This is a genomic window from Stenotrophomonas sp. GbtcB23 (assembly GCF_019091045.1).
In the GTDB taxonomy this organism is placed as follows: domain Bacteria; phylum Pseudomonadota; class Gammaproteobacteria; order Xanthomonadales; family Xanthomonadaceae; genus Stenotrophomonas; species Stenotrophomonas rhizophila_A.
The window spans coordinates 57,672-105,957 of the sequence record NZ_JAGXKC010000010.1 but is presented as its reverse complement, the minus strand read 5'-3'; the positions used below and the strand labels follow the sequence as shown (position 1 = coordinate 105,957).

The 48,286-nt window shown below is 68.7% G+C and carries 45 protein-coding genes (1 of these 45 running past the window's edge); 9 read left to right on the top strand and 36 right to left on the bottom strand.

The annotated features are described in order from the left end of the window. Positions 1-484 (top strand): HipA domain-containing protein (locus tag KVS69_RS06405; protein WP_217537518.1); only part of this gene is annotated, 484 nt, incomplete at its 5' end. Between the two features lies 1 nt (position 485). On the opposite strand, the gene KVS69_RS06400 is transcribed toward KVS69_RS06405, so the two are convergent. The 3 genes from KVS69_RS06400 to mgtE all read right to left on the bottom strand — a co-directional run bounded on the left by KVS69_RS06400 (position 486) and on the right by mgtE (position 5,467). After that, on the bottom strand, positions 486-1,184 hold the full coding sequence (locus KVS69_RS06400) for an alpha/beta fold hydrolase (protein ID WP_217537517.1): 699 nt from the start codon (positions 1,182-1,184) through the stop codon (positions 486-488). A gap of 54 nt (positions 1,185-1,238) precedes the next feature. Next, positions 1,239-3,968, bottom strand: coding sequence for a bifunctional acetate--CoA ligase family protein/GNAT family N-acetyltransferase (locus KVS69_RS06395; protein ID WP_217537516.1), 2,730 nt, complete (start codon positions 3,966-3,968; stop codon positions 1,239-1,241). A gap of 128 nt (positions 3,969-4,096) precedes the next feature. After that, positions 4,097-5,467 carry a magnesium transporter gene (gene mgtE, locus KVS69_RS06390; protein WP_217537515.1) on the bottom strand — a complete coding sequence of 457 codons (1,371 nt, stop codon included), beginning with the start codon at positions 5,465-5,467 and terminating at the stop codon, positions 4,097-4,099. Between the two features lie 307 nt (positions 5,468-5,774). On the opposite strand from mgtE, the gene KVS69_RS06385 reads away from it, so the two are divergent. Further along, positions 5,775-7,577: a monovalent cation:proton antiporter-2 (CPA2) family protein gene (locus KVS69_RS06385; protein ID WP_217537514.1), complete on the top strand. Its 1,803-nt coding sequence runs from the start codon at positions 5,775-5,777 to the stop codon at positions 7,575-7,577. A 328-nt stretch (positions 7,578-7,905) separates the two neighbouring features. Here the strand turns inward: KVS69_RS06385 and KVS69_RS06380 are convergent, their stop codons facing one another. The 21 genes from KVS69_RS06380 to KVS69_RS06280 form a co-directional block, all read right to left on the bottom strand. Next, a complete protein-coding gene (locus tag KVS69_RS06380; RefSeq protein ID WP_217537513.1) occupies positions 7,906-11,247 on the bottom strand; it encodes an ankyrin repeat domain-containing protein in 3,342 nt (1,113 codons plus the stop codon). Beyond that, complete coding sequence (locus KVS69_RS06375; RefSeq protein WP_068854442.1) at positions 11,240-11,506, bottom strand: YcgL domain-containing protein; 267 nt, start codon at positions 11,504-11,506, stop codon at positions 11,240-11,242. The genes KVS69_RS06380 and KVS69_RS06375 overlap by 8 nt, the downstream gene beginning before the upstream one ends. A gap of 229 nt (positions 11,507-11,735) precedes the next feature. Next, positions 11,736-12,173 (bottom strand): excinuclease ATPase subunit, encoded by a 438-nt coding sequence (locus tag KVS69_RS06370; protein ID WP_217537512.1) that lies wholly within the window; start codon positions 12,171-12,173, stop codon positions 11,736-11,738. A gap of 46 nt (positions 12,174-12,219) precedes the next feature. Then, on the bottom strand, positions 12,220-13,461 hold the full coding sequence (locus KVS69_RS06365) for a beta-ketoacyl-ACP synthase (protein WP_068854444.1): 1,242 nt from the start codon (positions 13,459-13,461) through the stop codon (positions 12,220-12,222). Further along, positions 13,461-14,192, bottom strand: a complete 732-nt coding sequence (gene fabG, locus KVS69_RS06360; protein ID WP_217537511.1) for a 3-oxoacyl-ACP reductase FabG — start codon at positions 14,190-14,192, stop codon at positions 13,461-13,463. Before fabG ends, KVS69_RS06365 begins: the two co-directional genes overlap by 1 nt. Next, entirely contained in the window at positions 14,189-14,650 is a 462-nt protein-coding gene (locus KVS69_RS06355) for a hotdog family protein (RefSeq protein WP_254622056.1), read from the bottom strand. The genes fabG and KVS69_RS06355 overlap by 4 nt, the downstream gene beginning before the upstream one ends. Then, a complete protein-coding gene (locus KVS69_RS06350; protein ID WP_217537510.1) occupies positions 14,647-15,834 on the bottom strand; it encodes a beta-ketoacyl-[acyl-carrier-protein] synthase family protein in 1,188 nt (395 codons plus the stop codon). The genes KVS69_RS06355 and KVS69_RS06350 overlap by 4 nt, the downstream gene beginning before the upstream one ends. Continuing rightward, a complete protein-coding gene (locus KVS69_RS06345; protein ID WP_093532651.1) occupies positions 15,831-16,382 on the bottom strand; it encodes a DUF3261 domain-containing protein in 552 nt (183 codons plus the stop codon). Before KVS69_RS06345 ends, KVS69_RS06350 begins: the two co-directional genes overlap by 4 nt. Then, positions 16,370-17,611 carry an NAD(P)/FAD-dependent oxidoreductase gene (locus tag KVS69_RS06340; protein WP_095363319.1) on the bottom strand — a complete coding sequence of 414 codons (1,242 nt, stop codon included), beginning with the start codon at positions 17,609-17,611 and terminating at the stop codon, positions 16,370-16,372. The genes KVS69_RS06345 and KVS69_RS06340 overlap by 13 nt, the downstream gene beginning before the upstream one ends. A 46-nt stretch (positions 17,612-17,657) precedes the next feature. Then, complete coding sequence (locus KVS69_RS06335; protein WP_217537509.1) at positions 17,658-20,090, bottom strand: MMPL family transporter; 2,433 nt, start codon at positions 20,088-20,090, stop codon at positions 17,658-17,660. Beyond that, positions 20,011-20,637 (bottom strand): outer membrane lipoprotein carrier protein LolA, encoded by a 627-nt coding sequence (locus KVS69_RS06330; RefSeq protein ID WP_068854451.1) that lies wholly within the window; start codon positions 20,635-20,637, stop codon positions 20,011-20,013. The genes KVS69_RS06335 and KVS69_RS06330 overlap by 80 nt, the downstream gene beginning before the upstream one ends. Then, positions 20,634-21,056 carry a thioesterase family protein gene (locus KVS69_RS06325; RefSeq protein WP_068854452.1) on the bottom strand — a complete coding sequence of 141 codons (423 nt, stop codon included), beginning with the start codon at positions 21,054-21,056 and terminating at the stop codon, positions 20,634-20,636. The genes KVS69_RS06330 and KVS69_RS06325 overlap by 4 nt, the downstream gene beginning before the upstream one ends. Continuing rightward, complete coding sequence (locus KVS69_RS06320; RefSeq protein ID WP_217537508.1) at positions 21,043-22,605, bottom strand: aromatic amino acid ammonia-lyase; 1,563 nt, start codon at positions 22,603-22,605, stop codon at positions 21,043-21,045. Before KVS69_RS06320 ends, KVS69_RS06325 begins: the two co-directional genes overlap by 14 nt. Then, entirely contained in the window at positions 22,595-23,542 is a 948-nt protein-coding gene (locus KVS69_RS06315) for an acyltransferase (protein ID WP_217537507.1), read from the bottom strand. The genes KVS69_RS06320 and KVS69_RS06315 overlap by 11 nt, the downstream gene beginning before the upstream one ends. Beyond that, complete coding sequence (locus tag KVS69_RS06310) at positions 23,539-24,291, bottom strand: glycosyltransferase family 2 protein (protein WP_254622055.1); 753 nt, start codon at positions 24,289-24,291, stop codon at positions 23,539-23,541. Before KVS69_RS06310 ends, KVS69_RS06315 begins: the two co-directional genes overlap by 4 nt. Further along, entirely contained in the window at positions 24,284-25,972 is a 1,689-nt protein-coding gene (locus KVS69_RS06305) for an AMP-binding protein (protein ID WP_217537506.1), read from the bottom strand. The genes KVS69_RS06310 and KVS69_RS06305 overlap by 8 nt, the downstream gene beginning before the upstream one ends. Next, positions 25,965-26,516 carry a hypothetical protein gene (locus KVS69_RS06300; protein ID WP_210131347.1) on the bottom strand — a complete coding sequence of 184 codons (552 nt, stop codon included), beginning with the start codon at positions 26,514-26,516 and terminating at the stop codon, positions 25,965-25,967. Before KVS69_RS06300 ends, KVS69_RS06305 begins: the two co-directional genes overlap by 8 nt. A 22-nt stretch (positions 26,517-26,538) precedes the next feature. Further along, positions 26,539-26,796, bottom strand: coding sequence for an acyl carrier protein (locus KVS69_RS06295; protein ID WP_068854458.1), 258 nt, complete (start codon positions 26,794-26,796; stop codon positions 26,539-26,541). A gap of 19 nt (positions 26,797-26,815) precedes the next feature. After that, a complete protein-coding gene (locus KVS69_RS06290; protein ID WP_068854459.1) occupies positions 26,816-27,076 on the bottom strand; it encodes a phosphopantetheine-binding protein in 261 nt (86 codons plus the stop codon). Beyond that, complete coding sequence (locus tag KVS69_RS06285; protein ID WP_068854884.1) at positions 27,063-27,866, bottom strand: lysophospholipid acyltransferase family protein; 804 nt, start codon at positions 27,864-27,866, stop codon at positions 27,063-27,065. The genes KVS69_RS06290 and KVS69_RS06285 overlap by 14 nt, the downstream gene beginning before the upstream one ends. Further along, positions 27,859-28,593: a beta-ketoacyl synthase chain length factor gene (locus tag KVS69_RS06280; protein WP_217537505.1), complete on the bottom strand. Its 735-nt coding sequence runs from the start codon at positions 28,591-28,593 to the stop codon at positions 27,859-27,861. Before KVS69_RS06280 ends, KVS69_RS06285 begins: the two co-directional genes overlap by 8 nt. Positions 28,594-28,771: 178 nt before the next feature. On the opposite strand from KVS69_RS06280, the gene KVS69_RS06275 reads away from it, so the two are divergent. Further along, positions 28,772-29,794, top strand: a complete 1,023-nt coding sequence (locus KVS69_RS06275; protein ID WP_254622054.1) for a pteridine-dependent deoxygenase — start codon at positions 28,772-28,774, stop codon at positions 29,792-29,794. 33 nt (positions 29,795-29,827) lie between these two features. On the opposite strand, the gene cydB is transcribed toward KVS69_RS06275, so the two are convergent. Further along, the gene (gene cydB, locus KVS69_RS06270; RefSeq protein WP_068854461.1) at positions 29,828-30,841 is read right to left on the bottom strand and encodes a cytochrome d ubiquinol oxidase subunit II; all 1,014 of its coding nucleotides are present in this window, start codon (positions 30,839-30,841) and stop codon (positions 29,828-29,830) included. Position 30,842: 1 nt separating this feature from the next. Beyond that, entirely contained in the window at positions 30,843-32,240 is a 1,398-nt protein-coding gene (locus tag KVS69_RS06265; RefSeq protein WP_095363256.1) for a cytochrome ubiquinol oxidase subunit I, read from the bottom strand. A gap of 335 nt (positions 32,241-32,575) precedes the next feature. On the opposite strand from KVS69_RS06265, the gene KVS69_RS06260 reads away from it, so the two are divergent. The 4 genes from KVS69_RS06260 to hemF are packed head-to-tail and all read left to right on the top strand — an operon-like array spanning position 32,576 to position 36,936. Beyond that, positions 32,576-34,942, top strand: a complete 2,367-nt coding sequence (locus tag KVS69_RS06260) for a S9 family peptidase (RefSeq protein WP_217537504.1) — start codon at positions 32,576-32,578, stop codon at positions 34,940-34,942. Then, the gene (locus KVS69_RS06255) at positions 34,939-35,358 is read left to right on the top strand and encodes an NUDIX domain-containing protein (protein WP_093532641.1); all 420 of its coding nucleotides are present in this window, start codon (positions 34,939-34,941) and stop codon (positions 35,356-35,358) included. Before KVS69_RS06260 ends, KVS69_RS06255 begins: the two co-directional genes overlap by 4 nt. A 27-nt stretch (positions 35,359-35,385) precedes the next feature. Continuing rightward, positions 35,386-35,991 (top strand): tetraspanin family protein, encoded by a 606-nt coding sequence (locus tag KVS69_RS06250; RefSeq protein WP_068847817.1) that lies wholly within the window; start codon positions 35,386-35,388, stop codon positions 35,989-35,991. Positions 35,992-36,030: 39 nt separating this feature from the next. Then, on the top strand, positions 36,031-36,936 hold the full coding sequence (hemF, locus tag KVS69_RS06245; RefSeq protein WP_217537503.1) for an oxygen-dependent coproporphyrinogen oxidase: 906 nt from the start codon (positions 36,031-36,033) through the stop codon (positions 36,934-36,936). Between the two features lie 42 nt (positions 36,937-36,978). Here the strand turns inward: hemF and KVS69_RS06240 are convergent, their stop codons facing one another. The 3 genes from KVS69_RS06240 to polA all read right to left on the bottom strand — a co-directional run bounded on the left by KVS69_RS06240 (position 36,979) and on the right by polA (position 41,289). Beyond that, complete coding sequence (locus KVS69_RS06240) at positions 36,979-37,551, bottom strand: hypothetical protein (protein ID WP_217537502.1); 573 nt, start codon at positions 37,549-37,551, stop codon at positions 36,979-36,981. A gap of 155 nt (positions 37,552-37,706) precedes the next feature. Further along, on the bottom strand, positions 37,707-38,183 hold the full coding sequence (locus KVS69_RS06235; RefSeq protein ID WP_217537501.1) for a YetF domain-containing protein: 477 nt from the start codon (positions 38,181-38,183) through the stop codon (positions 37,707-37,709). Between the two features lie 334 nt (positions 38,184-38,517). Further along, entirely contained in the window at positions 38,518-41,289 is a 2,772-nt protein-coding gene (gene polA, locus KVS69_RS06230) for a DNA polymerase I (protein ID WP_217537500.1), read from the bottom strand. Positions 41,290-41,386: 97 nt separating this feature from the next. Here polA and KVS69_RS06225 point away from each other — a divergent pair, with 97 nt between their 5' ends. Next, positions 41,387-41,674 carry a DUF2782 domain-containing protein gene (locus tag KVS69_RS06225; RefSeq protein WP_068847828.1) on the top strand — a complete coding sequence of 96 codons (288 nt, stop codon included), beginning with the start codon at positions 41,387-41,389 and terminating at the stop codon, positions 41,672-41,674. A 19-nt stretch (positions 41,675-41,693) separates the two neighbouring features. Next, positions 41,694-41,933, top strand: coding sequence for a hypothetical protein (locus KVS69_RS06220; protein WP_068854463.1), 240 nt, complete (start codon positions 41,694-41,696; stop codon positions 41,931-41,933). Between the two features lies 1 nt (position 41,934). On the opposite strand, the gene KVS69_RS06215 is transcribed toward KVS69_RS06220, so the two are convergent. The 7 genes from KVS69_RS06215 to KVS69_RS06185 all read right to left on the bottom strand — a co-directional run. Next, complete coding sequence (locus KVS69_RS06215) at positions 41,935-42,381, bottom strand: universal stress protein (RefSeq protein WP_068847830.1); 447 nt, start codon at positions 42,379-42,381, stop codon at positions 41,935-41,937. Positions 42,382-42,452: 71 nt separating this feature from the next. Further along, the gene (locus KVS69_RS06210) at positions 42,453-43,814 is read right to left on the bottom strand and encodes a hypothetical protein (protein ID WP_217537499.1); all 1,362 of its coding nucleotides are present in this window, start codon (positions 43,812-43,814) and stop codon (positions 42,453-42,455) included. Positions 43,815-43,863: 49 nt separating this feature from the next. Beyond that, positions 43,864-44,145: a hypothetical protein gene (locus tag KVS69_RS06205; RefSeq protein WP_217537498.1), complete on the bottom strand. Its 282-nt coding sequence runs from the start codon at positions 44,143-44,145 to the stop codon at positions 43,864-43,866. A 217-nt stretch (positions 44,146-44,362) separates the two neighbouring features. Next, a complete protein-coding gene (locus tag KVS69_RS06200; protein ID WP_217537497.1) occupies positions 44,363-44,917 on the bottom strand; it encodes a hypothetical protein in 555 nt (184 codons plus the stop codon). A gap of 51 nt (positions 44,918-44,968) precedes the next feature. Further along, complete coding sequence (locus tag KVS69_RS06195; protein ID WP_095363267.1) at positions 44,969-45,292, bottom strand: low molecular weight protein tyrosine phosphatase family protein; 324 nt, start codon at positions 45,290-45,292, stop codon at positions 44,969-44,971. 15 nt (positions 45,293-45,307) lie between these two features. After that, positions 45,308-47,500 (bottom strand): DNA helicase II, encoded by a 2,193-nt coding sequence (gene uvrD / locus KVS69_RS06190; RefSeq protein WP_217537496.1) that lies wholly within the window; start codon positions 47,498-47,500, stop codon positions 45,308-45,310. Positions 47,501-47,562: 62 nt separating this feature from the next. Next, positions 47,563-48,286, bottom strand: the 3' portion of a protein-coding gene (locus KVS69_RS06185; protein ID WP_217537495.1) for an FAD/NAD(P)-binding protein. Its footprint extends 692 nt past the window's final position; the window shows 724 of its 1,416 coding nt (coding positions 693-1,416); its start codon lies off the right edge, out of view — the gene reads right to left on this strand; it ends in the stop codon at positions 47,563-47,565.

The following is a 48,286-nucleotide window of genomic DNA, read 5'->3' as shown; positions in this document are numbered from 1 at the left end:
GCCCTACCTGAGCCTGCATGCGCTGTTGTCTTCGGCCAGGATGGGGCCGACCGGCGTGCGGGCGCCGCTGGGCCGGGTCACCTACGGCAACCTGGCTGCATTGTGTCGGCAGATTGGCGTGCCCGATGCCGGCTCCATTCTTTACCGCCGCATGCTGCTGAATGTCCTGGTCGGCAAAAGCGACGGCCATCTGCGTAACCACGGACTGCTGTTCGCCGGTCGCTGGCGTCACGCGCCCAGTTTCGACATCGTGGCCATGGGCGGCGACCTGCAGGCAATCGGCGTTGGCACTGAAGGACGTGTGGCCACCCTGCGAAACGCCCGCAGTGATCTGGCGCGATTCGGCCTGGACGATCAGGACGGGGAACGGATTGAAACCGAGGTGCTGGAGGCACTGGGCCATGCACGCGCCGAACTGGAGGCAACAGGGTTGCGCGCCGCGGATGTGGGCCGGGCGTTGCAGCGCATGCGCTTGCCTGGCTAGATCAGCGCTGAAGCCATTCCCGCATGGCGGCGTTGACAGCGTCGGGCTGTTCCATCGGTGCCAGGTGGCCGCAGTCGGGGATCACCACCAGCGTTGAGCCCGGCACCAGCGCGTGCATCTCCTCACTGATCGGCAGCGGGGTGATGCGGTCGTTGGCACCGCAGATGATGAGAAGCGGGTCACGGTAGCCGGCCAGTACGTCGTGGCCGTCAACGCGATCGAGCGCGCTCTGGCGCAGGAACACTTCGGCACCCAGGCGTGCGGTCATGTCACGCACGCGCTGTACCAGCAGGTAGTCGTCCAGCCGCGAGGCATCGATGTAGCTGCGCATCAGCTTGTCGCCGAAGCCATGGAAGGTGCCGGGGAGGCGCACGCTGGAACGCTGCGACTGGCGCTGGGCGGCGCGCTCGGGCGAGTCGGCGTGGATGGAGGTGTCGATCAACGCCAGCCGCAGTACCCGCTCCGGGGCCACGCGCAGGATCTGCTGGGCGACGAAGCCACCGAGCGAGAAGCCGGCCAGGGCGAAGCGTTCCGGGGCCTGGGCCAGCACGTCGTTGACCACGGCCTGCATCGTCTCGCCGCGGGTCTGGTCGCCGACCGTGCAGTCGGCGATGTCGGAAAGGGCGGCCACCTGCGCGCGCCAGAGTTCGGCGTCGTTGAGCAGGCCGGGCAACAGCAGCAGTGGAATGCGATCGGTCATGACGTCATTGTCGGCGATCATGACGTCGAGGGGGCGTCGGTGCCGCCCGCGGGTTCAGTGCGTGACACCTTCCGGCGGCAGCGCGACCTGCGCTTCCTGCACCGGCAGGGTCACCACCATGACCGTGGAGTCGTCGGGATCGAGCTTCGTCTTGAAGCCCAGGCTCTGGCACATCGCCAGCATGGTGCTGTTCTCGCGCAGCACCTGGCCCTCAACGATGTTCAGGCCCAGCCACTGGGCGTACTCGATCATGATGGTCATCAGCCGCCAGCCGATGCCATGGCCCTTGAGGTCGGAGCGGATCAGGATGCCGTACTCGCCGCGATCGTAATCCGCATCCGCATGCAGGCGCACCGCGCCGAGCATGTCGCCACTGCGCGGGTCGATCGCCACCAGCGCGATGGAACGGGCGTAGTCGAGCTGGGTCAGGCGCGCGATGAATTCGTGGCTGAAATGCTTCACGGACTGGAAGAAGCGCAGGCGCAGGTCGTCGTCGGTGACGCGGGCGAAGAAGGCGCGGAACAGCGCGTCGTCTTCCGGGCGTACCGGGCGCACGAACGCGGGCGCGCCGTCGGACAAGGTGATGGTGCGCTCCCACTCCTTCGGGTACGGGAACACCGCGAACCGCGGATGGCCACGGCCCTTGTGCAGCTTGCGCGAGGGCGCGATGGCCACGCGCGCATCCAGTGCGATGACACCGTCGCGGTCGGCGAGCAGCGGGTTGATGTCCAGCGTGCGGACTTCGGGAATGTCGGCGGCCAGCTGGGCCAGCTTGACCAGGATCAACGCGACGGCGCGTTCGTCTGCCGCCGGGACATCGCGGTAGGCCTTGAGGATGCGCGACACGCGGGTGCGGCCGATCAGCTCATGGGCCAGGCGCAGGTCCAGCGGCGGCAGCGCCAGCGCCTTGTCGTCGATCACTTCCACGGCGGTGCCGCCACGGCCGAACACCACCACCGGGCCGAAGGTCGGGTCGTCGGCGATGCCGGCAATCAATTCGCGCGCCTTGGGCTGCACGATGGTGGGCTGCACCAGCACGCCGTCGATGCGCGCGTTGGGGCGCATCTCGTGGGCGCGGGCGAGGATGGAGCTGGCGGCGGCCTGCACGGACTGCAGGGTGCCGAGGTTGAGGCGCACGCCATCGACATCGGATTTGTGCGGGATGTCGGCCGAGAACACCTTCACCGCCACGGTGGCGCCCTGCTCCAGCAGCGGCTGGGCCAGGTCCATGGCTTCGTGCGGGTCGCGCGCCTGCATCACCGGCGCGGAGGGAATGCCGTAGGCCGAGAGCAGCTGGTGGGTGGCGATGGGGTCCAGCCACTGCTGGCCGGCGGCGAGCGCGGCGTCGACGATGGCGCGCGCGGCGGCGGTATCCACCACGAAATCCTGCGGCAGGCTGGGCGGGGTCTCCATCAGCGCCGCCTGCGCATCGCGGTAGCGCACCAGGTGCTGGAAGCCGCGCACGGCTTCGGCCTCGGTCGGGTAGGTCGGCACGCGGGCGGCGTTGAGGGTGGCGGTGGCACGGTCGTCGTTGCCCAGCCACACCGCGAACACCGGCTTGTCGCGATGGTGGCGCGGGCGCAGGCCGAGGGTGCGGGTAAGTGCCTGCGCGGCGTCTGCCGATGAGGTGAACGCGGTGGGCACGTTGACCACCAGCACGGCATCGTTGCCGCTGTCGGACATCAGCGCGTCGATGGCGGCGGCGTAGCGGTCGCCGTCTGCGTCGACCACGATGTCGACCGGATTGCTGCGCGACCAGCCTTCGGGCAACACGGCATCCAGCTCGGCGATGGTGCCGGGCGAGAGTTCGGCCAGGCTGCCGCGCAGGGCCAGCAGCTGGTCCACGGCCAGCCGCCCTACCCCGCCGCCGTTGCTGAGGATGGCCAGCCGGCGGCCCGGGAAGGTGCCGAGGCGGCCGAGCGTTTCGGCAGCGGTGAACAGCTCATCCAGCGCGCTCACCCGCAGCAGGCCGGCGCGGTTGAACGCGGCGCCATACACCGCGTCGGAGCTGGCCAGCGCCTGCACGTGGGTGTCGCCATCGGGATCGATGCGGATGTGGCGGCCGGACTTGACCACCACCACCGGCTTGGCACGCGCGGCGGCGCGCGCGGCGGACATGAACTTGCGCGCGTCGCGGATGTGTTCGACGTAGAGCAGGATGGCGCGGGTGCGGTAATCGGTGGCGAAATAGTCCAGCAGGTCGCCGAAGTCGACATCCAGCGCGTCGCCCAGCGAGACCACGGCGGAAAAGCCGACCGAGCGCGCCACGCCCCATTCGACCAGCGCTGCGGCAATGGCGCTGGATTCGGAGATCAGCGCAAGGTCGCCCGCCTGCGGGAAGTGCGCGGCGATGCTGGCGTTGAGCCGTGCATGCGGGGCGATCACGCCCAGGCAATGCGGGCCGAGGATGCGCAGGCCCTTGGGCCGTGCCGCCGCTTCAACCTGCTCGCTGAGCGAACCCGGGCCATGGCCGAGGTTGGCGGTGAGGATGATGGCCGCGGCCACGCCGCGTTCGGCGGCGGTGGCCACCACCTGCGGCACGATGCTGGCCGGGGCGGTGATGACGACGAGTTCGGGCACCCAGTCGAGGTCCTTCAGCCGCTTGACCGTGCTGATGCCGTCGATTTCGCCGTAGCGCGGATTGATCCAGGCGACCTTGCCGGGAAAGCCGGTGGCGCGCAGGTTGCGCATGACCGCGCGGCCGGCGGAACGCTCGCGCGGGCTGCCGCCGACGACGGCGACCGACTGCGGGCGGAATACGGATTGCAGGTGGTAGGTGCTCATGGGGTCGAACAGTCACCGGGACACGTGGTGACACGGTACACGGCTGGCGGTCGCGTTGGGATGATCTGGCGCAAGGATCGGCTGCCGCCGCATCGCCACGCCGCACGCGGCGTGGCGACATGGTGCGGTTACAGCAGCGTGCCGCGCAGGATCATCGCAGCGATGCTGAAGTAGATCACCAGGCCGGTGACGTCGACCAGGGTGGCCACGAACGGTGCCGAGGCGCTGGCCGGGTCGAAGCCCAGGCGCTTGAGGATGAAGGGCAGCATCGAACCGGACAGCGAACCGAACGTTACGATGCCGACCAGCGCCGCACCGATGGTGAGCGCCAGCAGCTGCCAGTGCTCGCCGTAGTCGTGCAGGCCGAGCAGCTGCCAGGACACGATGCGGATGATCGCCAGCACGCCGAGGATGGCACCCAGGGTGATGCCGGTAGGCACTTCGCGCAGCGCCACCTTCCACCAGTCGCGCAGGCGCAGTTCGCGCAGGGCGAGGCTGCGGATCAGCAGCGAGGTGGCCTGCGAACCGGAGTTGCCGCCGGAGCTCATGATCAGCGGAATGAACAGCGTGAGCACCACGGCGCGGGCCAGCTCGTCCTCGTAATGCTGCATGGCGCTGGCAGTGAGCATTTCGCCCAGGAACAGCACGCTGAGCCAGCCGGCGCGCTTGCGCAGCATCTCGAAGAAGCCGATCTGCATGTACGGCTTTTCCAGCGCTTCCATGCCGCCGAACTTGTGCGCGTCCTCGGTGGATTCTTCAATCAGTGCATCCAGGATGTCGTCCACGGTCACGATGCCCAGCACCTGCTGGCGCGCATCGACCACGGGAATGGCCAGCAGGTCGTGGCGGCGGATCAGCTGGGCCACTTCTTCCTGGTCGAGCATGGCATCGACGGTCACCGGCGGATTGACCTGGGCCACCTCCAGGATCGGCTCGTCCGGCAGGCCGGTGATCAGCCGGCGCATGGTGACCACCTGCTGCAGGGCCTGGGTGACCGGGTCCAGCACATAGATGGCGTACACGGTCTCGCGAGTGCGCTCGACTTCGCGGATGTGCTGCAGGGTGCGGTCCACGGTCCAGTCGGCGGGCACGCTGACGAATTCGGTGGTCATCAGCGCGCCGGCGGTGTGCGGCGGGTAGCTGAGCAGCTGCTGGATGGCCCGGCGCGAATCGGCGCTGAGCAATGGGATCAGGCGCGCGCGTTCGTCCTCGTCCAGCTCATGGACGATGTCGGTGGCACGGTCGTCGGCCATCAGGCCCAGCAGCGCGGCGGCCTTGGCCACCGGCAGCGCGGCCACGAGGTCACCGCTGCGGGTGAGCTCGGGCTGTTCGAGCATTTTCACCGCGCGCGGCAACGGCAACGCGGCCAGGGTGTCGGCGGCGCGCGACAGCGCCAGGGTGTTGAGGTATTCCACCGCGTCGGCGGTGTTGAAGTCCTGCAGGGGTGCACTCAGGGCGGCGGCATCCGCCACCGGGCGCAGAAGGTCTTTCTGGTTCATGGGGTTCGCCTTGTGGATCGCGATCGCGCGACGCCAACGCTGGCGAACCGTCCCGTGTCAGGCGGTGGCCATCGCTGGCGTCGAGCAAGGTCGACTTCTACTGTCGCTGGACATGGGTGTGGACTCCGGAAGGGTTTCGCTGGGCGCGCCGTGCTGGCGCGGTCAGCGGGCGGCAGTCTGGACCCGCACGCAGACCGGGTCAACCCCTTGCGGGCCCTCGTTCGGGCCCGGTTGAAGGTCATTGACGCGCGGGGCCGCATAATAGGCCGCCGGCGACAGGCCGATGATGCGATGCGCAGGTTTCCCCATGCATAGCGGTGCGCTGGTCCTGGCCCTGGTGCTGCTGCTGGCCGCGGTGATCGCGGTGCCGGTATTCAAGAAGCTCGGGCTGGGTGCCGTGCTGGGCTACCTGGCGGCGGGCGTGGTGCTCGGACCTGACGGGCTGGGCTTCGTGCAGGATGCCGACCGGATCCTCGGCGCGGCCGAGATCGGCGTGGTGATGCTGCTGTTCGTGATCGGGCTGGAGCTGTCGCCCACGCGGCTGAAGGTGATGCGGCGCTCGGTGTTCGGCGCCGGCACCGCGCAGGTGGCACTGAGCGCGGTGGTGCTGGGCAGCCTGCTGATGCTGGACCACTTCCACTGGAAGGGAGCGCTGATCGTGGGCATCGCGCTGGCGCTGTCGTCCACTGCCGTGGGCCTGCAGCTGCTATCCGAACACAAGGGGCTCAACACGGATTACGGCCGGCTGGGCTTTGCCATCCTGCTGTTCCAGGACCTGATCGCGATTCCGCTGCTGGCGGCGATTCCGCTGCTGGGCGGGGCACGCAATGAAACCCTGCAGTGGAACGACGTGGCGGTGGCGCTGGGCGCGCTGGCCGTGGTGATCCTGTGCGGGCGACCGGTGCTGCGCTGGCTGTTCAACACCGTGGCGCGTACGCGCAGCCCGGAGGTGTTCACCGCGATGGCGCTGCTGGTGGTGCTGGGCACGGCGTGGTTCATGCAGACGGTGGGCCTCAGCCCCAGCCTGGGCGCGTTCCTGGCCGGCGTGCTGCTCTCGGATTCGGAATTCCGGCATGAACTGGAATCGCAGATCGAGCCGTTCAAGGGATTGCTGCTGGGCCTGTTCTTCATCGCCGTGGGCATGGGCATCGACCTGGACCGGGTGGTGGCCGAGCCGTGGGCGATCGCGATCGGGGTGGCGGTGCTGCTGGTGGTGAAGTTCAGCCTGCTGTTCGGCATCGGCAAGCTGGCCAGGCTGAGCACGCGGCACGCGCTGCTGCTCGGCAGCGTGCTGTGGCTGGGCGGTGAATTCGCGTTCGTGGTGTTCAACGAAGCGCAGCGCGCGAACCTGCTGGGCAATGCCAACCACGACCGGCTGGTGGCGATCGTAGGTCTGTCGATGGCGCTCACGCCGCTGCTGTTGATCGCGTTGCTGCGCCTGCTGGGTCGCGAACACGAGGTGGCGCGCGACAGGCCCGCGGCCGACACCATTGACAACGGCGGCACCGAACCCAGCGTGATGATCGCTGGCATGGGCCGCTTCGGCCAGGTGGTGGCACGCCTGCTGACCGCACAGAAAATCCCGTTCGTGGCGCTGGAAGCGAACCCGGATACGGTGTCGGACCTGCGCCGCTTCGGCAACAAGCTGTACTACGGCGACCCGACCCGGCCGGAGATCCTGCGCGCGGCCGGCGGCGAGCATGTGCGGGTCTACGTGATCACGCTGGACGACCCGGAAGCGAACATGCGCGCCACGCGGCTGATCCGGCGCCTGTACCCGGACGCGGTGGTGCTGGCCCGCGCACGCAACCGCCAGCACGCATGGCGGCTGATGGACATGTCGGCCGAACCGTTCCGCGAGGTATTCGGCTCCAGCCTGGACATGAGCGAGCGGGTGCTGACCGCGTTGGGCCTTCCGACAGAAACGGCACGCGACCATGTGCAGCGTTTCCGCGAGCACGATGAAAAGCTGCTGCGCGACCAGTACCTGGTCTACGACGACGATGCCGCGGTCATGCAGACCTCACGCGATGCGAGAGCGGATTTGATGCGCCTGTTCGAAGCCGATGCGGAACGCGATGAAAAGCCAGACAACCAACGCGACAATTGAACGGAACCGATCGGACGTATCCAGCTCCCCCATCGTTCGCCAGCAATTCGTAGCGCCGACTGTCAGTCGGCGACCGCGCGCAGCGCGGCCCGAAGATCCGCAGACACGCACCTAACGGCTGCGGCGCACTGATCGCGGTTGATGACCGTCCGAAGCCGCGTGTCAGGGGTTCATGACGTCGGAATGGAGAGCAGCCGACTAACAGTCGGCTCTACCGGTCGGCTCTACCGGTCGGATATACGGGTTGGATATACCGGTCGGATACACGGGTCGGATGCACCGGTCGGATATACCGGCCCGATACACCGGTCGAGACAAGGCGCCGCCGTTACCCGTTATCGCGCAGGAATCTTGCCATCGACGAAACGCCCGGCACGCGCGGTTCGAACTCACCGGCCACGTCGATGAAACCGCGCATCACCGCGATCTCGCGCGGGCTGCGGTTCAACGCGTCGCGTACGTCCGGATCCGCGCCTGCGCGCAGCAGGCGCTGCACCAGCAGCGGCAGGCCGTGCAATGCCGCCAGGTGCAGCGGACCGAACCCACGCGGATCGCGCGCATCCAATGACACGTCTTCATCGAGCAGCCGCTCCACGGCGGCCAGCACGATCTGCTCATCGCACGCGGTACCTGGCTCGGCGCGCGCGCCCAGCAGCAACAGCAGCGGGGTCACCGAACCGGCTGCAGCCTGGTCCGGCTCGGCACCGGCCAGCAACAAGGTGTCCAGCAGCGCCAGCAGGCGCGAACGATCCCGCGCACCAAAGCCGTACAGGGCCGCGCAATGCAGCGGCCCCAGTTGCTGCGCATCGCCCGCATGCACGTTGGCACCGGCGGTCAGCAGGCGCGCGGCGATGTCCGGCAGGCCCAGCGCCGACGCCAGCATCAGCACGGTCACGCCACCGGGCAGCTTGTATTCCAGTTCCGCACCGGCATCCAGCAGCGCCGACACGATGTCGATCTGGCGCATGCTCACCGCCGCCGACAACGGCGTGGCACCACTGGCTGCAGCGTGCTGCGGGTTTGCGCCACGCGCCAGCAGCAGGTCGACCACGGCCAGGTGGCCGCCGCCGGCGGCACGCAGCAGCGCGGTGCAGCCCTGCGCATCCACCACGTCCACGGCGAAGCCCAGGTCGTTCAACCGGCGCACGGCGTCGGCATCGCCGGCCATCGCGGCGGCGGGTAGATCGGCGGCACGCAGCGCGCGGCGCGGCAGCTGCCACACGCGCCAATCCAGCCAATCGGCCAGGTCGCGGCGGCCGATCGACAGCGCCACGCCCAGCGGGGTCTGGCCATCGGCAGCGCGGGCTTCGGGCGAGGCGCCCTGCTGCACCAGCAGCTTCAACGAGCCTTCGCGGGCCAGCGCGGTGGCCAGGTGCAGCGCGGTCATGCCGTGGCTGTCGCGGGCTTCACGGTCCACGCCGAGGGTGAGCAGGGCCTGCTGCAGGCGCAGCCAGCCCAGGCGAACGGCGAGCGACAGCGGCGGATCGCCGGCCGGCGAGGCCGCAAACGGATCGGCGCCGCGTTCGAGCAGTTCCAATGCAAGCTGTTCCAGCCCGCGCGCGGCCTGGTCGTGCTGGGCGCAGGCGCTGAGCAGGCGCGCCAAACCACCGGCGCCGGTCGGCGATACGCCGCGGCGCAGCAGCACCTGCAGCGCGGGCACCGCATCGATGCCACGCGCCAGCAGCGCGAACATCGGGGTATCGCCGCAGGCATCCAGGACCTCCGGCGCGGCACCCTGCGCCAGCAGCCACTCCACCGCGTGCGGGTCCAGCGCCAGTTCGCCGTCGTGGAGCAGGCCGCCCAGTTCGTCCGGGCTGCACAGGCGGGCCAGCGAGGCCATGCCATCCACGTTGCCGAATCCCAGCGCTTCGCGCAGCAGGTCCAGCGGCGGGCGGTCCGGCAGTGCCGGGCTGCCCTGCCCGCTGTCATCCTCGCCCGCGCTGGCCAGGCCATCGCTCACTGCGGTGGGCAGCGGGTAGCTGCGGTCCAGCAGCGAGACGATCGCCCAGCGCCCGGCGGCGGCGGCGATATCCACCGCGCGGCGTCCCTGCGGATCGGAGACGTCGGCGGCAATGCCCAGGTCCAACAGGCGGCGGACCAGCAGCGGCGAGACGTTGTCGGCCATGCAGGCCAGCAGCACCGCGTTGCGGCCTTCCACGTCGACCGCATGCAGGTCGGGCTTGTGCGGCAGCAGGTGTTCGACCACGCCGGCCCGGCCACCGCGCGCGGCTTCCAGCCACGGCGTACGAGACAGCGCATCGCGCGATTCAAGGTTGGCGCCGGCCGCCAGCAGCACATCGATGATGTCCACGTGGCCGGCCAATGCCGCTTCATGCAGGGCGCTGCGGCGCTGGCGGTCGCGCGCGTCGGCGCGCGCCTTGTGCTTGAGCAGCAGCTGCACGCCGGCCGGATCGTCTTCTTCGGTGCCGGCCGCGGCCAGCAGCACGGGGGTGCCCTCGGCCGGTTCGGTGCGCGCACCGCGCTCCAGCAGGAACCGCGCCAGCCGCCAGTTGCCGACCTGGCAGGCCACTGCCAGTGGCGACCAGCCGTCATTGTTCAGTGCATCCACTTCGGCCGCGGCATCGCGCAGCAATGCCGCCACGCCGGGATCGGAACTGCGCGCGGCGTGGTGCAGCGGGGTGTTGCCGTCGCTGTCGACCGCGCGCGAATCGGCGCCGTTGGCCAGCAGGGTCATCACCGCTTCGGGGCGGCCGTGCCAGCTGTCGCGGGTGGCGGCCAGCAGCGGGGTCATGCCCTTGTGCGGGGTGTTGACGCCTACGCCACGGGCGATCAGCTCGCGCAGCAGGCGCAGGTCGGGCAGCACGGCGGCCAGCACCACCAGGCTGCGCTGGTCACGCCAGGTCGGGTCAGGCAGGCCCTGCGGGTCCGCCCCGGCGGCCAGCAGCTGCAGGGCGCGGTCGACCCGGCCGCTGCGCGCGGCTTCGTACAGCGCCGGCAAGCGTTCGTGCTGGGCCAGCGGCTCCAGCGGTTGGCCCGGGTCGTCGTGCTGGGCGGCGGCGGCGAACGGGTCGCTGCCCAGGTCGAGCACGCTGCGGCTGCCCAGCGGGTCGGCCGGCGCGACGCGCTGCAGGGCCAGGTGGGCCAGCGGCGAACCGATCAGCACCGCCAGCGCGAACGGCCAGCGCAGGCCATCGGGCACCAGCCCCGGCCACGCAGGAACCACCACCAGCGCGCAGATCGCCACCACCAGCGCGGCCACGACCAGCCCGCGCCAGGCGCTGAGATCGCGGCCGGCCAGGGTGCGCCAGTGGCGCGCCAGGCTGCCGTCACTGCGTTCGATTTCATTCCACAGCGGCCAGGTGCGCCAGACGCCGAGCAGCGCGGCACTGACCGCCACGCTCAGGCCGAGCACAGCGGCCAGGCTGCCGCTGTCGTGCAGCGCGGCCAGCGGCCAGGCCACCAGCAACGCCAGCAGGGCCGGGCCCACCGACCACAGCGCGAGCAGCGCCGGCAGGTCCTGGCGGCCCAGCTGGGGCAGCGCCGGCACGGCGCGGCTGCGCCGCCACCAGGACACGCCCAGCGCGAACGCCGGCTGCGCCAGTGCGGCACCCAGCGCAGCCGGCACCCCGCCCAGCACCGCGGCCAGCGACAGCAGGCCGCCCGCGGCGAAGGCAATGGCGGCAGCGCGGGTGCGCGGAATATCAGTCATCGCGGCGCGGCACCTTCACGGGCGCGACCGGCGGCGGTGGCATCTGCAGGTGGAAGCCGCGCGCCTGGAGATTGGCGCGCACTTGATCAGCGTCGGCCAGGGCGAGGCGACGGTCGGGGGTCAGGGCAACTTCCAGCACGAATGCGAACGGCGCCAGCGTGGCCTTCAGCGCATCGGGGATGGCATCGAAGGCGTCGCGGGCGGCGAGGTAGACGTAAGTGTCCTGCTTGCGTTGGCTTTTGTAGACGTAGGCTTGCATTGCCCGCGGGGCTTGGCCCTGGGAATAGATACGCCGATTGTGGAGTAAAGCAGGCAACTACGAAAGCCGGGCAGGCGCCAAGGTGTCGGTTTGCTGGCGCGCGGCAGATTCAGGTTCATCAATGTCGCGACGGTGTTCAGGTAGGGCGGCCACCGCCGTTCCGGGGGAACGGCGGTGGCGATGCCAGCCGACTAACAGTCGGCTGCTACCGGTGAAGTGCCGCGAAGCGTCACTTCACCTTTGCGTAGGTGCCTTTCAGGGCGACGCCGGCCAGGATGGCGCCTGCGTAGCATTCGAAGTTGGTGGTGCTCTTGAACTCGTTCTTCTTGTAGTAGCTGACCACGTCGACCACGGCGTTGGCGCCGCGCGACTTGGCGCCGTCCTGCAGCGCCTTCAGCGCCGACAGGGCCACCCAGTTGCAGGCCACGGCATCGCTCTTGTTGGCGGCATTGGTCTTCTTGTTGGTCACGTCTTCGCCGAGGCGCTGCTGGACGTTGACCTTTTCGCCGGCGAGGAAGAAGCGGACGCTGCCGTCGATGCCGGCGGCCTTCGCCTCCGGGGAGTTGATCAGGTCATGCAGCGGCAGCTCGACCCGGGTTTCACGGGCATTGGCGGTGCTGGCAACGGCGAGCAGGGCGGTGGCGGCAATCAGGGCAAAACGACGCATTCAAACATCTCCTTGTTGGTAAGGCGGGGTGTTGCTCGGGGGAAAGTCAGTCCTGCCAGCGGCGGAAGATCAACGAGGTGTTGATGCCGCCGAAGGCGAAGTTGTTGCTCATCACGTACTCGGGCTGCATCTGCCGGCCTTCGCCGCGGATGAAGTCGAGCGCACCGCAGCGCGGGTCGACCTCGTGCAGGTTCAGGGTCGGGGCGAACCAGCCTTCGCGCATCATTTCGATGGTCACCCAGGCCTCGAACGCGCCGCACGCGCCGAGCATGTGGCCGACGTAGCTCTTCAGCGAGCTGATCGGCATGCCTGCGCCGAACACCTGGGCGGTGGCCTGGGTTTCGGCGATGTCGCCGTGCTCGGTGGCGGTGCCATGTGCGTTGACGTAGCCGATCTGCTGCGGTTCCAGCCCGGCGTCTTCCAGCGCCAGGCGCATGGCCTGGGCCATGGTGTCGGCGGTGGGCTGGGTGACATGCTGGCCGTCGCTGTTGGTGCCGTAGCCGACCACTTCGGCCAGGATGGTGGCGCCGCGCGCCTGCGCGTGTTCCAGCTCTTCCAGGATCAGGGTGCCGGCGCCCTCGCCCAGCACCAGGCCGTCGCGGTGGGCATCAAAGGGACTTGGCGTGGTCTTCGGCGCATCGTTGCGCACGCTGGTGGCGAACAGGGTGTCGAACACCGCCGCGGCGGTGGCGTCGAGCTGTTCGGCGCCGCCGGTGACCATCACCGTCTGCTTGCCGCTGCGGATCGCCTCGTAACCCGAGCCCACGCCCTGGCTGCCGGAGGTGCAGGCGCTGGAGGTGGTGTACACGCGACCGGACAAGCCGAAGAACACGCCGATGTTCACCGGCGAGGTGTGGCTCATCATCTTCAGGTAGGTGGTGGCGCTGATGCCTTCGGTGGTGTGTTCGTGGAGCATGCGGCCGAATTCGGCGGTGGCTTCGTGGCTGCCCGACGACGACCCGTAGGCCACGCCGGCCAGGCCGCTGCGCAGCACCGGATGGCCGAGCAGGCCGGCCGCTTCCAGCGCCAGTTCGGTAGCGCGCACCGACATCACCGCCACCTTGCCCATGCTGCGGGTGGTCTTGCGGTTGTAGTTCGAAGGCAGCTCGTAGTCTTCGGCCGGTGCAGCCAGGCGCGTGTTGAGGCCGTCGAACACTTCCCAGCCGGGGATGTAGCGCACCGCGTTTTCCTGCGCATGCAGGCGCGCGCGGATGCTCGGCCAGTCGTGCCCCAGCGGGCTGATGGCGGCGGCACCGGTCACCACGACGCGACGATCGGGTCGGCTCATCAGACCATCCCTCCGTTGACCGAGATCACCTGGCGGGTGATGTAGCCGGCCGATTCGGAGAGCAGGAACGAGACCGCGTGCGCGACTTCGTCCGGCTGGCCCATGCGCCCGGCGGGAATGAGTTTCAGGGCGTGCTCGAGCACTTCTTCGTTGACCATCTCGGTCTCGATCAGGCCCGGTGCCACGCAGTTGACGGTGATCGCGCGGCTGGCCAGTTCCAGCGCCAGCGCCTTGGTGGCGCCGATGATGCCGGCCTTGGCCGCGCTGTAGTTGGTCTGGCCGCGGTTGCCGACCAGCCCCGACACCGAAGACAGGGTGACGATGCGGCCGGGCTTGCGCCGCCGCACCATCGGCATCACCAGCGGGTGCAGCACGTTATAGAAGCTGTCCAGGTTGGTGTGCACCACCGCATCCCAGTCCTCGGCCGGCATGGCCGGGAAGGCACCGTCACGGGCAATGCCGGCGTTGCAGACTACGCCATAGTAGGCGCCGTGCGCCTCGACATCGGCTTCCAGCGCGGTGCGGGCGGCCTCGCGGTCGGACACGTCGAACATCAGCACCCGGGCCTGGCGGCCCAGTGCCTGGATGTCGGCGACCACCGCCTGCGCTTCCTCGATCCGGCTGCGGCAATGCACCACCACGTCGAAGCCATCGCGCGCGACCCGCAGCGCCACGGCGCGGCCGATGCCCCGGCTGGCGCCGGTCACCAGCACGGTCAGATTCCCTGTCATGCCTCTCCACTCTCCAGATAAGCCATCGCATCGCGTGGTTCGAACACCGATACGTTGGCGACCGCCAATTCAACATCCCCTGCCAGGATCCGGCAGGCGAACATGCCCAGTCCATTTTCGCCCATCAGCTCGCAGTGTGCCTCCACCCGCAGGCAGCTGCCCGGCGTGAAGGCCGGCTGGTGGGCGGTATAGCGGCGGGTGCCGAGCAGGAATCCGATCGACGGCTCGCGCCCTTCGGCGCGCGCGCGGCAGCCGGCCCAGGCCGCAATCGCCTGTGCCATGTACTCCACGCCCACCCAGGCGGGCACCCCGTCAGGCGTGGAGAACAGGCCGTGCGTGGGCACGTCCACTTCCACCACGATGGATTCCGGCTGCCATTCGATGACCCGGTCGATCAGCCGCAGGCTCTCGCGATGCGGCAGCACGCTTTCGATATCGGTCGGCAACTCCATGCTCATCCCCGCGCCAACGCCAGCACGGCATTGCTGCCGCCGAAGGCGAACGAATGGCTGAGCACATGCTGCAGCGGCTGCGCCGCGCGCGTGCCAGGCGCCACCAGGGCCAGCGCCGGCAGCGCCTCGTCGCCCTGCCCGTCCCACCAGTGCGTGGGCAGGCGCTGGTCCGGGTTGTCGGCCAGGGTCATCCAGCACAGCGCCGCTTCGATCGCGCCCGAGGCGCCCAGGGTGTGCCCGGTCAGCGGCTTGGTCGAGCTGGCAGGCACCTGCGTGCCCAGCACGCTGGCCACGGCCAGGCTTTCCATGGCGTCGTTGTGGCCGGTGGCGGTGCCGTGCAGGTTGACGTAATCAATCTGGTCGGCGGCCAGGCCGGCGCGGTCCAGCGCCTGCTGGATGGCCTCGATGGCGCCGCGCGCCTGCGGGTCCGGCGCGGACATGTGGTGCGCGTCGGAGGATTCGCCCCAGCCGGACAGGCGCACCGGGCCCGGCTCGCGGGTCATCAGGAACAGCGCGGCGCCCTCGCCGATGTTGATGCCGTTGCGGTGGCGCGAGAACGGGTTGCAGCGCGCGGCCGACACCGATTCGAGCGCGCAGAAGCCGGCCACGGTGAAGCGGCACAGCGAATCGGCGCCACCGGCCACCACGGCATCGACCACTCCCGAACGCAGCAGGCGCGCGGCGGACATCAGCGCCTTGGCGCTGGACGAGCAGGCGGTGGAAATGGTCCAGGCCGGGCCATCGCTGCCGATCCGCTCGCGCACGAAGCGCGCCGAGGTGCCCATTTCCTGCTGCGCGTAATCGAAACCGTCCGGCCAGCGGCCTTCGTCGGCCTGCAGGCGCAGCGCGCCTTCGGATTCGCCGATGCCCGAGGTGCTGGTGCCGATGATCACCGCGACGCGCCCGGCGCCGAAGCGCGCGATCGCCGCTTCCACCGCCGGGCGGATCTGCAGCAGCGCGGTTTCCAGCAGCGCGTTGTTGCGTCCGCGCAGCGCCACCGGCAACGCCGACAGGTCCGGCAGCGGCCCGCTCACTTCGCCCAGCGCCAGGGTCCGCCCGGCGATCAGGGTGTCGTTGTCGCTCAGGCCGCCGGGCTGGTCGGCGAACAGCCCGTCGCGCACCTGCGCGCGCCCGCTGCCCAGTGCGCAGACCACACCCAGCTCGTTCAGATATACCGCGGTACTGCTCACTGTCGTGCCTGTCCCATGTCCAACGATTCAATCACCAGTTCATAGCCTTCGGCCAGGTTGCGCAGGCGCAGGCGGCCGCCGTCGAGCGGTTCCAGTACCAGCCACGCCTTGCCACCCTGCTCCAGGCGGCGGCCACCGTCGGCCTCGACCAGGCTCCATCCAGCGGGAAGCTTCGCCCGGATGGCATCGGCCGGCCACAGCGCGAACTGAAGGTCATCCAGCACGCGTTCGCCACGCACCTGCGGCGGCAGCCACGGGGCGCGCGTCTGTTCCAGGGTGTGCCCGTCCCAGACCATGCGCACGCCGGTCTGGCCCATTGCCTGCACTGCCAGCCGCACCTGCTCGCCATCGGCCTCGAGCAGCGCATCCAGCTCGCGCTCGTGGCTGCCGAAGCGGAACTGCAGGCGCTGCTGCAGCTGCAGCGGTTCGGCCAGCGCCGAGGGTGCCAGCTGCAGGGTCGGCAGCTGCACCAGGGGAGCGGGCATGCGGGTGCTGGCGCAGGCCGCCAGCAACACGCTCAACAGCAACGTCAGGATCAGCCGGTGCACAGTTCCTCCAGCACCCGCAGGCGGCGGCCGCTGTCATCGGCCACGTACGGGTTGGTGGTGTCCCACGCGTAACCGGCCAGGATCGAGGAGATCATGCGGCGCACATCCGGCTGCGGGTCGGGGTGGTAGATGATCTTCTGGAAGCCACCGGCGTACCAGGCCTCGACGAAACGGCGGAAGGTCTTCACCCCGGCGCGCAGCGGAAGGGCGAATTCGCGCTCCCAGTCCACCTGCTCACCGGCATGCCGACGCGCCAGGCAGTCGCTGGCCAGCTGCGCGGACTTGAAGGCGATGGTCACGCCGGAGGAGAACACCGGGTCCAGGAACTCGCCGGCGTTGCCCAGCAGCGCGTAGCCCTCGCCCCACAGCGAGCTGACGTTGGCCGAATAGCCGGTGATGGTGCGCACCGGCAGCACCGCCCATTCGGCGTTCTTCAGCAGGCGGGTCAGGTTCGGGTCTTCGCCGACGATGGCCTGCAGTTTCTCCAGGTCGGTGCCGTCGTACTTCTCGAAGAAGCTCGGCTCGGCCACCACGCCCAGCGAACAGCAGCCGTTGGAGAACGGGATGGTCCAGTACCACACGTCCACGTGTTCGGGATGGGTGGTGATCAGGATCTTGTTGCGGTCGAAACCGGCATCGGCCGGAATGTGGTCGCGCACGTGGCAGAAGATCGCACCGCGCACCGGGAAGTTCGACGGCGATTCCAGGTTGAGCAGGCGCGGCAGCAGGCGCGCGAAGCCGCTGGCATCGAGGATGAAGCCGGCTTCGATGGTGTACTCGCTGCCATCCGGGCGGCGCACCTGCACGCGCGCCGGGCTGCCCGGCTCGACCGACAGCACTTCGTCGCCGAAACGAAGGGTGGTGCCCATGCGCTCGGCACCGCGCGCCAGCACGTCGTCGAAATTGGCGCGCTGCACCTGGTAGGTGGTGCCCCAGCCCGGCGAGAACTTGTCGCGGAAGTCGAACTCGGTGGTGCGCTCGCCGCGCACGAAGGCCGCGCCGTTCTTGTACTGGAAGCCGGCTTCGACCACGTCCTGCAGCAGGCCGGCCGCTTCGATGTACTCCATGCTCTGCGGCAGCAGGCTCTCACCGATGGAGAAGCGCGGGAACTGCTGGCGCTCCAGCATCAGCACCTGGCGGCCCTGCTGGCGCAGCATGGCGGCGGCCACGGAACCGGCAGGACCTGCTCCGATCACCAGGATTTCAGTTGTTTCCAATGCTGCGGTCATCGATGCATCCTTGATCAAGAAGTAGGGGGGAGTCCGGCGCGGTCGCTCAGTGCGGTGCGTCGTGCGGTGGCGGGCGGAACAGCGGCGAGATCAACCAGACCAGGCCGATGCCGAACAGCAGGGTGAGGCCGAACGCGCGCAGCGCCGGCGTGGCCGACAGGCCCAACAGGCCGAACGACAGCCAGGTACTGGCCGCGCCGACGCAGACCGCCAGCCAGGCGCTGGCATCGCCGCGGTGTTCGATCAGGAAGATGCCGTAATCGATGCCCATGCCGAGCAGCAGCATCAACGCCAATACATTGAACAGCTGCAGCGGCTGCCCGAACAGGCCGAGCAGGCCCAAGGTGAGCGCGCCGGCCGCCAGCGTGGGAGCGAACACGCGCCATGCCTGCGCGCGGTAGCGCCAATACAGCACCGCGAACACCAGCACGATGCCCACCAGCAGCAGCGCGCTCATCAGCTTGCGGTAGTGCTTGAGCAGCGCGGAGAAATCGGCGGTGCGGTCGACCCAGCGCACGCCGTCGATGCCCTTGGCCTGCGCTTCGAGCAGCGTCAGCGCATCGGCGCGGGAGAGGTCATCAACCATCACCACCGAGGCCATGCCCTTGCCCACTTCGCCCAGCCACAGGTGGCGGAACGGCATGGCGGCGGGCGACGCCAGGAACGCCTCGGCCTGCAGGTCCTGCGCCGCGTAGTCCGGGCGCTGCAGGCTTTCACCGACCGTTTCGCCGACGGCAGCCAGTACCTGCGGCTCGACCCGCGCGGTCAGCGCGGCATCGGCGTGCTGGCGCTGTACCGACGGCAGCCACTCGCTGATCGCGCGGTAGCCGCCGATCTGCTTGTTCGCCGAGAGCACGCGCAGGCGCTCGATCAGCGCTTCTTCGTGTTCCAGCACCTGTTCGGCGTTGTCGCCCTGCACCAGGTAGAACTGCGCAGGGCTGGGCATGCCCAGCATCTGGCTGATGCGGATCTGCTGGTTGATCAGCGACATCGGCGAGGACTGCAGGCTGCGCAGGTTGTCGTCCGCGGTCAGGCGCAGCATGCCAAGGCCCGACAGCACCACCACCGCACCCAGGAACAACCCGACCGGGCGGCGCCCGTGCAGGCGCGGCCAGCGCTCCAGCGTGGCGCCCAGCCAGCGCGCGAAGCGGGTACTGCGGATTTCGCCGCCATCCAGCCATGGGAACCAGAAGATTACGGTCAGGAACGCACCGGCCAGGCCCACAACGGAGAACAGCGCCATCTGGCGCAGACCGGGGAACGGCGCCAGGCCCAGCGCGAGGTAGGCCAGCGCGCTGGTCACCAGTGCCAGCCACAGGCCGGGCAGCAGGTGCCGCAGCAGTTTCCAGCGGCGGTCGGCCGGCTCGGCCTGGCGCGAGGCGAACCAGTGGATGCCGTAATCCTCGGCGACGCCGACCAGCGAGGCCCCGAACACCAGGGTCAGCACGTGCACCTTGCCGAACACCAGCACGGTCACCGCCAGCGCCACGCCGCAGCCGATCAGCAGCGAGGCGGCCACCAGCAGGATCGGGCGCAGCGAACGGAATGCAAGCCACACCAGCAGCAGCACCGCCGCCAGCGAACCCCAGCCGATGGTGTTGATTTCCCAGTTGGCCTGCACCGCGGCGGCCTCGGCGTGCAGCGGCACGCCGGCGCGCAGTACTTCCAGGCCGGGGTCGTGCTTCGCCGCAGCGGCGGTGGCGGCATCGAGCAGCAGGTCGATATGGCGCTCACCATCGAGCTGGAACGCGGAACCCAGCGTTTCGTACTGGATGACCGACCAGTGCTTGCCGTCGGCCTCGAGCAGGCCGTCGTCGCCCATGCGCAGGCCGGAGGCGGCAGCCCGCTCCTGCCACCACTGCGGCCACAGTGACAGCGGGTCCTGCCGCCATTCGGTCAGGCGCGGCGCGCCCATCGGGCCGTACAACGCGGCCAGCGCGGATTCGGACAGGCTTTCGGCGGACTCATCCTGCAGGCGCTGGCGCTGCTGCCCGGTCAGCAGGCGGTCGCGGTACGGCGCGTAGAACGCGCGCGCCTGGTCGAACCAGCCTTCGATGGAGCCGCTTTCCTGCAACAACGCCTTGCCCTGCGGATCGTCGCGCAGGCGCTGGCGGAAGGCCTGCTCGGCGGCCTTGGTGGCCGCGCCGTCGGCGCTGCCGAGCAGCACCACGATCTGCCGCGCATTCGCATCGGCGATGCGCCGGGTTACATCGGACAGCAGGCGGTCGTGCGCATCCTGCGGCAGCAGCGCCAGGATGTCGGTGTCGATCCGAGATTCCTTCGACCACAGCTGCCATTGCTGCACGCCCAGCCCGACCAACACCAGCAGCCACGCCACCGCCAGCCAGCGCCATGCGCGCTGCAGCCGGCCGTTCTCGCGCCAGGCCGAATTCAACGACTCATTCAAACCGGCGGTCCTCGTCGGCGCTGAGCTGCGCCGGGGTTTCGCCCAGGGCGGTGAAGTGGATGCGGGTGACATCCTGGTTCGCTTCGGTGATCTGCACTTCCCGCACGTAACGGTCGCCGCTCAGTTCGAGCGCGCTGAACACCTTGGCCAGCATCGGCGAGCGCGGGGTAAGGTGCATGCGCCAGCCGTTGTCGGGCAGCGCGTCGACCTTCACCGTGAACTGCGCGGACAGCGCCTGCGCATCGCCGCTCATGAGCGCGAACATGATCGCGTTGACCGACCGCATCGCCGGCTGCTGGCGGCCGTCCAGTTCGACCCGGCTGCTGCCATCGCGCTGGCGGCTGAGGATGCGGTCGCGGGTGACCACCACTTCGGAGGGGAACGGCTTGAGCGTGGTCCAGATCACGCCACGGTCCTGGGCCAGCACGAAGCGGCCCTGGGAGCGCAGCGGATTCTTGAAGCCCGAAACCTGCTTGTCCTGGCTGAATTCGCCGCGCAGCACGTTGACCTTGGCCACGCGCTGCTTGACCAGGTCCACGCTGGCGGCCGGCGCGGCGAGCACGGGGCTGGCCACGGCCAGCAGCACCAGCACGCCCAGCGTGCGCAGGAAACGGATCATGGCACCTGTACTCCCAGCCGTTCCCAGAGCACCGACGGGCACAGGTACAGCATTTCGTTGGTGGCCGCGTCGACCGCGACCTGGATGGTGTGGGCACGGGTGAGCACCTGGCCGCTGTCGGCGTCGAAGATCTCGTAGGCGATCTTCAGGCGGTTTTCCCACTCGGTGATGGTGGCGCGCACGCGCAGCGCCTGGCCGTACAGCAGCGGGCGGATGTACTTCACCCGCGCGTCGACCACCGGCCAGATGTAGCCGGAATCGCGCATCTGCGGGTAGTCGTAGTCATGGCGCTGCAGCAGCGCGCAGCGCGCCACTTCGAAGTACTTGAAGTAGTTGCCGTGCCACACCACGTGCATCGGATCGCAGTCGTGGAAGGTCGGCGACAGCGCGACCTCGAAGCTCAGGTCAGGGACGGTCATACAGGCTCCAGCGCTGGCTGCGGATATCGTCGAGCAGGCTGCGCAGCTCGCCGTCCAGGGCGCGGTCTTCTTCCACCAGCGCGATGCGTTCGCACAGGTCCTGGTACATGGCGGCCAGGTCACCGTGCAGGGTGGCGTTCATGCCGACCCGCTCGCGCAGGGCCACGCCTTGGCGTGCGGCGATCAGCATGCCGGCCACCACCTGTTCGGTCAGCTCGATCACGCGCAGGCAGTCGCGCGCGGCGATGGTACCCATGCTGACCTTGTCCTGGTTGTGGCATTCGGTGGAACGCGAGAACACCGAGGCCGGCATGGTCTGCTTGAGCGCTTCGGCGGTCCACGCCGAGACGCTGATCTGCAGCGCCTTCAGGCCGTGGTTGATCGCCGCACGCTCACCGGTGGAGGCCGACAGGTTGGCCGGCAGGCCGTGGTTGAAGCGCGCGTCCACCACCAGCGCCAGCTGGCGGTCGAGCAGATCGGCCAGGTTGGCGATGGTGTTCTTCAGCGCATCCATGGCGAAGGCGATGTGGCCACCGTAGAAGTGGCCACCGTGCAGGATGCGCTCGCCATCGGCGTCGATCAGCGGGTTGTCGTTGGCGCTGTTGAGTTCGGTTTCGATGAACTGGCGCAGCAACGGCAGCGCATCCTGGACCACGCCGATCACGTGCGGGGCGCAGCGCAGCGAGTAGCGGTCCTGCAGGCGCTGTTCGTTGCGGGGCGGGCGGTCGCTGTGCAGGTCGTCGCGCAGGCGCGCAGCGATCTGCATCTGGCCCGGATGTGGCTTGGCGGCGAACAGCATTTCATCGAAATGGTGTGCGTTGCCGTCGCTGGCCAGCACGTTGAAGGCGGTCAGGCGGGTGGCCAGCTTGGTGAGATAGTCAGCTCGGTCGTAAGCCAGGCAGGCCAGCGCGGTCATCACCGCGGTGCCGTTCATGATCGCCAGGCCTTCCTTCGGCCGCAGCCGCAGCGGGGCCATGCCGATCTCGGCCAGCACCTCGGCGGCCGGGCGGCGTGCGCCCTGGTACATCACCTCGCGTTCGCCACACAGCACGGCGGCCACGTAGGACAGCGGAGTGAGGTCGCCACTGGCGCCGACCGATCCTTCGGCCGGAATCAGCGGCAGCACGTCGTGGCGCAGCAGCGTGGCCAGACCCTGCAGCAGCGGATGGCTCACGCCCGACATGCCACGCACCAGCGAGGCCAGGCGCGCGGCGATGACCGCACGGGTCTCCTGTTCGTCCAGGAAGCGGCCCAGGCCACAGCCGTGGTAGGTGAACAGATGGTGCGGCAGTTCGGCCACCAGTGCCGGTGGAATGTTGACCGTGCACGAATCGCCGTAGCCGGTGGTCACGCCGTAGATCACCCCGTCCTCGCGCAGCAGGCGATCGAGGAAATCGGCGCCGCGCTGGATGCGCGCGGTGAATGCCGGGTCGTCGCTGACCACGGCGTCGGCCTGGCGCTGCGAGAGCGCGACCACGTCTTCAATGGTCAGCGGCGCATCGCCGAAGCGGAGCGTCCGGGTCGGGGTGGAGCCTGCATTACGTGCCATGAGATGCCTGATCCCAGAAGGGGAAGAAGTTGAACCAGTCCAAGGGGGCTTCGGTGACCTGGCGTTCCAGCCACCGGGCGAAATGTTCGGCCTGCGCGGTCAGCGCGGCATCGCGCGAGCCGCGCGGCAGGGTGATGCGGTCGCTGAAGTGCTCGAAGCGCACGCGGTAGCCCGTGCCTTCGTGCAGGCAGGCCATGGTGTACACCGGGCAGGCCAGCGCCGAGGCGAGTACATAGGCGCCGATCGGGAACTGGGCGGTATGGCCCAGGAACGGTGCCGGCACGGTGCGCCCGCCGCGCAGCGGCACGCGGTCGCCGACGATGGCCACGAATCCGCCGGCCTGCACGCGGCGCTGCAGCTCCACGGCGGTGGCCGGGCCCATGTCGGTGACCTGCATCAGTTCGACCGAGGCCAGTGGATCCAGCCGCTGCATGAGCCGGTTGAAGCGCTGCGCATGTGCGGTGTGCACCAGCACGGTGATGTGGAAGCCGGGCACCTGCTCGGCCAGCACCTGGCACAGCTCCAGGCAGCCGATGTGCGCGGTGAGGATCAGCCCACCTTCGCGGCGTGCGATCTTTTCCAGCATCAGGTCGCGCTGCAGCCGGATGCGCTCGGGCGGATAGCGCCCGCCCAGGCCCAGCAGCTTGTCCAGCAGCGTATCGGCGAACAGCGCGAAGTGTTTCAGGCTGGTCCAGCGCCCCGGCGTACCGCCGAGCACCCCGGTATGCGCCTGCAGCCGCTGCAGGTACTGCAGCGAGGCGCGGCGCGCCACGCCGTTGCTCAACCAATGGCACAGCACCACCGGGTATACGCACAGGCGGAACGGCCAGCGTCCAAACCAGCGGTGCACCCAGCACAGGAACAGCACCCCGGCGGCCGAGGTGGTCTCGCCCAGGTCGGCCCAGTGCGGGGCGTTGGCCGGTGCCGGTGCGTTCATGCCGCCGCGGTTCCTGCGACGCGGCGCCACAGCAGGCGCGGGGCGCGCCGCAGCATGCCGAAGAAAAGGCGGGTGTGCATGCGGCTGATGCGCACGTTGTCGCGCCACACATCGAAGTGCGACACGCCATCGCTGGGATAGGTCACCCGGGTGGGCAGGCTGATCACCTGCACGCCACGCCAGAACAGCCGCACCAGGATCTCGCTGTCGAAATCCATGCGCCGGCCGATGGTTTCCTCGCCCACCAGGCGGGTGACCGGGGCCAGCGGATACAGCCGGAAGCCGCACATTGAATCGCGGATCTGCAGCGAGAGCGTATTGATCCAGACCCAGATATGGGTGGCATAGCGCCCGTACAGGCGTGCCTTGGGCACGCTGTCGTCGTAGACCGGAATGCCGCAGATCACCGCCTGCGGGTGCTGCGTGGCCAGGGCCACGAAGCGCGGAATATCGGCCGGGTCGTGCTGGCCGTCGGCATCGATCTGCAGCACATGGGTATGCCCACGCCGCGCCGCTTCAGCGAAGCCGGCCAGCATCGCGCCGCCCTTGCCCTGGTTCACCGCCAGGCGCAGCAGGCTGACCTGCTCCGGGTGTGCCTGCGCCAACGCCTGCAGCACCTGCGCGCAGGCCGGGTGCGAGCCATCATCCACCAGCAGGCACGGCAGGCCACTGGCACGCACGCCCTGCACCACCGCGCCGATGGCGTGTTCGTGGTCGTAGACGGGAATCACCACCAGCGGCTCAAGCATCGCCGAACACCACCCGCCCGCTGGCATGCACGCCGTGGTCGGAGACATAGCGGAAGCTCAGCACCGATTTCAGCGCATCCCAGCCCAACGTCAGCTGCAGTCGGTCGCCCGGCCGCGCCACGTGCTGGAACTTCAGGGCGTCCATCCGCTCGAAACGCGGCGGCATGGCGAAGGCTTCGCGCGCGTAATGGATCGCCCAGTCCAGCTGGACCACCCCGGGCAGGATCTTCGCCTGCGGGAAGTGGCCATCGAAGGCGACCAGATCCGGTTCGAGCGGGAGCACCAGCACGGCGGCATCCGCGGCGCGCTGCTGCCACTGTGCCACCGGCAGCAGCGGCCGGAACAATGCTTCCAGCGCGGCGGCGGTGATCTTGCCCTGCGCGTTGTACGGCAGTTCGTCGATGAAGCGCCAGCGCCGCGGGCGGGTCACCGCATCATGGCTGTGGGCCAGGTGCGCACCCAGCGCCTGCGACAGCTGGCGGCGCTGTGCATCGGTCCACTGCGCCACGCCACCGTTGTGCGGCACTACCACGGCGGCGAGCTGTTCGCGTGCGCCCTGCAGCACCAGCACGCGCACGTCCCGTACCTGCGGGTGCGCGCGCAGCTGCTGTTCCAGCGCGTCGAGCGAGACCCGGCGTTCTTCGATCTTGACGATGCGGTCGGCGCGCCCGAGCAGGCGGAAGCTGCGCCCGGCATCGGCCTCCACGCGGTCCTGGGTCTGCCACCAGCCGTCGTCGACCAGGTGCGGCGAGGACACGGCCAGGCAGCCTTCCTCGATCCGCCAGGACACGCCCGGCAGCGGGTGCCACTGCGGCTGTTCGGCGCTCCATTGGCGCCAGGCGATGCCACCGGTTTCGCTGCTGCCGAACACTTCGGTGGGTGCCACGCCGAGCAGCGCGCGGGCCTGCAGCGCGGCCTCGCTGGGCAGCGGGCCGCCAGAGGAAAACACCGCGCGCAGCTGGCCGCACAGCGATGACCAGTCCAGCTGTTCGGGCAGGCGCTTGAGATGGGCCGGGGTGGCGACCAGCACCGAGGGCTGGTGCGCCAGCGCGCTGACCAGGTCTTCATGGAAGAAGCGGCGCGGCTGGATCGAGCGACCCGCCGCCAATGGCCACAGCACCCGGAACAGCAGGCCGTAGATGTGCTGGTGCGAGACCGTGCCGTGTACCTGCGCGCCATCGAGCTGCGCACCGAACGCGGCCTGCAGCGCATCCACCTCGCGGGTCAGCTGGCGCATGCGCTTGCTGATCGCGCTGGGCGCGCCGGTGCTGCCGGAGGTGAACACCACCAGTTCCAGCGCGTCTTCGTCCAGCACGGCCAGCTCGGCCTGAGGGTCGGCGGCGTCGCGCGGCTGCAGCGGCGCGAAATGCGCCGGCACGTCACCGGCGAAGCCGGCCACGCGCGGGGCCAGCCCGTCCAGGGTGGCCGGCAGGTTGTCGCCGCCCAGGAACACCCGCTTGCCGGCATGCCAGGCACCGAACAGCGCGGCGGCGAAGTCCAGGGTGTCGTCGAAATAGAGCGCCCAGTCGCGGCCGGGCGCGGCGGCGAAGGCCTGCTGCCAGCCGATGACCCGGGTGCGGAACTGCGGGTGCGCCACGGCACTGCCCGCCGCATCGATGCCGACGATGCGTTCGGCCCGGGGCAGCTGCGCCAACCGGTCCAGCGCGATCCACTCAGCCATGCGCGTGTGCCGCCTTCACCCGCCGCCGCACCAGCCATTCACCACCAAACAGGACACCCATCATCACGTACGCCAACAATCCGTTGTAGAGCGCCCAGACCTGGTTGGAGGCCCAGAACGCCGTGAGCAGGGCCAGGCCCCCGTTGAGAACAAAAAAGCCGCACCACACCTGGGTGACACGGCGGGTATAGACCACGGCGAACGGCGGCAGTTCCGGCTCGGTCAAGCGCGCCAGCCGCTCCACCGCGCTGGGCGGGAAACGCAGGCTGGTGGCAAAGATCACCAGCATCACCGCATTGACCAGCGCCGGGTACAGCTTCAACGGCAGCGCCTGGTTGAACGCGGTGGCCAGCAGGGCCAGCACGCCGGCGCCGATCGCGGCGGCCCACCACACCGGCTGGCGGGTGGTCAGTGCGCGCAGCGCGGCCAGGGCGAACAGCAGCAGGGCCATCCAGCGCGGCTCGAAGCGTCCCAGCGAGAGATACACCACCAGCGGGTACGCCAGCGACAGCACTGCAAACGCCGCGACGCGTACCCGGACCATGGTCGATCTTCAGCGGCGGCCGTCAGGCGGCCGCTTGCCCGGGCAGCAGCCCATGCACCACATCGACGATGTCCTGCACGGTGCGGACCGCCTTGAAGGCTTCCGGCTGCAGGTTGCGGCCGAGCAGCGGCTTGAGCTGCACGATCAGGTCCACGGCATCGATGCTGTCGATGTCCAGGTCGTCGTACAGGCGGGCCTGGGGCGTGATGCGCACCGGTTCGATCTCAAAGCTGTCCTTGAGGATCTTGACGATGCGATCGAAAAGTTCGTTCTTGGTCATGGCAAATCCTGAGACGCCGTTAAGACTGCTGGCGTGCGGCGACAAACTCGCCAAGGGCACGCACGCTGGAAAAATGGCGACGGGTCTCTTCCGAGTCGGCGGACAGGCTGACACCGTACTTTTTCTGCAGGGCCAAACCAAGTTCAAGCGCGTCGATCGAATCCAGGCCCAGCCCCTCCACGAACAGGGGTGCGGCGGCGTCGATGTCGTCCGGAGTGATGTCTTCCAATGAAAGCGATGAAATGATCAATTCCTTGATCTCGTGCTCAAGTGCCTGCACGGCTTGGTTCTCCAGCGAAGTCAAAGTAGTGGGCAAGGTGATCGGTCACGCGCCGGGCCGCCAAGGCATCCCCCCTGGGCGTATCGTCGGCCCCGGTCAGGAACGGGGCGATCGGGAGATCTTCCCCGACTTCCAGCTGAACGTGAAAACGCCGTGATGGCACACGATACCATTTCTGGCCCTTGGTCAGGGTAGGCGGGGTGCAGGTGATCCTGACCGGGGTAATGTCCAGCCGGCCCCGGACGGCAATGTTGGCGGCGCCGCGTTGCAGCCGCAGCGGCTGTCCCGGGACAGTGCGGGTGCCCTCCGGGAAGATCACCAGGTTGCCCCCGGCCTTGACGGCGGCGATGCAGTCATCGATCAGCCCCGCCCCGTCGCTATTGGCCACGTAGCCGGCCGCGCGGACCGGGCCGCGCATGAAGGGGTTGCAGGCGACAGCCTGCTTCACGACGCAATCGGCGTTGGGCAGCTGGGCGATCAGCAGCACCACGTCGATCAGGGTGGGATGGTTGGCCAGGATCAGCAGACCGTTGCGCTGCAGGCGTTCCGCGCCCCGGATCTCGTACGTCATCACCCCCAGCCAGCGCATCAGCGCGACATGGCTGGCGAAACTGAATTGGACCAGCCGGCGCGCCAGGGTGCGCCGCCGGGCCGTGTGACGGACCAGCAGCAGCAGCGGAAACAGCAGCCCACCCAGCAGCAGCCCGCCGATCCCGAAGGCGGCGAAACTGACGCCGGTGCCGACCACGCGCCAGGCGTGGTCGAGGCGGGCGCGCCAGCGCTCAGCCATGGCGCTGCCAGGACCACTGCTGGCCATCGGCCTGGAACTGCAGCGCCGGCTCGCCAGACAGCAGGAAGCGCAGCGCGTCCAGGCTGTGCGGCAGCGCGCCGGGCGGGCTGTCCTGCCCGCCCCGGCCCCAGCCCAGCGACAGCCGGGTGCCCGGCGCATCGGCGCGGGCCAGCCGCCAGCACCAGGCGAAGAAGGGGTCAGGCTCATCGGCGAACCCGGCGTACACCGCCGGCAGCGGCGATTCGTAGGCGATCACGCGCACTTCCGGGGCGCCATCGGCGAGCAGCCCGAAGGCCTCCACGCAGGCGGCCTCCACCGTGCCCCGGCCGCCGGCCAGGGCCAGGTAGTTGCCGCGCTGGCCGCGCGCGATCGAATACAGCGCGGCCACCGCGTTGTGCACCGACAGGCCAAAGCCAGTGGGCGACATCGGGGCATCCTGGCGCAGGGTATCGAGCAGTTCCATCGAACGGGCCACGTCGCCATGCCGGGACGCGAACACCAGCGGCACCTGGCCGGCATCGTCGGGCTGTTCGCACCAGCACGCGGCCTGGATGGCCATGCGGCCCAAGCGCTCGATGCGGCGGCGTTGCATGGCCGGCACTTCCGGCAACGCGGGCGTGTCGTCGCCTTCGGGCAACGTCGGTGCGTGGGCCCACGCCTGCCAATCCGATTTCGTGGTCAGTCCCGGTGCCCAGGCCGACCAATCCACAACAGAGAACTCGATCATTCACGCCAACATGGTTATGGGCACCTGGACAGCACGAGCCTTGGCGGCAACGCGGATCGGCTCCCCCATTCCAGCCGGCCCACGCCTGTCTTCGACATCGTCCGGCGTGTTCGGCACGCCGCGAAAGGAGCGCACGCTATCATGACACCCTCGGCACTGGCAGTTTTCACAATCTGAAATGAGTAGCACGATCCACAGCGTAGCGGCCGCGCAGGTCCTTTCTCCCTCGGCAGACCCCGCGCTGTTCCGTGCGTTTTATGCCCCCGCTGCTGAACGCGACGCCGCCCTGGTCGACCCGCGCACGCTGGCCGTGTTCGGCTTTTCAACGGCTGCCGCGCCCTGCGACGACCCGCGCTGGCTGCAGGTGCCGCTGGCCGAACAGGGCCCGCCGCAGGTCGAGATCTGGCAGGGCGCCAGCCCGGTGCAGCACGGCGTGCGCGGGGGCGTGCGCTGGTCGGCCAACGACACGTTGCTGTTCGGCGCGATCGAAATTGACGAGGTCGACGGTGATATCGAGTCGGCCGCGGCAGACGCCTACGCTCGGATGAGTGGCTTTCTGGCCAACTGCGGTTTCCCGCACCTGCTGCGCACCTGGAACTACCTGGACGCGGTGACCGAAGGCGACGGCGACCAGGAACGCTACCGGCGCTTCTGCGTGGGCCGGGTGCGTGGGCTGCGCGAGCTGGACGAGGCCGCGCTGCCGGCAGCCACCTGCATTGGCCGTTTCGATGGCGTACGCCGCCTGCAGGTGTACTGGCTGGCGGCCCGCGAGGCCGGCCTGCCGCTGGAGAACCCCCGCCAGGTCAGCGCGTTCCGCTACCCGCGCCAGTACGGCCCGCAGTCACCCAGCTTCTCGCGCGCTCTTTTGCCGCCGCCTGCCACCGGCCTGCCGCTGTTGCAGTCAGGCACGGCGGCCATCGTCGGGCATGTCTCGCAGCACACCGGGTCAGTGGCCGAGCAGCTGGAAGAGACCCTGACCAACCTGCAGAGCCTGGTGGATGCCGCGCGCCTGCAGCGGCCGGGGCTGCCGGCCGCGCTGGGGGCGGAATCCGTGTTGAAGGTGTATGTGCGCCGGGCCGAGGACATGCCGGCGATTGCAGCGCGAATGGCCGGACTGCCGGGCAGCCCTGCCTTCGTGGTGCTGCACGCCGAGGTGTGCCGCGCCGAATTGCTGGTCGAGATCGAAGGCCTGCACGGGTGACGCGCGTGACGACCAACGGTCGTCACCGATCCGTCAATGGTATCCGGCGTCCGCGCGGACCTTGCCGCGGAATACGCGGTACGACCACGCCGTGTAGCCCAGGATCACCGGCAGCAGCACCACCAGGCCGACCAGGCTGAAGCCCATCGACGAGGCCGGCGCCGCCGCCTGCCACAGGGTCATGCTGGGCGGCAGCAGGTAGGGCCACATGCCCAGCACCAGCCCGATGAAGCCGAGCACGAACAGCGCCAGCGTCAGCAGGAACGGCGGCAGGTCGCGGCGCGGGTGCATGGCGCTGCGCCACAGCGCCACCGCCACGCCCAGGGTCAGCAGCGGCACCGGCGACAGCCACCAGAAGTTGCCGTCGCTGAACCAGCGCGCCATCAGGCGCGAATCCAGGAACGGCAGCCACGCACTGACCAGCCCCATGAACACGATCACCGCCACCACCAGCGGCCGGGTCAGGGTGCGCGCAAAGGTCTGCTCGCGGCCTTCGGTCTTCAGGATCAGCCAGGTGCTGCCCAGCAACGCATAGCCGAACACCACCGCCGCGCCGGTCAGCATCGAGAATGGGCTGAACCAGCCGAACGGCCCACCCACGTACTGCCCGTCCACCACCTGCAGGCCCTGCACCAGCGCACCCAGGATCACGCCCTGGGCAAACGCGGCCAGCACCGAGCCCAGCCCGAAGGCCACGCTCCACAACCGCCGCGAACGGTGCGCCTTGAAGCGGAATTCAAACGCCACCCCGCGGAACACCAGCGCCACCACCAGCAGCAGCACCGGCAGGTACAGCGCCGACAGCAGCGCCGCATAGGCCTTGGGGAAGGCGGCCATCAGCCCTGCCCCGCCCAGCACCAGCCAGGTTTCGTTGCCGTCCCAGATCGGCGCGGCGGTGTTCATCATCACGTCGAGCTGTTCTTCATCCTCGGCCATCGGCGCGAGGATGCCGATGCCCAGCACGAAGCCATCCAGCACCACGTACATCAGCACGCCAAAGCCGATCACCGCGAACCATGCCACCGGCAGCCAGGTCGTCATCTCCATGTCAGCGCTCCTCCAGCGGTTCGTCGGCACCGGACAGCGGCCGCGCCGGGGTGTGGCTGCCGTCTTCGATTGGCGGTTGCTGGTCGTGCGGCTTGGGCCCGGTACGGATGATCTTGACCAGGTACCAGATGCCCCAGCCGAACACGAACGCGTAGCCGACGATGTACACGCCCAGCGACAGCGCGGTCATCCACGCGCTCTGCGGGCCCACCGCGTCAGCGGTGCGCAGCACGCCGTAGACCACCCACGGCTGGCGGCCCATTTCAGTGACGAACCAGCCCGACACCAGCGCAATGAAGCCGCTGGGCAGCATCCAGTTCCAGCCGCGCACCAGCCAGCGCGATTCCAGCAGGCGACCGCGCCACCACTGGAAGGCCGACGCCCAGGCCAGCAGCAGCATCAGCGTGCCCAGCCCGACCATGATGCGGAAGGCGAAGAACACCGGCACCACCGGCGGCCGCTCGCTGGCCGGCACGGAAGTGAGCGGATCGAAAGTCCCGTCCAGTGAATGGGTCAGGATCAGGCTGCCCAGGCGCGGAATGGCGATCTCGAAGTCGTTGCGCTCGGCCTTCTCGTTGGGTACCGCGAACACCACCAGCGGCACGCCTTCGCCCTCGCCTTCGGCATGCCAGTGCGCTTCCACCGCCGCGATCTTCATCGGCTGGTGCTTGAGTGTGTTGAGGCCATGCATGTCGCCCACGAAGATCTGCACCGGCACCGTCAGCGCGGCGAAGGCCACCGCCGCCAGCAGCATGGTGCGCCCGGCTTCAACATGCTTGCCCTTGCGCAGGTACCACGCCCCCACCCCGCCGATCACGAAACAGGTGGTGATGAACGAGCCCAGCGCCATGTGCGCCAGCCGGTACGGGAAGGAGGGGTTGAATACCACCTGCCACCAGTCCTGGGGCACCACGATGCCATCGATGATGGCGTGCCCGGCCGGGGTCTGCAGCCAGCTGTTGGACGAAAGGATCCAGAAGGTGGACACCAGCGTGCCCAGCGCCACCATGCAGGTGGACAGGAAATGCAGGCGCGGCGAGACCTTGCCCCAGCCGAACATCATCACGCCCAGGAAGCTGGCCTCCAGGAAGAACGCGGTGAGCACTTCATAGGTGAGCAGCGGCCCGATCACGCTGCCGGCCACCTGGCTCAGGCGCGGCCAGTTGGTGCCGAACTGGAAGGCCATGACGATGCCGCTGACCACGCCCATGCCGAAGGACACCGCGAAGATCTTCTGCCAGAAGAAGTACAGCTCGCGCCAGATCGGCTTCTTCGTGCGCAGCCACTGGCCCTCGACGAAGGCCAGCCAGCTGGCCGTGCCGATGGTGAAGGCCGGAAACAGCACATGGAAACTGATGACGAACCCGAACTGGATCCGCGACAACAACAACGCGTCCACGCGACGCCTCCGCAGCATTCTCTGGAATCCGCACCAGTCTGGGCCGATTTCCGTGAAGAGGGCATGCGACCCGGTGACGCGCTGCTTCACTTTGTCGCAGCCACGCAGGGCGTGGCTCTACGCACAACAGCCCGATTGCGGCCACGCATCATTCGACGGCCGATGACCGGGCTGGGGGAGAGCCCCCTTTTTGTTAAAGGGGGCGCGCCGAAGGCGCGGGGTATAGGAAGAAATGCCCCGCACAGGTCATGGGCGCAGCCCATGACCTGTGGCCCCCTCCCGCGCGCGTTGCGGCTGCTACGCTTGGCGGGTTTTCCTTTACGGTGCTGCCCGCAATGCCCAGAACGCTGCCCTTGTCCCTGCTGCTGCTCGCCGCCCTCGGCGGCGCGGCCCACGCGGCACCGACGCCGATCACCATCGAACAGGCCATGGCCGACCCGGACTGGATCGGTCCGCCGGTCGAGAGCGCCTGGTGGTCGTGGAACAGCCAGCAGGTGGAGTACCAGCTCAAGCGCACCGGCAGCCCGGTCCGCGATACCTTCCGCCAGCCGATCAACGGCGGTACTGCCACCCAGGTCGCCGATGACCAGCGCGGCAGCCTGGATGTGGACGCCCCGGTGTACGACAGCGCCCGCCAGCGCAGCGTGTTCGTGCGCAACGGCGACGTGTTCCTGCGCGACCTGCGCAGCGGCGCGCTGACCCAGCTCACCCGCAGCACCGAGAAGGCCAGCGCGGTCAACTTCGCCCGCGACGGCGGGGTCATCTGGCGCACCGGCCAGAACTGGTTCCACTGGACCGCCGCCGGTGGCGTGCAGCAGGTGGCCAGCCTGAAGGCCGAAAAGAACCCGGACGATGCGCCCAAGGCCGACGTGCTGCGCGACCAGCAGCTGCGCACCCTGGCCACGCTGCGCAACGACCGCGCCCAGCGCGACGCACTGAAGGAGCAGGAAGCCAGCTGGCGCCGCGCCGACAGCACCCGCGCGCCGGGCCCGGTGTACCTGGGCGCCGATGTGGAGATCGTCGACAGCGCGCTGTCGCCCGATGCCCGCAGCCTGATCGTGGTGACCAAGCCGAAGGGCTTCGACGAAGGCCGCGGCGGCAAGATGCCCAAGTACGTGACCGAATCGGGCTACGAGGAGTTCGAGGACACCCGTACCCGCGTGGGCCGCAACGACCCGGAACCGAACGCGCTGTGGCTGGTCGACGCCGTCACCGGCACGGTCAAGCCGCTGTCGCTGGACAGCCTGCCGGGCATCGGCACCGACCCGCTGGCCGCGCTGCGCAAGGCCGCCGGCAAGGACGCGCTGAAGGGCAGCCGCCCGGTGCAGGTGCTGGGTGGCCCCGGCGCGCCGGGCGTGCGCTGGAGCGCCGATGGCCAGCAGGCCGCGATCCTGCTGCGCGCCAACGACAACAAGGACCGCTGGATCGCCAGCGTCAGCCCGGCCGAGGCCAGGCTGCAGACCCGCCACCGCCTCACCGACGCGGCGTGGATCAACTGGAGCTTCAACGATTTCGGCTGGTCCAACGACAACCGCACGCTGTGGCTGCTGTCCGAAGAGTCCGGCTACTCGCACCTGTACACCCAGCAGGGCGCGGCCAAGCCGCAGGCGCTGACCGGTGGCAAGTGGGAGACCTCGATGCCGGTGCCCAGCGCCGATGGCCGTGGCTTCTACGTGCTGTGCAACCAGCAGGCCCCGGGCGACTACGAGGTGTGCGCGGTGGATACCGCTTCGCGCCAGGTGCGTGAGCTGACCTCGCTCAACGGCGTGGAAGACTTCTCGCTGTCCCCGGACGGCCAGCAGCTGCTGGTGCGCTACTCCGGCGCCTACCTGCCGGCGCAGTTGGCGGTGGTGCCCACCGCGGGCGGCCAGGCCAAGGTGCTGACCGACACCCGCACTGCCGCCTTCAAGGCCCGCGAGTGGATCCAGCCCAAGCTGGTGCAGGTGCCTTCGAAGCACGGCGCGGGCGTGGTCTGGGCCAAGTACTACGGCCCGGAGAACCTGGAGCCGGGCAGGAAGTACCCGATCGCCATGTTCGTGCACGGCGCCGGTTACCTGCAGAACGTGCACCAGCGCTACCCGGCCTACTTCCGCGAGCAGATGTTCCACAACCTGCTGGTGCAGCAGGGCTACGTGGTGCTGGACATGGATTACCGCGGCAGCGAGGGCTACGGCCGCGACTGGCGCACGGCGATCTACCGCAACATGGGCCACCCGGAACTGGAAGACTACAAGGACGGCCTGGACTGGCTGGTGGCCACCCAGCAGGGTGACCGCGACCATGCCGGCATCTACGGCGGCTCCTACGGCGGCTTCATGACCTTCATGGCGCTGTTCCGTTCGCCGGGCACCTTCAAGGCCGGCGCCGCGCTGCGCCCGGTGGTGGATTGGCACCAGTACAACCACGGCTACACCGCCAACATCCTCAACACCCCGGACATCGACCCGGAGGCCTACCGGGTCTCCTCGCCGATCGAATATGCCGAGGGCCTGCAGGACCACCTGCTGATCGCGCACGGGATGATGGACGACAACGTGTTCTTCCAGGACTCGGTCAACCTCACCCAGAAGCTGATCGAGCTGCACAAGGACAACTGGAGCATCGCGCCCTACCCGCTGGAACGCCACGGCTACGTGCGCGCCGATTCCTGGCTGGACCAGTACAAGCGCATCCTCAAGCTGTTCGAAGAGAACCTGAAGTGAGCCACGACGCGGCGACGATACGGATCGTCGCCGCGGTCATCACCGATGCCGCCCAGCGCGTGCTGGTGGTGCGCAAGCACGGCTCGGCGGTGTTCATCCAGCCGGGCGGCAAGCCCGAGCCGGGCGAGGCACCGCTGGCCGCGCTGGCGCGCGAGCTGGACGAGGAACTGGGCGTGCAGCTGGACCCCGCCACGGCGGTGCCGCTGGGCGCCTACAGCGACTGGGCGGTGCATGAAACCGGCTGCCGGGTGCACGCCGAGGCCTGGTGGGTACAGGTGCTGGGCACCCCACAGGCACGGGCGGAGATCGCCGAACTGGCCTGGGTGCCGTTGCAGCCACCGCACGGGCGCCGCTTGGCACCGTTGAGCGAAGACCATATCCTGCCGGCGGCCGCGCGCGTGATCGCGCCGGGCTGACCCCACCGCACACTGCCAGGACACCGGATGTCTTCGATTACGCCCCCGCTGCTGCCCGTTGCCCATCCGCGCCCGAAGGGGGATGGCACCCCGACCTTTCTTGCCCCGCTGGCCAAGTCGGTGTTGGTGGTGTGCATCGTGTCGGCCGTGTGCTGGGCCGGTGGCGCGGTGCTCGCCGCGCTGCTCGCCCAGTCGGCCTGGTTGAAGGACCTGCTGGACGGCGCCGACCTGTCCTGGATGCCGTCGTCGCTGCGCTGGTTCGGCCGGCATGCGGTGGCGGTGAACGTGGGCATGCTGGTCCTTTCCCTGGTGGGGGCTGCGGCATGTTGGGGCCTGCTGCGGCGCAACCGCTGGGCGCTGTGGACCTTCATCGTGCTGCTGGTGGTCACCGCGCTGCTGAACTTCGTCGGTGCGTGGGTGATCGACGAGGTATTCCGCCAGCTGATCGTGCACCTGCCGCCGCACGCAGACGCCGATGCCGGCCAGCTGCGCCGCGACCTGCAGATGCAGCGCGTGATCTACACCGGCCTGACCGTGCTCACCGCGCTGGCGTTCGCCGCACTGCACGCCTGGCTGGTGGCACGCGTGCTGCGCCCGGACGTGCGGCGATGGTTCGCCGCAAAGGCCCCGTAGACCGAGGCCTGCCTCGCTGCCCTGCGGTAAAGTAGCCGCATGAACGAATTCGAGCGTGTACGCAGCTACCTGACCGACCTGCAGGACCGCATCTGCGGCGCGGTCGAAACCGCCGACGGCCAGGCCCGCTTCACCGAAGATCTCTGGCAGCGCGCCGAGGGCGGCGGTGGCCGTACCCGCATCCTGCGCGATGGCGCGGTGTTCGAGCAGGCCGGTATCGGCTTCTCCGATGTTTCCGGCACGCGTCTGCCGCCGTCGGCCTCGGCAAACCGGCCGGAGCTGGCTGGCGCCTCGTGGCGCGCCACCGGCGTGTCGCTGGTGTTCCACCCGCTCAATCCGTACCTGCCCACCACCCACGCCAACGTGCGCTACTTCAGCGCCGAGCGTGATGGGCAGCAGGTCGCGTCCTGGTTCGGCGGCGGCTTCGACCTGACCCCGTTCTACCCGTTCGACGAGGACGTGCAGCAGTGGCACCAGGCCGCCCACGACCTGTGCGCCCCGTTCGGCGAAGAGCGCTATGCGGCGCACAAGCGCTGGTGCGACGAGTATTTCTTCCTGCGCCACCGCAATGAAACGCGCGGCGTGGGCGGGCTGTTCTTCGACGACCTGCACGGCGACTTCGAACGCGACTTCGCCTACCTGCGCGCGGTGGGCGATGGCTTCCTGCAGGCGTACCTGCCGATCGTGGAACGCCGCAAGCACACCCCGTACGGCGAACGCGAGCGCGAGTTCCAGCTGTACCGGCGGGGCCGGTACGTGGAGTTCAACCTGGTGTACGACCGCGGCACGCTGTTCGGGCTGCAGAGCGGCGGGCGCAGCGAAAGCATCCTGATGAGCCTGCCGCCGCGCGTGCGCTGGGAGTACGGGTTCCAGCCCGAGCCCGGCAGCGCCGAAGCGCGTCTGGGCGATTACCTGGTGCCGCGCGACTGGGTGGCGGGGGCGTAGCGCGGGCGGGTTACGAGGGGCGCAGCCACGCAGGGCGTGGCGCTACGGGCGTTGGAGCATGGCCGCGTACTCGGCCTGCAATTTCGGCAGCTTTTTCGCGTAGTGCAGGTAATTGCGTTCGGCCATGGATCTGTCTTCGCTGGCGCTGTCATCGAACAATCCGCCACCGCAGAAGTTGCGCAGCACCTGGTGGCGAACGAAGCGGTCCACAGCATCCTCGAGCATGATGTCGTGGGCCTTGACCAGCTTGATTTCATTGCGCGAGATGCGTTTCAGCAGCTTGTTCAGTTCGCGGGCCTGGACCTGCGGGTGTTCGGGGGCGGTGGACGCATACGCGTACGACGGCGAGGACGATGCGCCCGGCTCGTTGGCGACGTTCTGTGGAATGGCGCGCGAGTCCGGCAGTCGTCTTGAGGCGTCCTGCCCCGCCGCCTGGGCGTAAGTGGGCAGTCCCCCGTCTGGCCCGATGACCTGGTCATACGTCGGAGGCGTATCGTCCGTATGCGGCGTATCGTTCCCGTGCAGAACTGCACCCGGGCGTTCCAGATAGACAGAGACCCACCGCCGGGTCGTGGTGCTCGATGAGAGCGTAGTGGTAACGGCATCAAGGGGCATCGCAGGGCATCTCCATTGCGCGGGCCGACCGGAAGGCGGCCGCTGATACCGGCGATTCCAGCAGCAGGCTGCCGGCTGCGCTTCCAGGTTTCGATCGTTGGCGGCCGACGGTACACGGGCGAGGATGACCAGCCTGGGCCGGCCAACGGCCGGCGCTACCGCTTCTGCGTCACGATGGTGATGTGGCCGTTGATTTCCAGCAGCGCCATGGAGACCTCGCTGATGTGTGCGCAGCCCTGCTGGCGCATGGCCGCTTCCACGTCGGCACGGGTGACCAGTTCACGCCGCAGCACCGAGTCCAGCAGCTTGCCGTCGCGGGCGATCAGCACCGGTTCGCCTTCCACCAGCGCTTCAACGCGGCGGCTGCGCTGGCTCAGCCAGCCCACACCGTAGTTCAGGGAGATCAGGGTGGCCGCCAGCAGCAGGCCGCCGCCGAGCGAGGTGTCCTTGCCCAGCAGCGCGTTCTGCACCGCGTTGCCCAGCAGCACGATCAGCAGCACGTCGAACGGGGTGATCTGGCCCAGGGCGCGCTTGCCCGACAGGCGGACCATGCCGAGCACGACCACATACACCACGACGGCGCGCAGGATGAATTCCCACCAGGGCATGGCCAGGTCGAACAGGTCGCTCATGCGAGCCCCGCAGAAGAGAGAGTGCCTGAAGCATACGGGTAGCGCCGGCCGTTGGCCGGACTCCTGAAAATAAAAAGCCCCGCCGACCAGGGGGAGGTCAGCGGGGCCGGGGAACGGGCGCTTGGGGAGGAGCCCCCGTTCCGAGATCTGCTCCAGGGGATGGGAGAGATCCACAACAGGCATTGCGCCTGTCGAGGTCTATAAAAGCACCTCGAACATTGATAGTTCGTGAAGGGCGCCAATTAATACTGCGGTGAAACCTAAAACATTCATCGAAGAGTCAGTTTATCGACCCGCAATGAACCAATTCAGCTTATTCAACGTGACTCGCGTCTCAATGTGCCTCATCCCAGTTATCTCCTACTCCGGCATCCACCACCAGCGGGACGCGTAATTGAGCTGAAGACGACATAAGCTCGACCACCTGCGTGCGCAAGGTTTCCAGAAACTCGCTTTCGGTTTCGAATACCAGTTCATCGTGCACCTGCAGAATCATCCGGGCGCGGCCGCCCTGGCCCTGCAGCCAGTCGTCCACCTTCACCATGGCCCGTTTGATGATGTCCGCGGCAGTGCCCTGCATGGGTGCATTGATCGCCGCGCGCTCGGCGCCGGCGCGCAGGCCCTGGTTGCGCGCGTGAATATCGTTCAGATACAGCCGGCGGCCTTCGATGGTTTCCACATACCCCTGGTCGCGGGCCTGCTGGCGCATGCGCTCCATGAAGTCGCGCACGCCGGGGTAGCGACTGAAGTACAGCGCCACGTAATCCTGCGCCTGGCCCCGGTCGATGCCCAGGTTACGGGCCAGCCCGAACGCGCTCATGCCGTACATCAGGCCGAAGTTGATGGCCTTGGCGGCGCGGCGCTCGTTCGGGGTGACCTCGTCCAGCGCGCGGCTGAATACCTCGGCCGCCGTGGCACGGTGCACATCGACGCCCTGTTCGAACGCGCGCACCAGGCCCGGGTCCTCGGACAGGTGGGCCATGATCCGCAGCTCGATCTGCGAGTAATCGCAGGCCAGCAGCTTGTGCCCCGGCGGGGCCACGAAGGCGCGGCGGATGCGGCGGCCGTCCTCGGTGCGGATCGGGATGTTCTGCAGGTTCGGGTCCGACGAGGACAGCCGGCCGGTGGCCGCGCCGGACTGGTGGTAGCTGGTGTGGACCCGGCCGGTGTCGGGGTTGACCATCTCCGGCAGCTTGTCGGTGTAGGTGCTGCGCAGCTTGGCCAGCCCGCGGTACTCCAGGATCACCCGCGGCAGCTCGTGCTGTTCGGCGATCGCCTCCAGCGCCTCTTCGTTGGTGCTGGGCTGGCCTTTGGGGGTCTTCACCAGCGCGGGCAGCTTCAGCTCGTCGAACAGCACCGCCTGCAGCTGCTTGGGCGAGTCCAGGCTGAAGGTGCGCCCGGCCAGTTCGGTGGCCTTCTGCTGGGCGGCCAGCATGCGCGCGCCCAGGTCCTGGCTCTGCCGGCGCAGCTCGGCGCTGTCGATGTACACGCCGTTGGCTTCGATCCGGGCCAGCACCGGCACCAGCGGCATTTCGATGCTGCGGTACACGTTGTCCAGCGCGGCCGATTCCAGCAGTTGCGGGTGCAGCACGCGGTGCAGGCGCAGGGTGATGTCGGCATCTTCGGCCGCATAGCGGCTGGCTTCGTCCAGCCCTACCTGGGAGAACGGAATCTGCTTGGCCCCCTTGCCGGCGACGTCCTCGAACTTGATCGTGGTGTAGCCGAGGTAGCGCATCGCCAGCGAATCCATGTCGTGGCGGGTGGCGGTGGAATTGAGCACGAAGCTTTCGAGCATGGTGTCATCGTGGTAGCCCTTCACGTCCACGCCGTGCCGGCGCAGCACGTGCAGGTCGTACTTGCCGTGCTGGCCCACCTTCTTCTTTTGCGGGTTCTCGAGCAAAGGCCGCAGCGCATCAAGCACCTGCTGGCGCGGCAGCTGGGCAGGGGCGCCGGGGTAGTCATGCCCGACCGGAATGTAGGCCGCACGGCCCGGCTCGACCGCCAGGCTGATGCCGACCAGGTTGGCGCGCATGGCATCGAGCGCGTCGGTCTCGGTGTCGAAGGCGATCAGCTCGGCGGCCTCGGCGCGGGCCACCCAGGCCTGCAGCTGTTCGGGGGTGAGCACGGTCTCGTATTCGCCCGGGGCCGACAGGGCCGCATCCAGGGCCGGGGCCGGCTCGCTGGCCGCGCCGCGCGCGTAGCCCGCAGCGGTGCCGCGCAGGCTCACCGGCGCATCGCTGGCCGCCGCAGTGGCCGGGACCGGGCCACCCAGCTCCTTCAGCGCCTGGGTGAAGCCGTAGCGCAGGTAGAGCTCGCCCAGTGTCGGCACATCCGGATCGCGCAGCGCCAGGGTCTGCGGGGTGGCGTCCAGCGCCACGTCGGTGCGGATGGTGACCAGTTCGCGGTTCAGCGGCAGGCGCTCCAGCGCGGCACGCAGGTTTTCGCCGATCTTGCCCTTCATGCCAGGCGCGGCGGCCATCACCCCGTCCAGGGTCTGGTACTCGGCCAGCCACTTGGCGGCCGTCTTGGGGCCGCACTTCTCCACGCCGGGCACGTTGTCCACGGCGTCGCCCATCAGCGCCAGCAGGTCGACGATCTGGTCGGCGCGCACGCCGAACTTGTCCATCACGGTAGCGTCCGAATCCATGCGGCTGCCGGTCATGGTGTTGACCAGCTCAATGCCCGGGCGGACCAGCTGGGCGAAGTCCTTGTCGCCGGTGGAGATGGTGACGGTCATCCCGTCGCGGTGGCCCTGCAGCGCCAGCGTGCCGATCACATCGTCGGCTTCCACGCCCGGAATGCGCAGGATGGTCAGGCCCAGCGCCTCGACGATCTGGCACATCGGCTCGATCTGCGGGCGCAGGTCGTCGGGCATCGGCGGCCGATTGGCCTTGTAGTCGGCGTACAGGTCGTCACGGAAGGTCTTGCCCGGCGCGTCGACCACGAAGGCCACGTACTCGGGGCGCTCCTTCAGGGTGGCGCGCAGCATGTTGACCACACCGAACAGCGCGCCGGTGGGTTCACCGGCAGCGTTGGTCAGCGGCGGAAGCGCGTGGAACGCGCGATACAGGTAACTGGACCCGTCAATCAGGACTAATCGGCTCATGCGACGATTCTACGCGCCCCGCTGGGGCCATTCCCGGCACCGGCATCACGGGGCATCGGGCATAATCCAGACTCCCCCGACCCAGGAACCGTGGCCCATGAAAACTCTGCTGCTGGCTGGACTGCTTGTGCTGGCGGGTTGTGCCACCACGGGCGGCGGCGCTGGCGTGCCCCCGGTCGATGTGCGGGGCGCCGATATCGCCAAGCGCGTGATGGACAACGGCGATGTGATCGAGGAGTACCGGGTCAGTGGCCAGTTGCGCATGGTCAAGGTCACACCCTCGCGTGGTGCGCCGTACTACATGTACGAAGGCAGCCAGCACGGCGGCGTGGACCGGAGCAAGGATGGCACCTCGCCGGTGTACTGGAAGCTCTACAGCTGGTGAGTTGGCCCTGCCGTACCCGATGACGACTCCTGAACGACGCAAACCCATCGACCCCGCCGCCCTGCGTGCGGGGCTGAATGACGAGCAGCGCCAAGCCGTGGACACCCTGGAGCATTTCGGCTGGTCGCTGCGCTTCGTACGCCGGCCGCTGTTCCGCGACCCGATCCCGGTGCTGTTCGACCGGGCCGGGGAACGCTACGTGGTGGTGCAGCCCGACGGCAGCCTGGACGAGTCCATGGCGTTGAAGCTGCGCCCCTAGATCATCGGATGACCAGCACCGGCACGGTGCTGCGTGCGAGCACTTCGGCGGTCTGGCTGCCGAGCAGGACCCGGGTCACGCCGCGGCGGCCGTGCGAGGTCATCACGATCAGGTCGCTGTTGCGTTCCATGGCCGTGTCGATGATGCCGTCGGCGGCATAGCGGTCCAGCACGTGCACGGTGGTGGCGCGCAGGCCCTGCGCTTCGCAGGCGGCCTTGGCCGGCGCCAGCACTTTCTCTGCGGTCTCTTCGCGGTCGGCCTTGTACTCAGGGCTGTTCATGTAGCCCACGCTCCAGCCCATGGCGTCATACATGCCGACGGCCCAAGGCTCGGAGACAGTGACGATATCGATTTCGGCGTTGAGGTCGCGGGCCAGTTCCAGCCCCTTGAGCAGGCCCTTTTCGGACAGCTCGGAGCCATCGGTGGCAATCAGGATCCGCTTGTACATGGCACGCTCCTTGGCTAAGGCAGTGGGGACACCATTGCACACCCGGCGTGGAGAGCGTGCCTTGAGGCGGATCAATCCGGGCGGTCGGCCGGGGCGCGGAGCATGGCCTGCGCGGCGTTGGTGAGTTCCTGCCGGACCCTCGCCGCGCGGTCGGGATCGGCCTGCACCCAGTCGGCGATCTGCGCCGGATCGAACCGTGCGAGCAGGGCGTCGCGGCGGCGGAGCAGGTGTGCGGCCAGCTCGGCTGCCGTGGGCCACGCCGACGCCGCCCCGGCAGGGCCTTCCGGCCAGTGGCGCTCGATGACGGCGGTGAGCGCAGACAGCGGCAGCAGCCCCAGCCGGTAGCCCATTTCGGCAAGCGTATCGGCCACGGCAGGATCGAGGGCGAGCGGTGGCCGGAACAAGCTGGCGATGCTCTCGGACTGGAACCCGTAGGGCCACGCAGTAACGTCCTGCAATGGCCCACAATCGCCACATATGGCGTCGAAATGACCGACGTTGCTGACATATGAAAGAGGAACAGGGAACAACGACGGTGGCCGTTGGGCGATGGCCACCGCTTGGCTGGCCGCTTTGGGCAGCATCGCGCCCGTCTGGAGGTCGCGGAACCCGAGCGGCCCGCAGGCGCCGAAATCCAGCGACATGCCCACCCGCACCCCGTTCCGGAGGGTGTAGCCGAAGTTCTCCAGCCGGTAGTTGAGCTGGTCCCAGTTGCACAACCAGCGCGAGGCGATGAAATGACGCAGCTGTTCGCAGCGCAGCGGTCGCGGCAGCAGGCGGTTCATCGCGTCCAGCGCGTTGAACCGGCGCTGGTCGTTGGCGGCATGCTGTTGGGCGTCCTCGCCGCGCAGTGCCCACCACTCGACACCGGCGTCGTTCAGCAGCCTGGCGTTGTCGGATACGGCCTGCGCATGGTCGGTCCGCAGCGCCTCGTAGGTGCTGCGCGCTGAAGGATCGGCTGCCGCGACCAGCGCCGCAGCCGCGTCACTGACCAGGAAATCGCCGAGGTCCTGGAAGTCCGCCTCGAAGCGTGAGCCGACATGCCGGGACCCGGTCGGCAGGCCCTCGACGGCCGCCACCAGCCCAGTGTCGGGAGCGACCAGCCCGGTGAGCTGGAACAGTTTGCCCAGCGTGACTTCCATGGCGCTGCAGGTGGCGTCGGCCGTTGCCTTCACCCGCCAGCACTCGTCGCCCCGGGTGACGATCATGGCCGGCTGGCTGCCCGCTCCCCGCCAGGGCCGCGCTGGACAGTCGGCCAGATCGAGCATCTGCGGCACCCGGGCCGGTGCGTTGTGCAGATGTGACACCACCAACGCCGGCAGCGACCGGCGCGGCGTGCGGGCCGGCTCTGGAATGCCGGCAAGGGAAGGAAGCGAAGAGGTCCGCTGGATCGCGCTGGTGATCAAGGCCCGTGCCACGGCTGGAGTGGGCACGGACACTATCAGTGTTCGGCCCGCCCGCCGCTCGGACTGGTTGCAAAGCTCACTGCGGGAGGGGCGAACGCCGGCGCGGCGGACGTGTGCGGGTCAGCAGCAGCGCTACCGCCGCGACCGCCGCCGCAGTCACCCAGAAGCCCCACCCCTGCAGCAGCAGATCACGCGCTGCACTGGGCGGGGTGCAGCGCATCCGCAGCAGGTCCAGGCTGCCGCCGCTGTCCAGGCAGGCGGCAGCATGTTCGAACAGGGCCAGCACCGGTGCCGCCCAGCCCGCCGACAGCGTCAGCGCGACCAATGCAGCCATCAGGTACGGGATTCCCTTGTTCATGTGTGTGCTCCCAGCAGACAGCGCCAGACTCTGGGCGCACGACCGGGGACCGACAAGCGGCACGCGACGAAGCGGGGGAAAACGGGGATGAGTCGCGTTCGAGCGGCGGTAGAGCCGACTGTCAGTCGGCTGCTCTCCCGTCGAATGCGCGGCCAATGGGGTGGTTGCCCCATTGCCCGGTTGCTGCGTTGCCGACCAACGGTCGGCGCTACCGGGATCAGGCGATCTTGATTACCCGTGCGCCCTGGCACAGCGGGTAGGTCGCCACCAGCTCGGCGATGCGCTCGCGCAGGGTCTCGAACGAAGCGCCATACAGGTACAGCGCGGTTTCGCTCGGGCCCTGCCACCAGCTGCAGACTTCGCCGTGGCCGTCGATGCGTTCCACGATCTGGTCGAACACATAGTTCGAATCGCACTGCTCGTAGACCTCGTCGGGCAGGTCGGTGCCGTTGAGGTACAGGCCCAGGCCTTCGGTGATGCCGAACGAAACGTCGGGCTCGCCTTCGCGCTGGATCAGCGAACCCTTGGGGGCGCCGAGCTGTTCGAGCAGTTCGATGACGGTCGGCAATGCGGCCGCGTCATGCAGCTGGATTTCCAGGTCGCCGTATTCCACCTCGCCCTCTTCGCTCAGCGCGGTGCCACCCCCCATGATTTCGCCGATGCCGGCTGCTTCAAGCATCGCCTCGAGCGGGTCTTCGAACAGCTGCAGGCGGTGCTCGGGCTGGAGCCGGGCATTGAGTTTGACGTTGATGGCGACGGGGGTGGTGGACATGGGGATACCTGGAATCTGGTGGGAAATTGTAGCGCCACGCCCTGCGTGGCCCTACAGGTGCGGAACTACCTTCTTTTTCAGCAGCTCCACCAGCTCCGACTGCATGAAGTCGTAGTCATCGGGAATATCGAGGCAGATCACCCGTTTCCCGTTCAACCACTGCCGGTGCCGGCTGGCCAGCCGCGTGCGGTGCGCCCGCTCCATCACGAAGATGACATCCGCCCATTGCAGCAGCTCCGGGCTGACCGGCACATCCGCATCGGCGAGCACGCCGGCCGAGGCGGTTTCCACGCCCGGCCAGTCGGCGAATACCTGCTCGGCCGTGGGGCTGCGCAGGCGATTCTGGCTGCAGAGGAAGAGCACATGGCGGGTCATCCGTGACACGCCCGCTCAGATCACGGTGAGGTTGGCGTAGGCCATCACCAGCCACTTGCTGCCGGCCTCGGCGAACTCTACCTGCACGCGCGCGTGCGCGCCGCTGCCTTCATAGTCGGTGACCATGCCTTCGCCGAACTTTGCATGGGTGACCATCGCGCCCAGCTTGAGCGGCGGCGCTTCCATCGCGGCGTGGCCGGCCGGGCGGCTGGCGCCGAGCGAGGCACCCCGCGAGACCTGCACCTTGGGGCGCACTTCGTTGAGCAGCTCACGCGGGATCTCGCGCAGGAAGCGCGAGGGCACATTGTAGTTTTCCTGGCCGTGGATGCGGCGCGATTCGGCGTAGCTGAGCACCAGCTTCTGGCGCGCGCGGGTGATGCCCACGTACGCCAGGCGGCGCTCCTCTTCCAACCGGCCGCTTTCTTCCAGCGAACGCGCGCTGGGGAACAGGCCGTCTTCCATGCCAGCCAGGAACACCAGCGGGAATTCCAGGCCCTTGGCCGAATGCAGGGTCATCAGCTGCACCCCCTCTTCGCCCGCCTGGGCCTGGCCTTCGCCGGCTTCCAGCGAGGCGTAGGACAGGAAGGCGACCAGCTCACTCATGTTTTCCGCGCCTTCCTCGACGTCGTCCTCGCGCCGGGTGAAGCGCGAGGCCACCGAGACCAGTTCGTCCAGGTTGTCCGCGCGCGATTCCGAATCCAGCGCGTTGCGGCTTTCCTTCGACCAGTGCTCGCGCAGGCCGGAACGGATCAGCACATGGTCGATGCGTTCGGCCAGCGTCATGTCACCGGCTTCATGGTGCAGCTGGTTCACCAGGCTGAGGAAACCAGCCAGCGCGTTGCGCGCGCGGGCGGCCAGCTCGTTGCCCTGGGTGGTGAGCATGGTCGCTTCCCACAGCGAGATCGCCTGGTGGCGCGCCAACCGGCGCACTTCATCCAGGGTGCGGTCGCCGATGCCACGCGTGGGCGTGTTGACCGCGCGCTCGAAGGCGGCGTCGTCGTTGCGGTTGGTCATCAGCCGCAGGTACGCCAGCGCATCCTTGATTTCGGCGCGCTCGAAGAAGCGCATGCCGCCGTACACACGGTACGGCACCTGCTCGGAGAGCAGCGCTTCTTCAAAGGCCCGCGACTGCGCGTTGCTGCGGTAGAGCACGGCGGCGTCGCCGTAACTGCCACCGTCGCGCACCCACTGGCGTGCGCGCTCGACCACGTAACGCGCCTCGTCCATTTCGTTGTAGGCCGCGTACAGGTCGATGGGCTCGCCATCGCCGCTGTCGGTCCACAGCTCCTTGCCGATCCGGTCCGGGTTGTGCGCGATCACCGCATTGGCCGCACCCAGGATGTTGGCGCTGGAGCGGTAGTTCTGCTCCAGGCGCACGGTCTGCGCGCCCGGGAAATCCTTCAGGAAGCGCTGTACGTTCTCGACCTTGGCGCCGCGCCAGCCGTAGATGGCCTGGTCATCGTCGCCGACCACGAACACGTGGCCGCTGTCGCCGGCCAGCACGCGCACGAAGGCATACTGGATGGCGTTGGTGTCCTGGAACTCGTCCACCAGGATCTCGCGGAAACGCGAGCGGTAGTGGGCCAGCAGCGCCGGATTGTCGCGCAGCAGTTCGTGCGCGCGCAGCAGCAGCTCGGCAAAGTCGACCAGGCCGGCGCGGTCGCAGCGTTCCTGGTAGGCCGCGTAGGCCTGGCGCATGGTTTCCAGCCAGGCATCGTTCGGCTCGGGTTGGATGTGCTGCGGGCGGCGGCCTTCGTCCTTCTGTTCGTTGATCCACCAGGCTATCTGCTTGGGCGGATGCTTGCTGTCGTCGATTTCCAGCTGCTGCACCACGCGCTTGACCAGCCGCAGCTGGTCGTCCGAATCCAGCACCTGGAAGCTGTCGGGCAGCTTGGCTTCCTGGTAGTGCAGGCGCAGCAGGCGATGGGCCAGGCCGTGGAAGGTGCCGATCCACGCGCCACGGCTGCCCTGCGGCAGCTGCACGTCGATGCGGTGGCGCATTTCGCCGGCGGCCTTGTTGGTGAAGGTCACCGCAAAAATGCCGTGCATGGGCACGCCGCAGACTTCGTTGAGCCAGGCGATGCGGTGGATCAGTACGCGGGTCTTGCCGGAACCGGCACCGGCAAGCACCAGATGGTGGCCGGGCGGGGCGGACACAGCTTCGCGCTGAGCGGGGTTGAGCCCGTCGAGCAGGTGGGAGACATCCATGCGCCCATTTTACCCCGCCCGCCGCCGCACGGGGGCGGCGCGCGCAACCCGTTCACGGTAGGTCACGACCGTTGGTCGTGACGCATCAACGCGGCCGTTGCCGCCTGGTGGGCCTGCACACGCAGTTCCGGAATGGCCAGGCTTTCCCACAAGGTGCCGATACGCAGGCTGCCGACGACCTGCACGCCCGGCTGCAGCCTGCCCTGCCCGTCCAGCAGGAAACCCGCACTGTCACTGTCCAACCCCAGCCCATGCGGGCCCGGACGCGCATGGCCATCGGCCAGCAGCTGCTGCAACAGCGGGTTGCGCATGGCCAGCGCGCGGGTTTCCACGCCGGTGGCGTTGATTACGGCGCCCACATTCAACGGCGGCAGGCCACCCGCGGCGCCGTGTGCATGCAGCTGCAGGGTGCTGTCCAGCACCAGCAGCGCATCCAGCCGCGCGCGGTGGCGCTGCAGTTGGCCCGATTCCTCCAGTTCGGCCAGCTGCGCATGTACCGTTTCGGCAATGCGGTGGCGGTGCACGTCCCAGTACCGCACCACGTGGCGCAAGAAACGGCGCTGGTCAGCTGCATCAAGTCCCTGCCACAGCGCCTGGCCCAGTGGACGGATGCGGTCCATCACGCCCTGCCAAGGAATACCCTTCGCCGCTGCGTCGCGCACATGGCCGCGCAGCGCGCGCATGCGGGCGCGCAATGGCATCGCCAGCAGCGGCTGGGGATCGAACTTGGCGATGCCGCCGTGCGCATGCGGCAGTGGCAGCAGCGCGTGCCGCGACAGCACGTGG

Coding starts and splice junctions, on each gene's coding strand:
- KVS69_RS06250 (WP_068847817.1), top strand. CDS start 35,386: ATGTCTTCGATTACGCCCCCGCTGCTGCCCGTTGCCCATCCGCGCCCG.
- KVS69_RS06365 (WP_068854444.1), bottom strand. CDS start 13,461: ATGAGCCGACCCGATCGTCGCGTCGTGGTGACCGGTGCCGCCGCCATC.
- KVS69_RS06330 (WP_068854451.1), bottom strand. CDS start 20,637: ATGATCCGTTTCCTGCGCACGCTGGGCGTGCTGGTGCTGCTGGCCGTG.
- KVS69_RS06195 (WP_095363267.1), bottom strand. CDS start 45,292: ATGACCCGCCATGTGCTCTTCCTCTGCAGCCAGAATCGCCTGCGCAGC.
- KVS69_RS06305 (WP_217537506.1), bottom strand. CDS start 25,972: ATGGCTGAGTGGATCGCGCTGGACCGGTTGGCGCAGCTGCCCCGGGCC.
- polA (WP_217537500.1), bottom strand. CDS start 41,289: ATGAGCCGATTAGTCCTGATTGACGGGTCCAGTTACCTGTATCGCGCG.
- KVS69_RS06280 (WP_217537505.1), bottom strand. CDS start 28,593: ATGATCGAGTTCTCTGTTGTGGATTGGTCGGCCTGGGCACCGGGACTG.
- KVS69_RS06400 (WP_217537517.1), bottom strand. CDS start 1,184: ATGACCGATCGCATTCCACTGCTGCTGTTGCCCGGCCTGCTCAACGAC.
- KVS69_RS06300 (WP_210131347.1), bottom strand. CDS start 26,516: ATGGTCCGGGTACGCGTCGCGGCGTTTGCAGTGCTGTCGCTGGCGTAC.
- KVS69_RS06370 (WP_217537512.1), bottom strand. CDS start 12,173: ATGCGTCGTTTTGCCCTGATTGCCGCCACCGCCCTGCTCGCCGTTGCC.
- KVS69_RS06375 (WP_068854442.1), bottom strand. CDS start 11,506: ATGCAAGCCTACGTCTACAAAAGCCAACGCAAGCAGGACACTTACGTC.
- KVS69_RS06315 (WP_217537507.1), bottom strand. CDS start 23,542: ATGAACGCACCGGCACCGGCCAACGCCCCGCACTGGGCCGACCTGGGC.
- fabG (WP_217537511.1), bottom strand. CDS start 14,192: ATGACAGGGAATCTGACCGTGCTGGTGACCGGCGCCAGCCGGGGCATC.
- KVS69_RS06335 (WP_217537509.1), bottom strand. CDS start 20,090: ATGTCACCCGCATCCACTTCACCGCCCTGGGCGAAACCCCGGCGCAGC.
- mgtE (WP_217537515.1), bottom strand. CDS start 5,467: ATGAACCAGAAAGACCTTCTGCGCCCGGTGGCGGATGCCGCCGCCCTG.
- KVS69_RS06215 (WP_068847830.1), bottom strand. CDS start 42,381: ATGTACAAGCGGATCCTGATTGCCACCGATGGCTCCGAGCTGTCCGAA.
- KVS69_RS06310 (WP_254622055.1), bottom strand. CDS start 24,291: ATGCTTGAGCCGCTGGTGGTGATTCCCGTCTACGACCACGAACACGCC.
- cydB (WP_068854461.1), bottom strand. CDS start 30,841: ATGGAGATGACGACCTGGCTGCCGGTGGCATGGTTCGCGGTGATCGGC.
- KVS69_RS06240 (WP_217537502.1), bottom strand. CDS start 37,551: ATGCCCCTTGATGCCGTTACCACTACGCTCTCATCGAGCACCACGACC.
- KVS69_RS06225 (WP_068847828.1), top strand. CDS start 41,387: ATGAAAACTCTGCTGCTGGCTGGACTGCTTGTGCTGGCGGGTTGTGCC.
- KVS69_RS06200 (WP_217537497.1), bottom strand. CDS start 44,917: ATGTCCACCACCCCCGTCGCCATCAACGTCAAACTCAATGCCCGGCTC.
- KVS69_RS06295 (WP_068854458.1), bottom strand. CDS start 26,796: ATGACCAAGAACGAACTTTTCGATCGCATCGTCAAGATCCTCAAGGAC.
- KVS69_RS06235 (WP_217537501.1), bottom strand. CDS start 38,183: ATGAGCGACCTGTTCGACCTGGCCATGCCCTGGTGGGAATTCATCCTG.
- KVS69_RS06220 (WP_068854463.1), top strand. CDS start 41,694: ATGACGACTCCTGAACGACGCAAACCCATCGACCCCGCCGCCCTGCGT.
- uvrD (WP_217537496.1), bottom strand. CDS start 47,500: ATGGATGTCTCCCACCTGCTCGACGGGCTCAACCCCGCTCAGCGCGAA.
- KVS69_RS06320 (WP_217537508.1), bottom strand. CDS start 22,605: ATGGCACGTAATGCAGGCTCCACCCCGACCCGGACGCTCCGCTTCGGC.
- hemF (WP_217537503.1), top strand. CDS start 36,031: ATGAACGAATTCGAGCGTGTACGCAGCTACCTGACCGACCTGCAGGAC.
- KVS69_RS06285 (WP_068854884.1), bottom strand. CDS start 27,866: ATGGCTGAGCGCTGGCGCGCCCGCCTCGACCACGCCTGGCGCGTGGTC.
- KVS69_RS06205 (WP_217537498.1), bottom strand. CDS start 44,145: ATGAACAAGGGAATCCCGTACCTGATGGCTGCATTGGTCGCGCTGACG.
- KVS69_RS06380 (WP_217537513.1), bottom strand. CDS start 11,247: ATGACTGATATTCCGCGCACCCGCGCTGCCGCCATTGCCTTCGCCGCG.
- KVS69_RS06395 (WP_217537516.1), bottom strand. CDS start 3,968: ATGAGCACCTACCACCTGCAATCCGTATTCCGCCCGCAGTCGGTCGCC.
- KVS69_RS06260 (WP_217537504.1), top strand. CDS start 32,576: ATGCCCAGAACGCTGCCCTTGTCCCTGCTGCTGCTCGCCGCCCTCGGC.
- KVS69_RS06340 (WP_095363319.1), bottom strand. CDS start 17,611: ATGACCGCAGCATTGGAAACAACTGAAATCCTGGTGATCGGAGCAGGT.
- KVS69_RS06275 (WP_254622054.1), top strand. CDS start 28,772: ATGAGTAGCACGATCCACAGCGTAGCGGCCGCGCAGGTCCTTTCTCCC.
- KVS69_RS06385 (WP_217537514.1), top strand. CDS start 5,775: ATGCATAGCGGTGCGCTGGTCCTGGCCCTGGTGCTGCTGCTGGCCGCG.
- KVS69_RS06355 (WP_254622056.1), bottom strand. CDS start 14,650: ATGAGCATGGAGTTGCCGACCGATATCGAAAGCGTGCTGCCGCATCGC.
- KVS69_RS06325 (WP_068854452.1), bottom strand. CDS start 21,056: ATGACCGTCCCTGACCTGAGCTTCGAGGTCGCGCTGTCGCCGACCTTC.